General features: G+C 72.5%; 64 protein-coding genes and 4 tRNA genes (1 of these 68 running past the window's edge). 37 read left to right on the top strand and 31 right to left on the bottom strand.

All coding sequences use genetic code 11. From position 1 onward, the window contains the following. Window positions 1-176: the 3' portion of a hypothetical protein gene (locus ABZ444_RS26635; RefSeq protein WP_358002139.1), read on the top strand. 172 nt of this gene lie to the left of the window's left edge; 176 of the gene's 348 nt are visible here — the last part of the coding sequence; the start codon falls outside the window, past its left edge; the stop codon is at window positions 174-176. Further along, window positions 173-1,636 carry a multicopper oxidase domain-containing protein gene (locus ABZ444_RS26630; protein ID WP_358002136.1) on the top strand — a complete coding sequence of 488 codons (1,464 nt, stop codon included), beginning with the start codon at window positions 173-175 and terminating at the stop codon, window positions 1,634-1,636. Before ABZ444_RS26635 ends, ABZ444_RS26630 begins: the two co-directional genes overlap by 4 nt. A gap of 96 nt (window positions 1,637-1,732) precedes the next feature. Here ABZ444_RS26630 and ABZ444_RS26625 read toward each other — a convergent pair whose 3' ends face one another. The 3 genes from ABZ444_RS26625 to ABZ444_RS26615 form a co-directional block, all read right to left on the bottom strand. Then, window positions 1,733-2,206, bottom strand: coding sequence for an NAD-dependent epimerase/dehydratase family protein (locus ABZ444_RS26625; protein ID WP_358002133.1), 474 nt, complete (start codon window positions 2,204-2,206; stop codon window positions 1,733-1,735). Further along, window positions 2,203-2,796, bottom strand: coding sequence for a dihydrofolate reductase family protein (locus ABZ444_RS26620; protein ID WP_358002130.1), 594 nt, complete (start codon window positions 2,794-2,796; stop codon window positions 2,203-2,205). The genes ABZ444_RS26625 and ABZ444_RS26620 overlap by 4 nt, the downstream gene beginning before the upstream one ends. A 187-nt stretch (window positions 2,797-2,983) precedes the next feature. Then, window positions 2,984-3,769, bottom strand: coding sequence for a helix-turn-helix transcriptional regulator (locus ABZ444_RS26615; RefSeq protein WP_358002127.1), 786 nt, complete (start codon window positions 3,767-3,769; stop codon window positions 2,984-2,986). A 78-nt stretch (window positions 3,770-3,847) separates the two neighbouring features. On the opposite strand from ABZ444_RS26615, the gene ABZ444_RS26610 reads away from it, so the two are divergent. After that, the gene (locus tag ABZ444_RS26610; RefSeq protein ID WP_358002124.1) at window positions 3,848-4,237 is read left to right on the top strand and encodes a nuclear transport factor 2 family protein; all 390 of its coding nucleotides are present in this window, start codon (window positions 3,848-3,850) and stop codon (window positions 4,235-4,237) included. 168 nt (window positions 4,238-4,405) lie between these two features. Here the strand turns inward: ABZ444_RS26610 and ABZ444_RS26605 are convergent, their stop codons facing one another. After that, on the bottom strand, window positions 4,406-4,582 hold the full coding sequence (locus ABZ444_RS26605; RefSeq protein WP_358002121.1) for a hypothetical protein: 177 nt from the start codon (window positions 4,580-4,582) through the stop codon (window positions 4,406-4,408). A 124-nt stretch (window positions 4,583-4,706) separates the two neighbouring features. On the opposite strand from ABZ444_RS26605, the gene ABZ444_RS26600 reads away from it, so the two are divergent. Then, a complete protein-coding gene (locus tag ABZ444_RS26600; protein WP_358002118.1) occupies window positions 4,707-5,456 on the top strand; it encodes a Clp protease N-terminal domain-containing protein in 750 nt (249 codons plus the stop codon). A gap of 8 nt (window positions 5,457-5,464) precedes the next feature. Next, window positions 5,465-5,599, top strand: a complete 135-nt coding sequence (locus ABZ444_RS26595) for a hypothetical protein (protein WP_358002115.1) — start codon at window positions 5,465-5,467, stop codon at window positions 5,597-5,599. Here the strand turns inward: ABZ444_RS26595 and ABZ444_RS26590 are convergent. The 3 genes from ABZ444_RS26590 to ABZ444_RS26580 are packed head-to-tail and all read right to left on the bottom strand — an operon-like array spanning window position 5,596 to window position 7,466. Then, the gene (locus ABZ444_RS26590; RefSeq protein WP_358002113.1) at window positions 5,596-6,267 is read right to left on the bottom strand and encodes a hypothetical protein; all 672 of its coding nucleotides are present in this window, start codon (window positions 6,265-6,267) and stop codon (window positions 5,596-5,598) included. The two genes, ABZ444_RS26595 and ABZ444_RS26590, sit on opposite strands and share 4 nt — an antisense overlap. A 6-nt stretch (window positions 6,268-6,273) precedes the next feature. Next, on the bottom strand, window positions 6,274-7,161 hold the full coding sequence (locus tag ABZ444_RS26585) for a hypothetical protein (protein ID WP_358002110.1): 888 nt from the start codon (window positions 7,159-7,161) through the stop codon (window positions 6,274-6,276). Continuing rightward, the gene (locus tag ABZ444_RS26580) at window positions 7,152-7,466 is read right to left on the bottom strand and encodes a hypothetical protein (RefSeq protein WP_358002107.1); all 315 of its coding nucleotides are present in this window, start codon (window positions 7,464-7,466) and stop codon (window positions 7,152-7,154) included. Before ABZ444_RS26580 ends, ABZ444_RS26585 begins: the two co-directional genes overlap by 10 nt. A gap of 84 nt (window positions 7,467-7,550) precedes the next feature. On the opposite strand from ABZ444_RS26580, the gene ABZ444_RS26575 reads away from it, so the two are divergent. The 3 genes from ABZ444_RS26575 to ABZ444_RS26565 all read left to right on the top strand — a co-directional run bounded on the left by ABZ444_RS26575 (window position 7,551) and on the right by ABZ444_RS26565 (window position 8,627). Continuing rightward, window positions 7,551-7,940 (top strand): YbaB/EbfC family nucleoid-associated protein, encoded by a 390-nt coding sequence (locus ABZ444_RS26575; protein WP_358002104.1) that lies wholly within the window; start codon window positions 7,551-7,553, stop codon window positions 7,938-7,940. A gap of 10 nt (window positions 7,941-7,950) precedes the next feature. Then, a complete protein-coding gene (locus tag ABZ444_RS26570) occupies window positions 7,951-8,331 on the top strand; it encodes a YbaB/EbfC family nucleoid-associated protein (RefSeq protein ID WP_358002101.1) in 381 nt (126 codons plus the stop codon). 98 nt (window positions 8,332-8,429) lie between these two features. Next, window positions 8,430-8,627, top strand: coding sequence for a hypothetical protein (locus tag ABZ444_RS26565; RefSeq protein ID WP_358002098.1), 198 nt, complete (start codon window positions 8,430-8,432; stop codon window positions 8,625-8,627). Window positions 8,628-8,664: 37 nt separating this feature from the next. On the opposite strand, the gene ABZ444_RS26560 is transcribed toward ABZ444_RS26565, so the two are convergent. Genes ABZ444_RS26560 through ABZ444_RS26545 form a run of 4 tightly spaced genes read right to left on the bottom strand, consistent with a single transcriptional unit; the run spans window position 8,665 to window position 13,460 of the window. Beyond that, on the bottom strand, window positions 8,665-10,725 hold the full coding sequence (locus ABZ444_RS26560) for an iron ABC transporter permease (protein ID WP_358002095.1): 2,061 nt from the start codon (window positions 10,723-10,725) through the stop codon (window positions 8,665-8,667). Beyond that, the gene (locus ABZ444_RS26555) at window positions 10,722-11,690 is read right to left on the bottom strand and encodes an iron-siderophore ABC transporter substrate-binding protein (RefSeq protein WP_358002092.1); all 969 of its coding nucleotides are present in this window, start codon (window positions 11,688-11,690) and stop codon (window positions 10,722-10,724) included. Before ABZ444_RS26555 ends, ABZ444_RS26560 begins: the two co-directional genes overlap by 4 nt. Window positions 11,691-11,698: 8 nt before the next feature. Next, on the bottom strand, window positions 11,699-12,559 hold the full coding sequence (locus tag ABZ444_RS26550) for an ABC transporter ATP-binding protein (RefSeq protein WP_358002089.1): 861 nt from the start codon (window positions 12,557-12,559) through the stop codon (window positions 11,699-11,701). 7 nt (window positions 12,560-12,566) lie between these two features. After that, window positions 12,567-13,460 (bottom strand): siderophore-interacting protein, encoded by an 894-nt coding sequence (locus ABZ444_RS26545; protein WP_358002086.1) that lies wholly within the window; start codon window positions 13,458-13,460, stop codon window positions 12,567-12,569. Between the two features lie 220 nt (window positions 13,461-13,680). On the opposite strand from ABZ444_RS26545, the gene ABZ444_RS26540 reads away from it, so the two are divergent. Then, window positions 13,681-14,508, top strand: a complete 828-nt coding sequence (locus ABZ444_RS26540; protein WP_358002083.1) for a MarR family winged helix-turn-helix transcriptional regulator — start codon at window positions 13,681-13,683, stop codon at window positions 14,506-14,508. 215 nt (window positions 14,509-14,723) lie between these two features. Here the strand turns inward: ABZ444_RS26540 and ABZ444_RS26535 are convergent, their stop codons facing one another. Continuing rightward, window positions 14,724-15,926 (bottom strand): alpha/beta hydrolase, encoded by a 1,203-nt coding sequence (locus ABZ444_RS26535; RefSeq protein WP_358002080.1) that lies wholly within the window; start codon window positions 15,924-15,926, stop codon window positions 14,724-14,726. Window positions 15,927-16,022: 96 nt separating this feature from the next. Continuing rightward, a complete protein-coding gene (locus tag ABZ444_RS26530; protein ID WP_358002077.1) occupies window positions 16,023-16,868 on the bottom strand; it encodes an SDR family NAD(P)-dependent oxidoreductase in 846 nt (281 codons plus the stop codon). A 123-nt stretch (window positions 16,869-16,991) separates the two neighbouring features. Here ABZ444_RS26530 and ABZ444_RS26525 point away from each other — a divergent pair, with 123 nt between their 5' ends. Further along, entirely contained in the window at window positions 16,992-17,924 is a 933-nt protein-coding gene (locus tag ABZ444_RS26525) for an RNA polymerase sigma-70 factor (protein ID WP_358002300.1), read from the top strand. 436 nt (window positions 17,925-18,360) lie between these two features. Beyond that, the gene (locus tag ABZ444_RS26520) at window positions 18,361-18,759 is read left to right on the top strand and encodes a hypothetical protein (protein WP_358002074.1); all 399 of its coding nucleotides are present in this window, start codon (window positions 18,361-18,363) and stop codon (window positions 18,757-18,759) included. Between the two features lie 466 nt (window positions 18,760-19,225). Here ABZ444_RS26520 and ABZ444_RS26515 read toward each other — a convergent pair whose 3' ends face one another. The 3 genes from ABZ444_RS26515 to ABZ444_RS26505 all read right to left on the bottom strand — a co-directional run bounded on the left by ABZ444_RS26515 (window position 19,226) and on the right by ABZ444_RS26505 (window position 21,091). Further along, complete coding sequence (locus ABZ444_RS26515) at window positions 19,226-19,729, bottom strand: hypothetical protein (protein WP_357964210.1); 504 nt, start codon at window positions 19,727-19,729, stop codon at window positions 19,226-19,228. 32 nt (window positions 19,730-19,761) lie between these two features. Continuing rightward, window positions 19,762-20,181 (bottom strand): carbohydrate binding domain-containing protein, encoded by a 420-nt coding sequence (locus tag ABZ444_RS26510; protein WP_358002297.1) that lies wholly within the window; start codon window positions 20,179-20,181, stop codon window positions 19,762-19,764. 145 nt (window positions 20,182-20,326) lie between these two features. Then, complete coding sequence (locus ABZ444_RS26505) at window positions 20,327-21,091, bottom strand: hypothetical protein (protein ID WP_358002071.1); 765 nt, start codon at window positions 21,089-21,091, stop codon at window positions 20,327-20,329. A gap of 74 nt (window positions 21,092-21,165) precedes the next feature. Between ABZ444_RS26505 and ABZ444_RS26500 the strand changes: the two genes are divergently transcribed. Together ABZ444_RS26500 and ABZ444_RS26495 are read left to right on the top strand one after the other, a co-directional pair. Next, the gene (locus tag ABZ444_RS26500) at window positions 21,166-22,314 is read left to right on the top strand and encodes a histidine kinase (RefSeq protein WP_358002068.1); all 1,149 of its coding nucleotides are present in this window, start codon (window positions 21,166-21,168) and stop codon (window positions 22,312-22,314) included. Continuing rightward, a complete protein-coding gene (locus tag ABZ444_RS26495) occupies window positions 22,311-23,027 on the top strand; it encodes a response regulator transcription factor (RefSeq protein WP_358002065.1) in 717 nt (238 codons plus the stop codon). The genes ABZ444_RS26500 and ABZ444_RS26495 overlap by 4 nt, the downstream gene beginning before the upstream one ends. On the opposite strand, the gene ABZ444_RS26490 is transcribed toward ABZ444_RS26495, so the two are convergent. The 3 genes from ABZ444_RS26490 to ABZ444_RS26480 all read right to left on the bottom strand — a co-directional run bounded on the left by ABZ444_RS26490 (window position 22,992) and on the right by ABZ444_RS26480 (window position 24,676). Continuing rightward, the gene (locus tag ABZ444_RS26490) at window positions 22,992-24,116 is read right to left on the bottom strand and encodes a lipase (protein ID WP_358002062.1); all 1,125 of its coding nucleotides are present in this window, start codon (window positions 24,114-24,116) and stop codon (window positions 22,992-22,994) included. The two genes, ABZ444_RS26495 and ABZ444_RS26490, sit on opposite strands and share 36 nt — an antisense overlap. Beyond that, the gene (locus ABZ444_RS26485) at window positions 24,113-24,322 is read right to left on the bottom strand and encodes a hypothetical protein (protein WP_358002059.1); all 210 of its coding nucleotides are present in this window, start codon (window positions 24,320-24,322) and stop codon (window positions 24,113-24,115) included. Before ABZ444_RS26485 ends, ABZ444_RS26490 begins: the two co-directional genes overlap by 4 nt. Window positions 24,323-24,604: 282 nt before the next feature. Further along, window positions 24,605-24,676: transfer RNA gene (locus tag ABZ444_RS26480), tRNA-Val, on the bottom strand. Between the two features lie 450 nt (window positions 24,677-25,126). On the opposite strand from ABZ444_RS26480, the gene ABZ444_RS26475 reads away from it, so the two are divergent. Next, complete coding sequence (locus ABZ444_RS26475) at window positions 25,127-25,543, top strand: SsgA family sporulation/cell division regulator (protein WP_020547189.1); 417 nt, start codon at window positions 25,127-25,129, stop codon at window positions 25,541-25,543. 59 nt (window positions 25,544-25,602) lie between these two features. Here ABZ444_RS26475 and ABZ444_RS26470 read toward each other — a convergent pair whose 3' ends face one another. Further along, the gene (locus ABZ444_RS26470; protein ID WP_358002056.1) at window positions 25,603-26,214 is read right to left on the bottom strand and encodes a DUF305 domain-containing protein; all 612 of its coding nucleotides are present in this window, start codon (window positions 26,212-26,214) and stop codon (window positions 25,603-25,605) included. An 82-nt stretch (window positions 26,215-26,296) separates the two neighbouring features. Here ABZ444_RS26470 and ABZ444_RS26465 point away from each other — a divergent pair, with 82 nt between their 5' ends. Then, window positions 26,297-27,691 carry a hypothetical protein gene (locus ABZ444_RS26465; protein WP_358002053.1) on the top strand — a complete coding sequence of 465 codons (1,395 nt, stop codon included), beginning with the start codon at window positions 26,297-26,299 and terminating at the stop codon, window positions 27,689-27,691. Between the two features lie 47 nt (window positions 27,692-27,738). Here the strand turns inward: ABZ444_RS26465 and ABZ444_RS26460 are convergent, their stop codons facing one another. Genes ABZ444_RS26460 through ABZ444_RS26450 form a run of 3 tightly spaced genes read right to left on the bottom strand, consistent with a single transcriptional unit; the run spans window position 27,739 to window position 30,463 of the window. Further along, entirely contained in the window at window positions 27,739-28,569 is an 831-nt protein-coding gene (locus ABZ444_RS26460; RefSeq protein WP_358002050.1) for an aminotransferase class IV, read from the bottom strand. After that, entirely contained in the window at window positions 28,566-29,516 is a 951-nt protein-coding gene (locus ABZ444_RS26455; protein WP_358002047.1) for a chorismate-binding protein, read from the bottom strand. Before ABZ444_RS26455 ends, ABZ444_RS26460 begins: the two co-directional genes overlap by 4 nt. Before the next feature lie 29 nt (window positions 29,517-29,545). Then, complete coding sequence (locus tag ABZ444_RS26450; protein WP_358002044.1) at window positions 29,546-30,463, bottom strand: LysR family transcriptional regulator; 918 nt, start codon at window positions 30,461-30,463, stop codon at window positions 29,546-29,548. Window positions 30,464-30,484: 21 nt separating this feature from the next. Between ABZ444_RS26450 and ABZ444_RS26445 the strand changes: the two genes are divergently transcribed. Further along, entirely contained in the window at window positions 30,485-31,678 is a 1,194-nt protein-coding gene (locus ABZ444_RS26445; protein WP_358002041.1) for an NAD(P)-binding domain-containing protein, read from the top strand. Window positions 31,679-31,688: 10 nt separating this feature from the next. On the opposite strand, the gene hutH is transcribed toward ABZ444_RS26445, so the two are convergent. From hutH to ABZ444_RS26430, 3 genes are read right to left on the bottom strand one after another with little or no spacing between them, the layout of a single operon-like run. Then, complete coding sequence (hutH, locus tag ABZ444_RS26440) at window positions 31,689-33,239, bottom strand: histidine ammonia-lyase (RefSeq protein ID WP_358002038.1); 1,551 nt, start codon at window positions 33,237-33,239, stop codon at window positions 31,689-31,691. Between the two features lie 15 nt (window positions 33,240-33,254). Continuing rightward, on the bottom strand, window positions 33,255-33,962 hold the full coding sequence (locus ABZ444_RS26435) for a helix-turn-helix transcriptional regulator (protein ID WP_352361291.1): 708 nt from the start codon (window positions 33,960-33,962) through the stop codon (window positions 33,255-33,257). A 44-nt stretch (window positions 33,963-34,006) separates the two neighbouring features. After that, window positions 34,007-34,558, bottom strand: coding sequence for a hemerythrin domain-containing protein (locus tag ABZ444_RS26430; protein WP_358002034.1), 552 nt, complete (start codon window positions 34,556-34,558; stop codon window positions 34,007-34,009). Between the two features lie 112 nt (window positions 34,559-34,670). On the opposite strand from ABZ444_RS26430, the gene ABZ444_RS26425 reads away from it, so the two are divergent. From ABZ444_RS26425 to ABZ444_RS26400, 6 genes are all read left to right on the top strand, one after another. Further along, on the top strand, window positions 34,671-35,870 hold the full coding sequence (locus tag ABZ444_RS26425) for a hypothetical protein (protein WP_358002031.1): 1,200 nt from the start codon (window positions 34,671-34,673) through the stop codon (window positions 35,868-35,870). Window positions 35,871-36,002: 132 nt separating this feature from the next. Continuing rightward, window positions 36,003-36,725, top strand: coding sequence for an SDR family oxidoreductase (locus ABZ444_RS26420; protein ID WP_358002028.1), 723 nt, complete (start codon window positions 36,003-36,005; stop codon window positions 36,723-36,725). Window positions 36,726-36,809: 84 nt separating this feature from the next. Then, window positions 36,810-36,881, top strand: a tRNA-Gly gene (locus ABZ444_RS26415). A gap of 15 nt (window positions 36,882-36,896) precedes the next feature. Continuing rightward, window positions 36,897-36,970, top strand: a tRNA-Cys gene (locus tag ABZ444_RS26410). Between the two features lie 4 nt (window positions 36,971-36,974). After that, window positions 36,975-37,049 (top strand) — tRNA-Val (locus tag ABZ444_RS26405). Window positions 37,050-37,159: 110 nt separating this feature from the next. Further along, the gene (locus tag ABZ444_RS26400; protein ID WP_358002025.1) at window positions 37,160-37,591 is read left to right on the top strand and encodes a nuclear transport factor 2 family protein; all 432 of its coding nucleotides are present in this window, start codon (window positions 37,160-37,162) and stop codon (window positions 37,589-37,591) included. A gap of 45 nt (window positions 37,592-37,636) precedes the next feature. Here the strand turns inward: ABZ444_RS26400 and ABZ444_RS26395 are convergent, their stop codons facing one another. Further along, window positions 37,637-38,470 (bottom strand): alpha/beta hydrolase, encoded by an 834-nt coding sequence (locus ABZ444_RS26395; RefSeq protein ID WP_358002022.1) that lies wholly within the window; start codon window positions 38,468-38,470, stop codon window positions 37,637-37,639. 192 nt (window positions 38,471-38,662) lie between these two features. Next, the gene (locus ABZ444_RS26390; protein ID WP_358002019.1) at window positions 38,663-39,271 is read right to left on the bottom strand and encodes a TetR/AcrR family transcriptional regulator; all 609 of its coding nucleotides are present in this window, start codon (window positions 39,269-39,271) and stop codon (window positions 38,663-38,665) included. A 104-nt stretch (window positions 39,272-39,375) separates the two neighbouring features. On the opposite strand from ABZ444_RS26390, the gene ABZ444_RS26385 reads away from it, so the two are divergent. Beyond that, entirely contained in the window at window positions 39,376-40,749 is a 1,374-nt protein-coding gene (locus ABZ444_RS26385; protein ID WP_358002016.1) for an APC family permease, read from the top strand. Next, entirely contained in the window at window positions 40,746-41,396 is a 651-nt protein-coding gene (locus tag ABZ444_RS26380) for an NAD-dependent epimerase/dehydratase family protein (RefSeq protein WP_358002013.1), read from the top strand. Before ABZ444_RS26385 ends, ABZ444_RS26380 begins: the two co-directional genes overlap by 4 nt. Here ABZ444_RS26380 and ABZ444_RS26375 read toward each other — a convergent pair. Continuing rightward, the gene (locus ABZ444_RS26375) at window positions 41,383-42,648 is read right to left on the bottom strand and encodes an MFS transporter (RefSeq protein WP_358002010.1); all 1,266 of its coding nucleotides are present in this window, start codon (window positions 42,646-42,648) and stop codon (window positions 41,383-41,385) included. The two genes, ABZ444_RS26380 and ABZ444_RS26375, sit on opposite strands and share 14 nt — an antisense overlap. Window positions 42,649-42,731: 83 nt before the next feature. Here ABZ444_RS26375 and ABZ444_RS26370 point away from each other — a divergent pair, with 83 nt between their 5' ends. The 9 genes from ABZ444_RS26370 (at window position 42,732) to ABZ444_RS26330 (ending at window position 49,398) form a co-directional block, all read left to right on the top strand. Next, complete coding sequence (locus ABZ444_RS26370; protein ID WP_358002007.1) at window positions 42,732-43,283, top strand: CGNR zinc finger domain-containing protein; 552 nt, start codon at window positions 42,732-42,734, stop codon at window positions 43,281-43,283. Between the two features lie 62 nt (window positions 43,284-43,345). Then, window positions 43,346-44,437, top strand: coding sequence for an LLM class flavin-dependent oxidoreductase (locus tag ABZ444_RS26365; protein ID WP_358002004.1), 1,092 nt, complete (start codon window positions 43,346-43,348; stop codon window positions 44,435-44,437). Between the two features lie 25 nt (window positions 44,438-44,462). Continuing rightward, window positions 44,463-45,098 (top strand): FMN reductase, encoded by a 636-nt coding sequence (locus tag ABZ444_RS26360; RefSeq protein WP_358002001.1) that lies wholly within the window; start codon window positions 44,463-44,465, stop codon window positions 45,096-45,098. 99 nt (window positions 45,099-45,197) lie between these two features. Further along, window positions 45,198-45,872: a chitosanase gene (locus tag ABZ444_RS26355; RefSeq protein ID WP_358001998.1), complete on the top strand. Its 675-nt coding sequence runs from the start codon at window positions 45,198-45,200 to the stop codon at window positions 45,870-45,872. A gap of 91 nt (window positions 45,873-45,963) precedes the next feature. Then, on the top strand, window positions 45,964-46,434 hold the full coding sequence (locus tag ABZ444_RS26350; RefSeq protein WP_358001995.1) for a hypothetical protein: 471 nt from the start codon (window positions 45,964-45,966) through the stop codon (window positions 46,432-46,434). 28 nt (window positions 46,435-46,462) lie between these two features. Continuing rightward, window positions 46,463-47,068, top strand: coding sequence for a cyclodeaminase/cyclohydrolase family protein (locus ABZ444_RS26345; RefSeq protein ID WP_358001992.1), 606 nt, complete (start codon window positions 46,463-46,465; stop codon window positions 47,066-47,068). After that, window positions 47,065-47,892 carry a bifunctional 5,10-methylenetetrahydrofolate dehydrogenase/5,10-methenyltetrahydrofolate cyclohydrolase gene (locus tag ABZ444_RS26340; RefSeq protein WP_358001989.1) on the top strand — a complete coding sequence of 276 codons (828 nt, stop codon included), beginning with the start codon at window positions 47,065-47,067 and terminating at the stop codon, window positions 47,890-47,892. The genes ABZ444_RS26345 and ABZ444_RS26340 overlap by 4 nt, the downstream gene beginning before the upstream one ends. 30 nt (window positions 47,893-47,922) lie before the next feature. Continuing rightward, entirely contained in the window at window positions 47,923-48,609 is a 687-nt protein-coding gene (locus ABZ444_RS26335) for a type 1 glutamine amidotransferase (RefSeq protein ID WP_358001986.1), read from the top strand. Window positions 48,610-48,732: 123 nt separating this feature from the next. Then, window positions 48,733-49,398 (top strand): endonuclease V, encoded by a 666-nt coding sequence (locus ABZ444_RS26330; RefSeq protein WP_358001983.1) that lies wholly within the window; start codon window positions 48,733-48,735, stop codon window positions 49,396-49,398. 45 nt (window positions 49,399-49,443) lie between these two features. Here ABZ444_RS26330 and ABZ444_RS26325 read toward each other — a convergent pair whose 3' ends face one another. After that, window positions 49,444-49,815: a hypothetical protein gene (locus ABZ444_RS26325; RefSeq protein ID WP_358001980.1), complete on the bottom strand. Its 372-nt coding sequence runs from the start codon at window positions 49,813-49,815 to the stop codon at window positions 49,444-49,446. Between the two features lie 122 nt (window positions 49,816-49,937). Next, on the bottom strand, window positions 49,938-50,591 hold the full coding sequence (locus tag ABZ444_RS26320) for an NAD(P)-binding domain-containing protein (protein ID WP_358001977.1): 654 nt from the start codon (window positions 50,589-50,591) through the stop codon (window positions 49,938-49,940). An 89-nt stretch (window positions 50,592-50,680) separates the two neighbouring features. Between ABZ444_RS26320 and ABZ444_RS26315 the strand changes: the two genes are divergently transcribed. The 4 genes from ABZ444_RS26315 to ABZ444_RS26300 all read left to right on the top strand — a co-directional run bounded on the left by ABZ444_RS26315 (window position 50,681) and on the right by ABZ444_RS26300 (window position 52,481). Further along, complete coding sequence (locus tag ABZ444_RS26315) at window positions 50,681-51,037, top strand: helix-turn-helix domain-containing protein (RefSeq protein ID WP_358001974.1); 357 nt, start codon at window positions 50,681-50,683, stop codon at window positions 51,035-51,037. Window positions 51,038-51,118: 81 nt separating this feature from the next. Continuing rightward, window positions 51,119-51,340, top strand: a complete 222-nt coding sequence (locus tag ABZ444_RS26310; RefSeq protein WP_358001971.1) for a hypothetical protein — start codon at window positions 51,119-51,121, stop codon at window positions 51,338-51,340. Window positions 51,341-51,636: 296 nt separating this feature from the next. After that, window positions 51,637-52,245: a TIGR00645 family protein gene (locus ABZ444_RS26305; RefSeq protein WP_357964284.1), complete on the top strand. Its 609-nt coding sequence runs from the start codon at window positions 51,637-51,639 to the stop codon at window positions 52,243-52,245. Window positions 52,246-52,346: 101 nt separating this feature from the next. After that, complete coding sequence (locus ABZ444_RS26300) at window positions 52,347-52,481, top strand: hypothetical protein (protein ID WP_358001968.1); 135 nt, start codon at window positions 52,347-52,349, stop codon at window positions 52,479-52,481. The last annotated feature ends 114 nt before the right edge of the window (window positions 52,482-52,595 follow it).

Below are 52,595 nucleotides of genomic sequence, written 5' to 3'. Positions count from 1 at the left end.
GGGCGGCCATCCTGGCCGCCGTGGGCATGCTGGTGGCGACGCTGGTCCAGATGGCGCTGGGCATGGCGCACGTGAAGGGCGTGCACGTGCCGCTCGGCGTGCTGATGTTCGGCGGCAGCATGGTGCAGACCGCGCGGGTCTGGTCCGCCGGCCGCCTCCGGGAGACGTCGGCATGACCGGCATGACCAGGCGGCAGGCGCTGCGACTGCTCGGCGTGGGCGCGGCGCTGGGCGTCTCGGGCTGCTCGCTGCTGACCCGCACCCCGCTGCCCCAGCTCCTGACCAGCGGCGCGCCGCTGCCCACGCCGTACGCCGTGCCGCTCCCGCGGCCCGCGGTGGCCGGGCCGGTCAGGACGGACGCGGGCGCCGACTACTACGAACTCATCCAGCGCCCCGCCGAGGTGGAGATCCTGCCGGGCCTGCGAACCCCGGTCTGGGGGTACGACGGGCAGTTCCCCGGCCCCACCATCCGGGCGCGCTCCGGCCGCCGGACCGTCGTGCGCGTCGGCAACCGCCTGCCCGCCCCGACGGTCACCCACCTGCACGGCGGGCACACCCCGCCGGAGTCCGACGGCTTCCCCACCGACCTGGTCCAGCCGGGCGCGCACCGCGACTACGTCTTCCCGCTGGAGCAGCGCGCGGCCACGCTGTGGTACCACGACCACCGCATGGACTTCACCGGGCCGCAGGTCTGGCGCGGCCTGGCCGGCTTCTTCATCGTCGACGACGACGAGCAGGACAGGCTGCCGCTCCCGTCGGGCGAGCGGGACGTGCCGCTGCTGATCTGCGACCGCTCCTTCCAGGCCGACGGGACGATGCCCTACCCGGCCAGGCCCGACGGCCCCGGCGCCCGTGAGGCGTTCATGGGCGGCGTGATGGGGGACGTCATCCTGGTCAACGGCGCGCCCTGGCCGCAGCTCGGTGTGGACCGCGCCCGCCACCGGTTGCGGCTGCTCAACGCCTCCAACGCCCGCACGTACGAGCTGGCCCTGTCGCCCGGCGGCACCCTGACCCAGATCGGCAGCGACGGCGGCCTGCTGGCGGCGCCGCGTCCCCTCCAGCGGATACGGCTGGCGCCCGGAGAGCGCGCGGACGTGATCGTGGACTTCGCCGCCTACCGGGTCGGCGACCACGTCGAGCTGCGCAACCTGCTCGGCGAAGGGCCGCAGGCCCGGGTGATGCGGTTCGCCGTCGAGCGGGACGCCCGCGACGACTCGGCGATCCCCAAGGTCCTGTCCACCGTCGAACGCCTCGACCCGGCGTCGGCCGCGGTGACCCGTGACTTCGAGTTCAGCAGCGGCGACCTGCACGGCCACACCGGCTGGCTGATCAACGGCAAGCCCTTCGACGTGCGCCGCGTCGATGCCCGGCCCAAGCTCGGCCAGGTCGAGATCTGGCGGGTGACCAGCGATGTCGCCCACCCCGTGCACCTGCACCTGGCGCCCTTCCAGGTGCTCTCGGTCGGCGGCGAAGGGCCGGACGGCCCGCCGGAGTGGAAGGACACCGTCGAGCTGCGGGAAGCGCAGACCGTGGAGATCATCACCCGGTTCACCGGCTACCGAGGCCGGTACGTCCTGCACTGCCACAACCTCGAACACGAGGACATGGCCATGATGAGCACCTTCGAGGTGGTCTGATCCCGGGCCGTCCCGATCGGGCTAGCGGGGGTTGCGGGCGCGCCAGGCGACGTAGTCGGCGACCGCCCCGGCCAGGTCGAAGGCCGCGCGCGGTCATCAGCAGGGCGATCGCGCCCCGGCGTCGGGCGCGTAGCAGGTGTCACCGCCGTCGCCGGCGTGCAGCGGTGGCGGCCGCTCGCCCCGGAGCGCCGCGCCGACGTACGGCGGGATGTGGTTGAACGGCGACTCCGGGTCCATCAGCGGCCCCCAGACGCTGCCGATCCGCAGCACGACCGGCTGGACCCCGCTGCCCAGGAGGCCGTTCGTGTCCGCGCGGAGGAAGTCCACCGGGTCCTCGCCCGGGATGCCGCCGGCCAGGTGGACGATGTCGCCGACGTCGTGGCGGGCGGCCAGGGCCAGGAAGGCGTCCCGGTCGGTGACGTCGAGCGGCTCCACGGTGACCCGGCCGGCGAGGAACGCGGGGACCTCGGCCCGGCGGTGCGCGGTGACGACGACGCGGCGTCCGAGGTCGGCGAGCGCGCGGGCGGTGTGCGCGCCGATCATGCCCAGCCCTCCGGTGAGGAGGATCATCGGGCCACCTCGTAGCGCAGGTGGGTCACACCCGGCGCGGGGACGGCCTCGACCAGGCGCAGGCGTACGTGCTCAGGAAGTTTCCGGAAGAACGGCCGGCCGCCGCCGAGCAGGACGGGCACCTGGTGCAGGACCACCTCGTCGACCAGGCCCGCCCGCAGCGCCTCGGTGACCACGCCGCCGCCCATGAGGCCGACGTCCTTGCCGCCGGCGGCCTCGCGGGCGGCGGCGATCGCGTCGTGGATGCCGGTGGTGACCAGGGTCTGGCGGTCGGTGATCTCCGGCGCCGGGCGGTGGCTGAGGACGACCAGCCGCGCGCCCGGGTGCGGGCTGCCGCCGCCGAAGTGGTCGGAGTCGTCGTAGGTGTGGCGTCCGGCGACGATCGCGCCGACGCGGGCGGCCAGGGTGTCGAAGACCCGGGCGCTGGGCCCGCTCAGCTTGAACCCGTCGAAGACCTGGCTGGGGGTGTCGCCGTCGAAGTACCAGTCGAACAGCATGGACGCGTCGCCGAGGCCGCGCCCGGCGCCGGGGTCGCGGCCGGTGATGAAGCCGTCGACCGACACCGCGTGGGCGCTGATGACCTTGCTCATGGGAGTGTTCCCTTCCGGAGTCGCCGGACTTCGAGCGCCCTTGTCCCTGAGGGGATCCGAAGGGATCACGAAGTCGCCGTCGCCGGAAAGTCTCCGCCGCGCCGCCGTCCGACCGGCAGATGCGGAAGTGGACGATCGGCGATGACGAACGTCATCGCCGCACGACCGCACGGCCCCGCCCGCGCGGTCACTCCCCCGCCAGCACCTCCGCGCCGAACTTCATGAAATAGGCGGCGGTCTCGGCGTCGGCCGGGTAGTACGACTCGATCGAGATCTCCTCCAGCGTGATGTCCATCGGGGTGCCGAACGTGGTGGTGGTCGAGAACAGCCGCAGTTCGACGTCGCCGAACCGGAAGATCATCGGGACGGTGACCTCCGACCCGGCCGACCGGCCCGCCTCCTCGAAGCCCGGCGCGAGCAGTTCCTCGTAGATCGCGTTGAGCTCGGCGTCGGGGGCGATGGCGAGCTGGCGCGAGATCCGGGCCCGGAGCACCGCGCGCACCTCGGGCAGGTTGACGATCCGGGGAGCGAGCCCGCGGTGCTCCAGCCCCAGCCGCACGATGTTGACCGGCGGACGCAGCAGGTCGGGCGCGACGTCCACGAGGAACGGGTCGATGGCGCGGTTGGTCAGCACGATGTTCCACCGGCGGTCGAGGACCACCGCCGGGTACGGCTCGTGGGCGCGCAGCACCCGCGCGATCGCGTCCCCGGCCGTCGACAGCGCGTCCCCGGTGAGCGGACGTTCGGCGTACCGGGGGGCGAAACCGGCGGCGAGCAGCAGCCGGTTGCGCTCCCGCAGGGGTACGTCGAGCTGGTCGGCCAGCCGCAGGATCATGTCGGCGCTCGGGTTGGACTTACCGGTCTCCACCAGGCTCACATGCCGGGCCGAGACGTCGGCGGCGATCGCGAGATCGAGCTGGCTGAGCCGCCGGCGGTGCCGCCATTGCCGCAACATGTCCCCGACAGTCCGCATGGCCGCCGAGACTACTGGACGTCCGCCATGAAATCCCCTTTCATCGACATCCTTGGCGGGGCTGGCAAGAGTGTTCCCATGACGACCGACAACAAGGCCATCGTCCAGCGCGCGCTGACGGAACTGATCGGGACGGGCGACGTCGACGCGCTCGCGCCCCTGCTGAGCGACGACTTCCGCCACCACCGGCCCGGTGCGGCGACCTCGACCAAGACCGAATGGCTCGGCGCCGTGCGCGCCGCGCTCGTCCCGCTGGCCGGCATGCGCGTGGAGATCGACCACGTGCTGGCCGACGGCGACCACGTCGTGATGCACTCGCGCCGCCAGGCGCCGGACGGCGGCCCGGAGATCGTGGTCGTGGACATCTGGCGCCTGGACGGCGGCCGCATCGCCGAGGCGTGGGAGATCATCGAACCGGTGTCCCAGTCCGCCGCCAACCTGACCTGGTGGGCCGCGCCCGCCCGCTGACGTGCGCCGACGGGTGCCGCCGTACCGGCCGGTCAGCCGGTACGGCGGAGGGTGCGGCGCACGGCCAGGCCGCCGAGGGCTGCCGACACGCCCTGCGGGCACGGCCGGCGAAAGGTCGCGCAGGTACGGCGACAGCGCACCCCCAGCCCGGTCACCTCCACGCGGAGCTCATGCCACCCCCTCCTTCGCGGTGTCGGCCAGCACCACGGCGAACAACGCCCGCAGGTCCTCCTGATCGAGCCCCACCGAACGGGCCTCCCGCACCCATGCCTCCAGACCGCGTCGCAACCGCGTGTGCTCGGCGAGCGTCGCGCCCGCGACGCCCTGCCGGACGAACGTGCCCATCCCCGGCCGCCCCTCGACCTCCCCTTCGCTTCGATGGGGGCATAAAGTCTGGAACACCTAACCCCGGAGGGTGTATAGGTAGGAGATAACCCGCCGATAACCCCAAGGCTGGAAGGGCGTCGCCATGCCGAAGATCAACGTGTACCTCCCCGACGAGCTGGCGGAGGCGGTCAAGGCCGCCGGCGTCCCGGTGTCGGCGATCTGCCAGCGCGCGCTGGAGCAGGCGGTGCGCAGGATCACCGCCATCCGCCAGACCGCCCTCGGCGAGCTGGACGCCGACGACCTGGCCGAACGGCTGCCGCGCTTCACCGACCGCGCCCGCACGGTCGTCAAGCTGGCCATCGACCGGGCGCGCGCCGACGCGGCGCCGACCGTCGGCACCGCGCACCTGCTGGCCGGGATGCTGGCCGAGGGGCAGAACCTGGCGCTGCACGTGCTCAGAGCGGTCGACATCGACCCCGCCCAGGTCCAGCGCGACCTGGACCGGCAGGCGGCCGGCGAGGAAGGCGGGGCCGGCGGCGACTCGGCCGTCCACTTCAGCGACCCCGCCGCCGGGGCCCTCGAACTGACGGTCACCGAGGCCACCGCGATGGGGCACAACTACGTCGGCTGCGAACACCTGCTCCTGGGACTGGTCACCGAGCCCGACGGCACCGCCGGACAGGTCCTACGGGCGCTGGGCGCCGAAGCCCGCCTGGTACGCCGGGCCGTGACGGCGGCCCTGGCCGGGTACGTGCACCTGCGTGCCCAGACGTCCACCGCCGGCGATCCGGCGCAGGCGCTGGCCGTGGCGGTGCGGCAGCAGTTGCAGCCGCTCATCGAGCGCATCGAACGGCTGGAGCAGAACCTGGGCTCCGCCTCCGGCCCCCGGTGACCAGGGCCGTGGACACGCCGATCCGCCGCCGGCGAACCCCGTTACGCCTCGCCCGCGTCCTGGTCAGCTCCATGGCCATCGCCGTCTTCTGGCTGCTGATCCTGCTGCCTCTGCTCCTCGACGGCCGGTGCAGCGGGCGCTAGTCCTGGAGCCGCATGAGCTGCCACTGCGCGAACGAACCGACCTCCTCGTCCCCCACCCTGGCGGCCAGGCGCAGCAGCGCCGGGTCGTCCTCGGCCATGCGCGTCGCGATCGCCGCGGCGAACAGGCGGGCCACCGGGTCGTCGCCCTCCAGCGCGGCGACGACCTCGCCCGGGTCGGGGTCCTCGGTGTCGGAGGCGACCAGCCCGGCCGTGAGCCGTCCGACCTCGGGGTCGGCCAGCCGGGACAGCCCCGCCATGAGCTGTTCGGTCGAGGCCATCGCCAGGAAGTGCAGGACCTTCCACCGGATGGCGGTGTCGGCGGCCCGGCTCAGGGCGAGGGTCTGGGCGATGACGTCGGCGTGCCGCTCGTCCGCGGCGAGCAGCACGAACTCGACGGCGAAGAACCGCACCTGAGCCCGCGGATGGGCCAGCAGGCCGGGGACCTCGTCCAGCAGCGGCTCGGCCGGCTCGCCCAGCTCCGACAGCAGCCAGGCGCCGGTCTGCACGGCGTCGTCGTCGCCGCTGCGCAGCAGGACGCGCAGGTTCTCGACGGGATAGCCGTCGAACAGCTCGTTGAGCAGGTCGTTGGCGGCCTGGCCGCGGGCCTCGTCGTCGGCGGGGCGGGCGAGGATGCGCGCCATCAGGTCGTCGCCCGTCTGTGTCTGCATCTCGCGTCATTTCCCCTCGTTGGCCTTGCGCTCAAGGTCGTCCAGGAGCTTCTTCTCCTGCTCCAGCCGGGCGGCGTGCCCGGAGTCCTTGCCGAGCCGGGCCTCGTTCATCTTCCGCGTGAGGATGCTGTCCTTGACCTCGGCCGCCGCCTTCCTCGCCTGCTCCGGTGTCATCTTGCTGACGTCGTTGCTGTTGGGCAACCTGCCGTGCATGCGCTGCGCGGCGTTGTCGTAGCTCGCCGAGGCGTTCGGGTCGTAGCCGCCGCCCTTCCCGCCCTTGCCACCGCCACCGCCCCCGCCCCGCCTGCGCCGGATCTGGAGCATGCCGTCGCGGGCGTGCGGCCGCTTCTCCATCTCCCTCATGATGCGGCGCATGTTCTCGGTCACCCGGCCGCGCAACACCGGGGCCAGGCCCCTGGCGGTGCCCTCGGCTCCTTCGAGCGCCACCTTGCCCACGGCGTGGCGGGTCATCTGCATGCGCGCGAGGGCGAGCATGCCGCCCGCGGCGCCGCCGAACAGCAGCGCCTGGGTGGCGGCGGTCAGTCCGTACGCGGCCTGCGTGCCCACGGCCAGCTTGACCGCGCTGACCACGTTCGCGGTGCCGTCGAGGACGGCCGGGGCGACCTTCGCCGCGGAGGCGGCCTGGGAGATGTGGCCGCCGCCGTCGCCGACCTGGTTCCAGTGGCTGGCCAGGTACGTGGCCGAGTCGCCCTGGTAGGACTGCCGCGCGTTGCGGACCGACTCGTCGGCCGCGGTGCCCTGGGACGACGACGCGGCGAGGACGACCCGCCAGTCGTTCGCCTCAAGGCGCCACTCGTCCTCGTTGTCGTTGGGCCAGGGGAAACCGATGAGGTTCAGGAAACCCGCCACGTGCGGGTCGAGTATCACCGCCATGCGGGGCCCTCGAAGCTCTCGACGGTGGCGCTCTCCGCCGCCTGGGTGTTCCTCGACACCATGCGCAGCCCTTCGCCGGTCTCGGCGATCTGCCCGCCGATCCCCGTCAGCGCGTCGAGCGAGGTCTGCAGGCATTCGTTGTAGGTGGCGATGATGGTGGCGAACAGCCCCTCGCCGCCGAAGGTCCGGGCGCCGCTCCCCCGCTGCCGCAGCCGCATCACCGCGGCGTCGTAGTTCGCCCCATGGCCGGTGACGTACGCGCCGTCACGACCCACCACCCCCGTGGCGATCTCAAATCCCGTCATGCCCAGAAAGCATATCCAGTCAATTCCGGCACAGACGTTTACCTCTACACTGAACCTTCCCGTGACTGACTGTCGGAGGTCGACTTGCGTTCACCTGCGCCGGAGGACGACGCCGAGTACCTGCACCAGTACGTCGCCCAGAGCCGCCGCGCGATCCGCGCGCTGCACGACGCCAGGGCGTCCATCGGCCAGGTGGAGGGCCGTGCGGAGAGCGACGACGGGCTGGTCGAGGCGTTCGCCGACGGCCACGGCGTCCCCACCCGCCTGCGCATCGACCCCCGGGCGCTGCGCCTGGACGAGGTCACCCTCGGCAGGAAGACCGCCGAGGTGCTGCGGGCCGCGCAGGACGCCGCCGGGCGGCAGGCGCGGGAGATCGCCGACGGCGTGCGGGACGCCACCGCCGCCGTGCCGGCGCCGCTGGACGAGACCTTCGTACGCGCGCGGGTCGAACAGGCGATCAACGACCTTTACTAGGAGGCGAAGCGTGTTCGGGCCGGAGATCGACCCCGCCAACATCAGCGAACGCGAGCTGGACGAGGCCGCCCGCCGGGGCGAGCGCATGCTGGCCTGGCTGGAGTCGGCACACGACGAGTTGCGGGCCGTCACCGGCACCGGCGAGGGCCCGTCGGGCCACGTACGGGTGACCGTCGACGCCGACGGACGCGTCCTCGACGTCCGCTACGGCCGGCGCGCCCTGCGGCTGGGCGGCCAGGACCTGGCCGAGGAGACGCTCGCGGCGGTACGGGCGGCCGCCGCCGACGTCCGGCGGCGCACCCACGACCTCATGCGCGAGGCCGTCCCCGGCTACGACCCGGACCGGACGCAGGCCGAGCTGGAACGGCTGCTCGGCGCCGAGTGGGCGTGAACCCGGCACGGGATGCGACCCGGCGTTACGATCGAGGCATGGGAGGACGAGCACGGCGCCGGCACGGCGACGCCCCGCGTCGCCCCAGCCGTACGGCCGTGCTGCTCTCCGGCGGCACCATGCTGTGCAGCATCGCCTCCAACTTCGGCCAGGCGCCCGAGCCGCACCAGATCGTGTTCGGGGTGCTGGCCGTCGTCGGTGCCGTCGCCGCGATCGCCGAAGGCCGTGGCGGAGTCCGGCAAAAAAAACGCTCTTTCCATTTCGCCCATCACATCGCCACCGCCTCTTACCGCTAGGACCGAGACCATGAACGCGCCCGCCCCTCTCGAAAGGTCACGGTGCGGCGGCCCGGCCGCCGGCGCGTGAGCGCCAGAGCAGCCACACGAAGTACGGCGTGCCGAGCAGCGCGGTGACCAGCCCGGCCGGCACCTGGGCGGGCGCGATCACGGCGCGCCCCAGCGTGTCGGCCAGGCTGACCAGCACCGCCCCGAGCACCGCCGCGGCGGGCAGGAGCCGCACGTGCCTGCCGCCGACCAGCGCGCGGGCGGCGTGCGGGGCGACGAGCCCGACGAAGCCCACCACGCCGACGGCCGAGACCGCGGTGGACGTGAGCAGCACGGCCCCGCCCAGCGCGAGCAGCCGGACGGGTTCGAGCGGCACCCCGAGCACCCGGGGCGTGTCCTCGTCGAGCGCGAGCAGGTCGAGGTCGCGCCGCAGCCACAGAGCGAGCGGGAGGAAGAGCGCGAGGGCCACGGCGACCGGCAGGAGCTGGGCCGGAACCCGCCCGTAGGTGGAACCGGAGAGCCAGGTCAGCGCCTTGGCGGTGTTCCACGGGTCGGACTTGACGATGATCAGCACGGTGACCGCGTTGAACAGCGCGTGCGCGCCGATGCCCATGAGCACGAGCCGGTCGGAGCTGAGCCCGCCACGCCAGGCCAGCAGGTAGACCAGGGCGAAGGCGGCGAGCGCGCCGAGCCCGGCCGCGCCGGACACCGCGGCGATCCCGGCCATGGGCACGAGGGTGAGCGTCGCGACGGCCGCCGCGCCGGCGCCCGCGGTGATGCCGAGCACGCCCGGTTCGGCCAGCGGGTTGCGGGAGACGGCCTGGAAGGCCGCGCCGGAGACCGCGAGCGCCGCACCGGCCAGGACCGCCGCGGCGACGCGCGGCCAGCGCTGGTCGAGCACGTACGTCAGGGCCCTGCCGGTCCTGCCCTGCAGCCAGTTGGCGACGTCGCCGAGCAGCAACCAGGTGTCGCCGCCGAGCAGGCCCAGCACGACGGCGACGATCAGCAGCGCCGTACCGGACAGCAGGATCACCGCGAAGGCGGCGCGGCCGGGGTCGGCGGTGCGGACGGTCGGCGGCCGCCGGGTCGGCCCGGCGTCGCGGTGCCGGCGGGCCAGCCACATGAGCACGCCCGCGCCCAGCATCGCGGTCACCACGCCCGGCGGCACGTCCACCCCGGCCTGCGCGCCGAGCACGAATCGCAGCGCGATGTCGGCGGCGAGCAGGACGACCACACCGGCCAGCGCCGAGAGCGGCACCAGGACGCGGTGCCGGCTCAGCTCGGGCAGCCGCCGGGCCAGCAGGCGGACGACGACCGGCGCGCACAGGCCGACGAAGCCGATGGGCCCGGCCACGGTCACCGCGGCGGCCGAGAGCATGACGGCGAGCACGACGACGGCCAGCCGCAACCGCCGGACGTCGACGCCCAGCACCGAGGCGGTGTCGTCGCCCAGGCCGAGGATGTCGAGGCGGGAGCCGAGGGCCACGGCCGCCCCGACCGCCACCACGATGACCGGGGCCATCTGGGTGACGCCGCCGAGGTCGCTCTGCACGAGCGAGCCGCTCCCCCAGGCGAACAGGCCGGTGTTCTCCTCCTGGAAGAGGATCATGAGCAGGGTGGTCGTCGACTGCAGGGCCAGCGCGGTCGCAGAGCCGGCGAGGATCAGCCGGGTGGTGCCGGTCCTGCCGCCCGCCGACAGGGCGAGCACCAGGGCCGCGGCGGCCAGGCCGCCGAGGAAGGACAGGCCGCCGGACAGGAGGGCCGGCAGGCTCAGGCCGAAGGTGGCGGCCAGCACGACCGCCAGGTAGGCGCCGTTGCTGACGGCGAGGGTGTCGGGCGAGGCCAGCGGGTTGCGGGCGACCGACTGCAGCAGCGCGCCCGCCGCGCCGAGCGCGACGCCGACGCTGACCGCCGCCAGCAGCCGCGGCAGCCGGGAGGCGACCAGCACGTTCATCGCCTGCTCGTCGAGCGCGAAGAGGTCGGTGTCGGAGGTGCCCTGCGTCAGGTGGAGCGCGGCGAGCGCCGCGACGACGGCCAGGGTCACGAGGAAGGCCCCCGCGACGCCGAGCCTGCGCAGCGGCGTCGCGGGGGCCTCGACTGCGGTGATCACCCGGCGTAGGCCTTCACCAGGGCGTCGGCGTACTGCCGGCACGACAGGGGGCCGCCGAAGGTCCAGATGCCGTCGGGCAGTTTGGTGATCTGGTTCTGCTTGACGAAGCTCAGCGACTTCCACAGGGAGTTGCCCGCCAGGTCGGCGAAGACGTCGACGCCGTCGGAGGCGTTGTAGAACAAGCGCAGGTTCTCGTCCTTGACCGCGGTCATGCCCTCGACGTCGGTGCTGCCGAGGCCCCACTGCTCGTCGACCACGCCGGTCCAGGCGTTGGTGAGGCCGAGCCGCTCGGCCACGTCGGAGACCAGGGCGCCCTTGCCGAACGGGCGGATGGAGATCTTGCTGCCGTCCTTCCAGCCGTCGGCCATCATGAACTTCTGCCCGGCCGAGCCGGAGGCGGCGATCCTGGCCTTGCCGTCGGCCATCGCGGCGTCGAAGTCGGCCATCACCTTGGTCGCCTGTTCCGTCCTGCCGACGGCGGTGGCGAGCATGGTGAGGTCGGCGCGCATGCGGGTGAGGTTCGCGGCGGCGTCGCTGCCCTTGGCGACGACGACCGGGGCGATCTTCTCCAACTGGCCGATGAGGCCGGCGTCGTCGGACTCCATGACGACCAGGTCCGGCTGGAGGGCGGCGATGGAGTCGACGCTGGGCTCCTGACGGGTGCCGACGTCCTTGACGGAGGCGTCGAGGGGGGCCGCGGTGACCCAGGTGCCGTAGCCCTTGACGTCGGCCGCTCCGACCGGCTGGACCCCGAGTGCGACCAGCATCTCGACCTCTCCCCATTCCAGGCCGACGACGCGGGTCGCGGGCCGGTCGAGAGTGACCTGCTTGCCGCGGGCGTCGGTCACGCTGATCGGGGCCGCGGCACTTGACGGCGCCTGGGTCGCGGGAGCCACGGGGGGCTCGGTGGTGCCGCAGGCGGTCAGCAGCAGCATGGCGGCCATGACCGCCGGGAGGGAACGCATGGGATCTTTCAGCCTTTCATCGCCAGGTGGCGGCCCAGCGGCCTGGTGCGGACCAGTCCGGTGAGGGAATCGATCGTGGCCTCGACGCGGATGCCGTAGGCCTCGGTGAGCAGGTCCTCGGTGAGCACCTCGGGCGGCGCCCCGTCGGCGCGGACCCGGCCGCCCTGGAGGAGCACGACCCGGTCCGCGATCTCGGCGGCCTGGTTGAGGTCGTGCAGGACGACGCCGACGGCCACACCGTGCCGGTCGGCCAGGTCGCGCACGAGTTCGAGCAGCTCGACCTGGTAGCGCAGGTCGAGGAAGGTGGTGGGCTCGTCGAGCAGGAGCACGCCGGCGTCCTGGGCGAGGCAGGTGGCCAGCCACACGCGCTGCATCTCGCCGCCGGACAGCTCGTCGACGGCGCGTCCGGCCATGGCGCGCACGCCGGTCAGCTCCATGGCGTGCTCGATCGCCGCCTCGCCGCCGGGGTCGCCCGCGCGCCAGCGGCCGCGGTGGGGGTGGCGGCCGTAGCCGACCACGTCCTTGACGCGTACGCCGGTCGGGGTGGGACGGCTCTGCGCCAGCAGCGTCACCCGGCGGGCGAAGTCGCGGGCGGACAGGGCCAGGGCGTCGGCGCCGCCGGCCAGCCGTACCTCGCCGGAGTCGGGGCGGTGCAGCCGGGCCAGGGCGCGCAGCAGGGTGGACTTGCCGCTGCCGTTCGGGCCGACCAGGGCGGTGACGGCGCCGGTGGCCAGGCTGATGCAGGCGCCGTCGACGACGGGGCGGCCCGCGTAGCCCAGGCACAGGCCCGTGCCGGTGAGCGCGGGGCCGGTGAGCGCGGGGCCGGTGAGCGCGGGGCCGGAGCGGCCCGGGAGCAGGGGGTCGGTCATGGCGGGCTCACGCGTCCTCGGAGCGGCCCTGGCGCCAGTACCCCATGAAGGCCACGGCCTTACGGTCCATGCCGCGTGCCGAGACCAGGTGACGGCGCAGCCGCTTGATCACGGCCGCCTCGCCGGCCAGCCAGGCGTAGCAGGGGCCGTCGCCGTTCTCGGGGATCTCCCAGAGGATCTCGGCGTCGACGTCGATCTCCTCGGGCTCGGCGCCTGCCGTGCCCGCGGGAAGGAGCCGGGCGGCGGCCTCCGCGACGGCGGGCTCCAGGCGGGCGCCCCATGGAGCGTCGCCGCGGGCGAGCCAGGTGACCTTCACCCCCGACTCGCCGACGGCCGGGAGGAAGTCCTCCTCGTGCGGCACCTCCAGCAGGGCCTCGCCGGTGACATGGGCGGGCAGGCGCTCCAGGATGCCGACGATCGCCGGGACGGCGGTCTCGTCACCGGCGAGCAGCACGGTGCCGAAGCCGGCGGGCGGCCGGAACTCCAGGCCGCCGTGGAAGCCGTCGTAGAGGCCGTTCGGGCCGAAGATCGCCGCCTGCGAGCCGGGCTCGGCGGCGGCGATCCAGCGGGCGGCCGGCCCGGCGGGCCCGGCGGAGTCGTCGTGCAGGACGACGTCGATGTCGACCTCGGCGGCCTCGGGGCGGACCGCGCGGACGGTGTAGGTGCGCAGCGGGTTGCGCTCGTCGCCCTGGGCGTACCACTGCTTGAACCAGTCGGCGCCGCGCGGGAAGCGCGTCACGCCCGCGCCGGGGGTCGGCAGGACCAGCTTGACGCGCTGGTCGTACCCGTTGTCGGCGAACTCGTGCAGGTCATCCCCTGTGAAGGTCACGCGGAGGAACGACGGACTCAGTCGCCGTACGCCTCGAACCTGGACGTCGAAGGCACGAAAAGGGTCGACCACCACAGAGCTCCTTAGTTAGGTTAGGCTAACCTACATTGAATCCTCCGATCGGGAAACCCGCCGCCAAGAGCCCGCGCCTTTACAACGTAGATCACATCCAGGCCGGAAAATTCTCGGCCGGAGTTGTCGGATCCGGGCCGCGTCGTTCGTAGCCAGGGTGGACAGTCGCCCACGAGGGGCTGTCACGACCAGCTGGTACGACCGAGGGAGACGCCGACCGATGCAGCACCACCCGCAGGCCAGGATCCACCGCATGTTCGAGCTCATCGAGCCGATCGCCACCGCCACCTTCTCCGAGGTGGCCAACGAGGCGTTCCTGGCCGTCGGCATGCGCAACTACTGGGACGGATATTTCGCCGGCCGGGCCGCACCGCTGGGCCTGGCACCGGCCGAGGTGGTCCACGCGGTCTTCTACAACTTCGCCGACGGCGAGGTGGCACGCCACATCCCCTGGGTGTGGGGAAAGATCACCCCGCAGGAGGCGATCACCGTGCGCGAGCGGGGCAGCGCCGCCGCCCTGCGGCAGATGATCGGAGACCTCGCCGACTCGCCCGGTCTGGTGCGGGCCGCCGACCTCGCCACCCGGGCGGCGGTCAGCGCGCCGACCGAGGGCCGGCCACTGTACGCCGGGCTGCGGGCGCTCGACGTGCCCGAGGAGCCGGCCGCCAGGCTCTGGCACGCGGCGACGCTGCTGCGGGAGCACCGCGGCGACGGCCACAACGCCGCCCTGCTCGCCCACGGCATCGGCGGCACGGAGGCCCACGTCCTCATGGCCCTCTCCCTGGGGATGCGGGCGGAGGAGTTCGGCCGGATCCACCACCTGCCCAAGGCGCGGCTGACCGCCGTCGTCGACGGGCTGCGCGACCGCGGCCTCGTGGACGCCGCCGGCGGGTTCACCGACGCCGGCCGGGAGACCAAGCAGCGGATCGAGGCGCTCACCGACGAGCTGGCCGCGCCGGCCTACGACGGGCTCGGCGCGGACGAGCTCGACGAGCTGGCGGCGGAGCTCGAACCGATCGCCGCCGCGGCATCGGCGTCCGACAACTGAAAGGACCGGGCCATGACCGACATTGCGGACGACCGTGCGGGTGAAAGCCTTCCCTGACGCCCTCTTCGACGCGCTCACGTCGACTGCCCTGTGCAGCCGCAGCCGGCAGCACTACATGACGAGTCTGCGCGACCACCTGGAGGGCGGCGGTGGAAGCCCGTTCGGCAGTCCCGCGGACCGCGCCCCGCCGACGAGCACAGGCAGCCGGTGCGGCCTCAGGGGTTCTGGAAGGACACCTCCGGGTTGGCGGGGGACGGGCCGTTCAGCAGGGGCTGCCGCTCGCCACGGAGGTGCCGGCCGAAGAAGGCGCCGACGTACCCCGTGGTGATCTCGCCCGACCGCTTGCCCGACAGGGGCGCGGCGGGGTCGACGATCCCGACCTGGGCGCCCAGGATGGGCAGGTCGATGAAGGTGAAGTGGCCGGAGTCGGCCACGGTCAGCCAGCGCTTCCAGCCGTCCAGGCGTGGCCAGTCCCGCGCCCAGGTGGTGTCGGCGGAGCCGGGTGAGTGCTGGGCCTTGGTGCCGAGCATGAGGAACGGCCGCCCGCCGAGGCCGGCGGCCGCGACCGGGGCGAAGAACGAGCCGTCCAGGTTCACCCCGGCGCGGACCCGCCGGTCGGCGGCCATGACGCTCGCCGCGGCGTTGCCGCCGAGCGAGTGGCCCGCGGCGCCGATCCGGCGCGGGTCGATCATCTGCCAGTGCTTCCAGGCGGGTGCGGACCGTACGGGGCGGGTCAGCCGGTCGATCACGAAGGACAGGTCGGCTGCCCGGTTGACCGCGGCCTTGGCCATCAGCTCCTTCTCCGCCTCGTCGGAGGGGGCGCTCTCCACCGTCTCGCACGCGACGCAGGTCAGGGTACGGCCGCCGGGGAAGGTCGTGCCGAACGACTCGTAGGCGTGATCGACGAGGGCGACGACGTAGCCCTTGGAGGCGAGGTCCTCGGCGAGTGTGGTCAGGGTGGCCCGGTTGAGGGTGAACCCCGGTGAGAGCACCACCAAGGGGTGCCGGCCGCCGACGGGACGAGCGTTCAGGTGCGCGTTCGTACTGACCTCGGCGAGTTGCTCGGGCTTGAAGACGGTGTCGAGCTTCTGCCCCTTGAGGAGCAGCCGGGCCTCGTCGACGGTCATGTACGGCGCGGCGCTCCCGCCGGTGCGCGCCGGGAAGTACACCGACACCATCAGCTCGCGTGCGGCCGCGGGCGTCCACGGGTCGCGGCGGCCGGCGTCGACGAGATGCAGGGTGTCGCGCCCTACTTCGTACCGGCCGGTGGGGTGCGGGATCGCGACGCGTACGTCGGAGGTGCCCGTGGTGGAGGCGGCGGCGGGCGCCGAAGCCGAGGCGGCCGCCGCGGCCGCCGCCGGGAGGGCCAGCGTCAGGGCGAGGAGGAGGGGGGCGGGGTTACGGCGAGTTCTGATCATGCGCAGAACTGTAGAAATGACGCCACCACCCCCCACATGCCCGAAAGACAGGCTCGGACCCTTACTTTTGTCAGGGGTCAGGGCTGCGCGGGCCGGTCAGCCGGCTTGGAGCGGGCCGTGCGCCTCGATCGAGAGGTCCTGCCAGTCGGCCCAGGTCTTGAGCCGGTCGGCGTAGGCCTGCTGGATCAGCGGGTGGAAGCCCTTGCCGAACAGCACCCGAACCGGCGGGTCGGCGGAGTCGACGAGCTTCAGAAGCGCCTGCGCCGCGGCGGCCGGGTCTCCTGCGGGCATCTTGCCCGCCATCGCGCCCAGGCGCCGGCGCAGACCGTCGTAGGCCGGGTCGGTCCTGGCCATGTGGCCGTTGGCGAGCGGGTCGGGGTTGTTGCCGTTCCGGGTGGCGAAGCCGCCGGGCTCGATGATGGTCACCTTGACGCCGAACTCGGCGACCTCGCCGGCGAGCGCCTCGTTCAGGCCCTCCAGGGCCCACTTGGAGGCGTGGTAGGCGCCGCCGAGCGGCATGGCGATGACCCCGGCGGCCGAGGACAGCTGGATGATGTGCCCCGAGCGCTGCTCGCGCAGGTACGGCAGTGCGGCCTGGACCACCCACACCGCGCCGAACAGGTTGGTCTCCAGCTGGTCGCGCAGGTCCTGCTCGGTCAGCTCCTCGACCGCACCGACCTGGGCGTAGCCGGCGTTGTTCACGATGACGTCGAGCCGGCCGAAGTGCTCCTTCGCTCGCCGCACGCTCTCGAAGACGGCGGCCCGGTCGGTCACGTCCATCTCCAGGGGGAGCACCGCGTCGCCGTGGGCGTCGACCAGTTCCTTCAGTCCCGCGGTGCTCCGGGCGGTGGCGGCGACCCGGTCACCGCGCGACAGGGCGGCCGCCACGAAGTTGCGGCCCAGGCCGCGGGACGAGCCGGTGACGAACCAGACCTTCTGCATGCTGTGCTCCTTTCAGCTGTTACCCCCCTGGACGAGACAGCCCCGCACGGATGTGAGCTCGGCCGAGTGTGACGTGCGACACTTTGTCGCCTCTGTCCAGCCATGGTGATACCAATGGTCGGCGTGACCCGCACCGAGGAGTTCCAGGCGCTACGGCCGCTGCTGTTCGCGATCGCCTACCGGATCCTGGGCAGTGTGAGCGAAGCCGAGGACGCCGTCCAGGAGACCTGGCTGCGTTACGAGGGCGCCGCGACCCGGCCCGACTCGCCCAAGGCCTTCCTGTCGGCGACGGTCACCCGGATCTCGATCGACGTGCTGCGCTCGGCCCGCGTCCGGCGCGAGGCCTACGTCGGGCCGTGGTTCCCCGAACCGCTGCTGACCGACCCCTACCAGGACCCGGAGCGGTCGGCGGAGCTGGCCGACTCGGTGTCGATGGCGGCGCTGATCCTGCTGGAGCGGCTCAGCCCGCTCGAGCGTGCGGTCTTCGTGCTGCGCGAGGTGTTCACCTTCAGCTACCGGGAGATCGCCTGCGCGGTGGAGCGGTCGGAGGCGGCCTGCCGCCAGCTCGCGGTGCAGGCGCGCCGCCACATGGACGCGGGCCGGCCCCGTTTCCAGGCCGATCGCCGGTCCCGGGACCAGCTTGCCGGGCGGTTCATCGGCGCGCTCAAGGAGGGGGACATCGAAGGGCTGCAGGAACTGCTGGCCGCCGATGTCCGGCTGGTCAACGACGGCGGCGGCAAGATCGGAAGCATCCTGCCGGTCCTCGGCGTGGCGAAGGTGGCCCGAGTGTTGTCCGTCGCCATCCCGCCGTTCGCCCGGATCGGCGCGGTGCTGGAGGCGCACGAGGTGAACGGCCAGCCCGGCGCGATCATCCGCGACCGCGCCGGCCGGCTCGTCAGCATCTGGACGCTCGACATCCTGGACGGACGCATCCAGACCATCCGCTCGATCATCAACCCCGACAAACTTCGGCACCTCGGCCCCCTCGCCGACGCCCACGCGGTCATCCGCGAGAAGAAGCAGCACGTCCCCGGCGCGCACCGCCGCGCCCATTGATCGAACGTGCGCCGAACAGGGCTGATGACCGTCCCCGTGAATGGACCGTGGTGGCCCCCAGCCCTCTCACGATCCCGGATCGATGCTCGATCCTCAAACGAGCCATCACCAGGGCACAGGCCCGCGACCAGGTCAGACCAAACGTCGTGCTGCTCTGCGAACTGCCCAGGGGCCGGCCAGGACGTCCATCCAAGTCCCGGTCGGTGCGTGCCGGCGGGGACGCCAAGACTCCCGAGTCGCGCCGCACGCTCCGGCTTCCCCATCGATGCGTCCGGGGCCTGGCCACGTTCTGGAACCACCTGAACGCCCGTGGGGCAGCTCCAGGCCAAGATCAGAGCGGGACGGCACGTGCAATGTCCGGATGTGGACAAGATCAGGGGCAACCAACCGGACGCCTGCCGCGTCTCACTGGTTCCGACGTCTCAGGAGGCGCCTCATGGCCTATCCGCCCCAGCCGCCCCAGGACCCGTACGGGCAGCCCTACGGCCCTTCAGGGCCGCAGTACCCGCAGGCGTACGGGCAGCAGGGGCCACACCACTACCTGCCTCAGCCGTACAGCCGGCCCTACCAGGTGCAGCCCCACATGCAGCCGTACCAGCAGGCATCGCAGGCGCCCCAGTTCGGGCCGGTGCAGTGGGTCACGGTGCGCGAGCGCGGGTTCAACCCCACAGCGTTCGTCGTCCACCTACTGCTGTGGCTGCTCGTCCACTGGTGGCTCGCCGGCTGCACCCTCGGCATCTGGCTGATCGCTGCAATTCCGCTCACGTTCATCGGCTGGAACGTCACCCGTACGTATCCCGTGCAGAATGTCTCCCAGCCGCCCTACCCGCACTGAGGTTCAGTCAGGCACCCTGTATCCAACCCGCGCCCTTCAACTTGGCCAGGGCGTCCGTGACGCCGGCCCACGTGTACTGGATGCCGATGAACGCGCTGCCGGGAGGGGCGGAGACGCGGAAGGTCTTCTTCTGGGCCAGGAGCGGTGAAGAAGTCGCCGTTGGGCGATGGGCGGGCATCCACGAGCGTTCGGGAGGCTGTAGGCCGCCACGGATGGCGTCGATGACGCATTCGATGAGCGCTTCCCATGTCCGGTCAGCGCGTTGCCGCCACGCCAGGATGTGACCTGCTCCAGCGGGGTGAGGTGGGGAGTTTCACGACGGGCGGGCTCGCACGGGAGCGTGGAGCGGACGCCCCTCAACGCCCACCGGCCTGACGACCGTCCGTACGGGGGCAACAGGCGGGCGAGGCACCCACCGTAGACCGGGACGCACAAGGCGTGAAGGACGCGAGAGTGGGGCGCCGCGTCATGAGGCGAGGAGATCGAAGTGGAAGCCGAGCACAAGCAGCATCACCGCAGTCCAGCGGATGACGCGCTCCCAGGATCGGCTCTCCAGACCCCTGGCCAAGACTTGTGTCAGCACCCTTGCGATCTGAGGAGTGATGGCCAGCGCCACAACCCCGACGACATTTGCCAGCACCACAGTGATTCTGTCCGCGGTGGGCCCGAGGTGGAGATTGCCGCTCACAAATGCAGCGATGGCGACAAGTAGCCCCAACGCCGACACCCAGAGGCCGAGCCTCTGAAGCGTGAGCGACCGAAGGGGATCGAACCGCTTGAACCTGTCGGCGAACTGCCTGATGCGGTCGGGTCCGATGATGTCCAGGACGACGGTCATCCCGGCGAAGAAGGAGACGACTTTGCCGATGCGGCCGAGCGCCAGGATCGAAGCCCCGTAGAGGGTGTGCTGGTTCACCTGGACGTTGTCGAACCACATGCCCCATGCCTGGAAGAGCCCGAGATCCGCCATGCCCGGAGCGTAGAAGAGGCTGGATGGTCTGCCTAGCTGTATTGACCCGCAGGGTTGTTGACGCACGGCGTGTACCGCGCGTTCGCACCGCCCACCTGGAACGACACCCGGGCCTCCCGGTCCGAGGTCTTGGCGGTGTTCTGGTAGGCGTAGGTCCTGGACCCGGTGCCGACCCCGGGGTAGCCGTCCACGATCACGGCGGGCTTCGCGCCGCTGTCCTGGACCACCGACCTGATCTTCACCGGCCGCGTCACCGACGCCTTGAAGCTCAGCCGGTACGTCTTCCCGGCCTCCACGGCGATGCCGCTCTGCCCGACCATCGCGGCCCACACGTTGTCACCACCTGCGGGGACCTGGGCGCACAGCCGCCCGCCCGTCGCCTCGATCGGCGCATTCTTGGATGGCCATCGCCACGAAGGCGCCCACGGCGATGAGACGCATCGGGAGAGAATTCATGATCGTTGTTCTTGGGAAGGGCGCCATCGTAGGCACAGAGCCAATTCCTGGCCACATGGTTGGGCCAGGCCGCCAGACCGTCTCGGCCTGGCGCTCAGGTCGACGCCACCGGAACGTCAGTGCCGCCGGGCGCAGCGTGAGTCATCGAGTGCTCCGGAAGCTCCGGACCCAACGGCGGAGTTCGGCGGCCGCCTCGTCGCGAGTGAGGGAACCGCGTTCCAGGTGAACCTCCTGCAGGTGCCGGATCGCGGCCCCCACCGTCGGGGAGGGCGGGAGGCCGAGCATCCGCATCACCGTCCTGCCGTCGAACACGACGGGGACGTCGTCACGCCTGGCGTACCTGTCACGTTCGGCGGCGGCGCGGGCGTCGGCCTCCTCCCTGGCGCGGCATGCGGCCTCCCACGCGTCGTAGCCGGGGGCGTCCAGGGCATCCAGGCCCGCCCGGCGCCACCCGTCCATGTCGCGTTCCCGCCCGAGGCCGACCGCGTCGAAGAGGTCCGCCGCACCTGCTCTGACCACTCCGAGGCGCGCGAGCACGGCGTTGATCGGCCAGTCGTCGCGCGGCGGTCCGGCCTGGATCGAGGCGCGCTCGGGCCCCCGGCTCCGACGGCCGTTCTCCCACAGGGCGGCGGCCTGGCTGCCGCTGCCACCCCAGAAGTCCGCTTCCACGTAAGCGACACGGCCGCCTCGGGACCAGTCCTTCAGTCTCCCGGCGAGCCCCGGGGACATGAGCATCAACAGCCCGCTCTCCTGCCGCGCACCGGTCGGCTCGTCGCAGATCTCGTCGGTCACCGGCAGCAGCCCCAGGCGTTGCCCGAGAGGCGCCACCACAGCCCGTGGCACTTCGCCCGCCAGGGAGCGGAGACGGTCGAACTCACCGACGACACCGTGGAGCACGTACGACATGCCCGCACCCTAGATCACCAGCTTCGTGATCCACATCCGCACGCCGCCGTGGCCGGCCCGTCTAGGGTGGGCGCATGGCCGAACGGCGTCCCTTGATCGCGCGCAGGCTGCGGCCGGGACACTGGATCGCCGTCGACGTGTCCGCGGCCGTTGCCCTGGCCGCCGGGTTCTCGGTGGCGGCGGTGCTGGCGCCGGAGTCCGCCGGAGTGTCGCCCTATGTCGCCGTGCCGGTGATCGCGCTGGCCTGCCTGCCGCCGGCGGTGCGGCGTCGGTGGCCGGTGCCGGTGTGCGCGGTGGTCCTGGTGGCGGCGGTGTTCGCGCCGTTCGCCGGGTGGCAGGAGGCGTTCGTGCCCTTGGCGGTCGCGCTGCACGCGGTGGCGCTGCTGGCGGCGCGCCGGACGGCGGTGACGGCGCTGGTGGCCGCGCTGGCGGTGAGCGCCGCCGGTGCCGCGATCGGCTCGCCTTCCTGGACGGAGGCGGCCTCGGCGTGCGGATTCGCCTGGCTGCTGCTCGGTCTGGCGTGGACGATCGGGCTTGCCGTACGGGAGCAGCGCGCGTACTCCGCGCAGGCCGTCGCACGGTCGGCGCAGGCCGCGGCGACGGCGGAACGGCTGCGTGTGGCTCGTGAGGTGCACGACGTCGTCGCCCACAGCATGGGCCTGATCTCCATGCGGGCCGGCATCGCCAACCACGTCGCCGCCACGCACCCCGAGGAGGCGGGTGAAGCGTTGTCGATCATCGAGCAGACCAGCCGGAAGGCGCTCACGGACTTGCGCGGCCTTCTTGGCCTGCTCCGCGACGCCCCGGCAGAGCGGGACGGCGCGCCGTACATGACGGACACGCTGCGCGAGCTGGTCGCGGCGATCCCGGACGGTGACGTGCGGGTGGAGCTCGACGTCGAGCCCGGCCTCGCGCTCGGCGGCGAGGCGGCCCTGGTCGTCCACCGCCTCGTGCAGGAGTCACTGACCAACGTGCTCAAACACGCCGGCCCGGCCCGGTGCCGGGTGGCCGTCGTCACCCGCGCGCCGCGCGAACTGGTGGTCGAGGTCGTCGACGACGGTCGCGGGGGTGCGCCGCGTGCGGGGGGTCACGGGCTGGCCGGGCTCAAGGAGCGGGTTATCCTGCACGGCGGGACGTTCTCGGCCGGACCGGAGCCCGGCGGCGGCTTCGCCGTCCGCGCAGGACTGCCCTTGCCAGGCGGTTCCGAGGAGGACGGCAGGTGAGCACGTGCACGGTACTGATCGCCGAGGACCAGGCGTTGCTGCGCGCGGGCCTGCGCAGGCTGATCGACACCGCCCCCGGCCTGGCGACCGTCGGCGAGGCCGGGACCGGGCAGCAGGCCGTGGAACTGGCCCGCGACCTGCGGCCCGACCTGGTGCTCATGGACGTCCGCATGCCCGGCCTCGACGGGATCAAGGCCACCCAGCTGATCAAGGCCGACCCGGCGACCGCCGGGACGCGGGTGGTGATGCTGACCACGTTCGATCTCGACGAGTACGTCTATGGGGCGTTGCGCGCCGGAGCCAGCGGCTTCCTGCTGAAGGACACCGGGCCCGGCGACCTGCTGGAGGCGCTGCGCATCGTCGGGGAAGGGCAGGCGCTCCTGGCCCCGTCGGTCACCACGCGGCTGATCGGGGAGTTCGCCCGGCGCGAGCCCGCCGCGACCCCGGCCCGGCTGGCGGCGGGGCTGACCCAGGTGTCCGGCCGGGAGCGGGAGGTGCTGGTGCTGGTCGCCCGAGGGCTGACCAACCCGCAGATCGCCGAGCGGCTCGGCATCGGGCAGGCGACGGTCAAGACCCATGTCCGCAGCCTGCTGGCCAAGCTCGCCGCGCACGACCGGGCGCAGCTCGTCATCGCCGCCTACGAGGGCGGCGTGGTCACGGCCGGCGGGCAGGCGCCGTCAGCGGCGGTAGGAGACCTCGGGGAAGGCGGCTGACGGGCCCCGCAGCAACGCCTGCGGACGGCCGCGCAGCGTCTGCTCGAAGAAGGCCGGCGGGTAGGCGCGCTGGAAGGCCAGCGCCCGCTCGGCCGGGATCGTCCCGACGACCTCCGCCAGCTGCTCCTTCCCCAGCCCCAGCGCCCCGGCCGACATGGGGATGAGCAGGACGTCGTCGCCGAAGGAGTTGTGCGCCGCCCCCTTGAGCGTCACGTTGAGCCGCCATCCCCGCAACCCGTCCCAGAAGGCACGCAGTGTCGGATTGGTGGCCATGCCGCCCTTCCCGTCGGTGTCGACCACCATGTACGGCCGGTCGAGGCCGGACTGCGCCACCTTGCCGAAGACGGCGCCGTCCAGGCCGAGCCCGGCCTTGATCCGCGGGTCGGCGTACATGGCGGAGGAGGTGGCCGCGCCGCCGAGCGAATGCCCGAACATCCCGATCCGCGCGAGGTCGAAGAGCGGCTTCCCGGTACGTCCGGGCACCTTCTCCGCCAGCAGGGACAGGCTGTCCAGGACGAACCGCACGTCAGCCACCCGCACCTCGACCGCCTTGGCGAAATCGGTCACCTCGGGACCCGTCTCCACCCGGCCGCCGGGGAACTCCACCACCGCCGCGTCATAGGGGTGATCCACGGTGACCACCGCGTATCCCCGGCTGGCCAGCTCCTCGACGACGCCGGTCCCGTACGCGCGCGAGGCGTTGGCGCCCGGCGAGTACAGGACGACCGGCAGTTCGCCCAGGCTCGTGTCGACGGGCGCGCCCTCGTGACCGTCCGTCCTGTCCAGCAACAGCGAGCCCGGCTCCAGGTCGTTCATCTCCAGGTACCGGTCCGCCGCCGCCCTCGGCATCCAGGGGGCGACCGGGTGACCCTGTACGTCCCGGGCCGGGTACCACAGGCTGACCATCAGCTCCCGCTTCCTGCCGGAGCCGTTCCAGGGATCCGGGCGGGACTGATCCACCAGGTGGACCGAGACGGTACCCACCGGATGCGGGCCCGTCGGCTTCGGAACCGTCAGGCGCTGCGGCGGAGCGGAGCCGCATCCGGCCAGCGCGAGAGCCAGGGCGGTGATGACGAGTGCACGTTTCACCCTTTCACGGTGTCAAGCGTGCACGGCCGCCGCCTCTGGCGTGAGGAGGACCACCGGCTCAACCCAGGAGGGTAGAGCTCGACGGAGCTCGTCTTCAGGGATGACGCCCCGCCGGCTCCCGGCGGGGCGGGGCTGTGCAGCAGCCACTTCATGGGGCTCGTGCCCGTCACCGCCCGCAGGTCGCGGTGGAGGCCGCGGACACTCATGCCGGCATGGACGGCCGACTCCTCGACGGTGAGCGGACGGTCGAGGCTCTCCAGGGCCCGGTGCAGCCGGGCGCGATCCCGTCGTCGCTCACCTCGACGGCGCGTTCCACGACCTGAGCCTGGCCGCCAGGCCGGCCGCCCACCAGCTCAAGGCCGGATCACCATCTTGGGCGAGAAGCCGACGGATTGAGATCCAAGTGGGACGGCCCCCGGATCGGCCCCTCAAAATGAGAGAAGGGGCCTCGGATGATCTCCGAAACCCCTTCACCTGCGACTTACGAGTGGGCGATACTGGGATCGAACCAGTGACCTCTTCGGTGTGAACGAAGCGCTCTCCCGCTGAGCTAATCGCCCGCCCTGTCGGCGCCTTGCGGTGCTGACGGGGAAAACCATACCGCACTCTGGGGGTGGTGGCGAAACGGAGCGGTCGCGGGCGATCTTCGTGGGCGCCGGGCGCGAGGGATTCGAGCAAAAGGCGGCGGTTGCCCATCGGCGTGGTGGGTCGGTGTCATACCATCGTCGTGTCCCGGAAGACACCGATCGCGATCTTTTCGGTAGAAACGTTCTTGGTCGAGCCCGTCGGGGCAGGCTCTACAACAGCAAAACCCTCGCAAATACGACCCGATTGATGCCGTTTAGCCAGGTAGATGCCTAAATGTCCAGCTGTGATGTGCGTTACAGAAGGCCCTTGAGGCGGAATCTTTCCTACAGGTTTCTTCGTTCCGCGTCATAGCTCAGGACGAAGTCCGTCAGAGCAGTGAAAGCCCCGAAGAGGGGACCTACGACGAAAAGGTTTGGCTGACGATGAACAGCACCACCGTCTCCGCCGAGCTTGGCCTTCGGCTAGTGGTCCCCGACCGTACTACCGTCCCCCTGCTCGCCGGACTGAGCTACACAGCCGACGATCCGTATGCCATCCGCATGGCCTTCCACGTAGGGAACGACGAGCCGGTCGAGTGGATCTTTGCTCGTGAACTGCTGACCGTAGGCATCGTGCGGCGGGTCGGCGATGGCGACGTGCAGGTATGGCCCGCACGCGCCGATGGCGAGCGCACCCTGCACATCAGCCTCACCTCGCCGTTCGGGCAGGCGCTCTTCGAAGTGCCGCTGGCCCCCCTCACGGAGTTCCTCCACCGGACGTACGAGAAGGTGCCCGCGGGGCGCGAGACCGACTTCATGGACCTGGACGCCGAGCTCACCAACATGCTCTGGCCGTCCTGAACCGTCACCCCCGAGGCCCCGGCGTCCACCCCGACGCCGGGGCCTCGGCATGTGCGGCGTCAGGGCGGGAGCGTGGTCGCGGCCTGGCGCATGCGTTCGATCTCGATGCTCTGGCCGGAGTAGACGTCCCTGGCCAGCAGGCGCATGCGGTAGTCGCGGCCGCCGGCCAGCTCCTCCCCCGCCATCTTCACCGCGCCCTGGTGGTGCCGGGTCATCAGGCGCAGGAACATCTGGTCGAACGCGGCCCCCTTGGCCGCTCGCAGGGCGTTCAGCTGCTGCTCGGTGGCCATGCCGTAGCCGGCCGCCGCGCCGTGGTCGTGGTCGGCGGGGGCCGGGCGGCCGAGTTCGGCGAGCCAGACGGTCATGGACCTGATCTCGGGGGTCTGGGCGGCGGTGATCGAGCGGGCGAGCGCGCGGATGACCGGGGTGGTCGTACGGGCCTCGACCAGGGAGGTCATCTCCAGCGCCTGCCGGTGGTGGGGGATCATCGCCTCGGCGAAGCGAACGTCGGCGGCGAGGGTGGGGGCCGGGCTCGGGCCGACGCGTTCCCCGGGGGCCGCCGTCCGGGCGGGGGCTCCGGGGCTGGCGGGCACCAGGACGGGGGCGTCCGTCCCGACGACCGGGACGTCCGGGGCAGGCGGCTGAGAACAGGCCGAAAGCGCAAATGTCATCACAACTGTGATGGAGATCGTACGCGGCCACCAACGTGCTGGCATAACTTCCATAGTGAGCCACGAGAGATAAAGGGGACGCGTGTTGATCTTCGCCAAGTTGCGCGGAGCGGTGTTGTGCGCGGCGTTGTTGCTGGCTTCGGCGTGCGCGGCGGAACCGCCGTCGGCCGGTGATCCGGGGCCGGCCTCCTCGCAGGAGAGCGGCACGGCGTCAGGCACGGCGTCCGGCACGGCGTCCGGCACGGGCGAGGTGCTGACCAGCGCCAACGTCAAGCATGTGGCGAACGTCCCGCGCTCCGGCCCGTTCGCCGGGGACGACAACTTCAACACCGACCTGGCCTTTCAGGGCAATTACGTGTTCGTCGGGAACTTCGCCGGGTTCACGATCTACGACGTCAGCGACCCGGCCAAGCCGAAGACGGTGAGCCAGGTGTCCTGCCCGGCGCAGCAGAACGACGTCAGCGTGCACGGCGACCTGCTGATCCTGTCGATCGACGAGCCGCGCGACGGCGAGGGCTGCGACTCCGGCGAGAACTCCCGCGACTGGGAGGGCCTGCGCCTGTTCGACATCAGCGACAAGAAGAGCCCCCGCTACGTCGGCGCGGTGCGCACCGACTGCGGCTCCCACACGCACACCATGGTGCCCACCGACGACAAGCTCTACGTCTACGTCTCCTCCCCCGGCCCCGAGCCGGACTCGCGGACGTGCCCGGCGCCGCACCAGAACATCCAGATCGTGGAGATCCCGCTCGACGACCCCAGGTCCGCCAAGGTCGTGGCGCAGCCGAACATCTTCCCCCAGCAGCAGAACACCCAGATGTTCGCGGGCTGCCACGACATCACCGCCTACCCGGAGAAGAAGCTCGCCGCGGCGGCCTGCTTCGGCGACGGCGTGCTGCTCGACATCTCCGACCCGGTCAGTCCACGGGTGATCCAGCAGATCCGCGACACCGAGAACTTCCAGATCTGGCACTCGGCGACGTTCAACAACGACGCGACGAAGGTCGTCTTCGGGGACGAGCTGGGCGGCGGCAGCCAGGCCACCTGCGACGCCGGCACGCCGCGCACCAAGGGCGCCGACGCCGTGTACGACCTGGTGAACGGCAAGCTGGAACGCCGCGGCTACTTCAAGATCCCGCGGAACCAGGAGAAGGACGAGAACTGCGTGGCCCACAACGGCTCGCTGATCCCGGTGAAGGGCAGGGACGTCATGGTGCAGTCCTGGTACCAGGGCGGGGTGTCGATCTGGGACTTCACCGACTCGGCCGCCCCGAAGGAGATCGGCTTCTTCGAGCGGCGTCCGCACCCGGAGGGCGGCATCGCCGGCTCGTGGTCGGCCTACTACTACAACGGCTACATCTACTCCAGCGACATGCGCGAGGGCCTGGACGTGCTGCGCATCGACGACCCCGTCACGGATCCGGCCAAGCAGGTGAAGATGGCCGACTTCAACGTCCAGACGCAGAAGTCGTACTGACGGATGAAGGGACAGGGCCCCGGCGGCGGGGCCCTGTCAATGGCGGGTCAGGGGTTGAGGTCGGCGGCGGCGCGCTCGGCGAAGATCCGCATGGCCTTGGCGGTGATCGGGCCGGGCGCGGTGGGCAGCTCGGTCCGGTCGACCAGCCTGATCGGCTGGATGTCGCGCGTGGTGGAGGTGAGGAACGCCTCCTCGGCCTCGTACAGGGCCTGCAGCGGGACGTCGGTCTCCTCGCCGCCGCACCATTCGAGCACCAGCGCGCGGGTGACGCCGGCCAGGCAGCCGGAGGCGAGCGTGGGGGTGATCAGGCGGCCGTCGCGCACGATGAAGATGTTGGAGCCGGTGCCCTCGCACAGGTCGCCCGCGAGGTTGCCGAAGATCGCCTCCCCGGCGCCCTGGTTCTTGGCGTGCAGCAGGGCCTTGGCGTTGTCGCCGTAGGAGGTGCTCTTGACGCCGGACAGCGCGCCGCGCTCGTTGCGCGGCCAGGGGACGACGGCCACGTTGGCGGTCTCAGGGAAGGGCTTCTGCTCGTCGACGATGACGATCGAGGTGGTGCCCTGGTCGCCCCGGTCGGAGCCGAGCGGGCCCGGACCGCTGGTGTAGGTGATGCGGATGCGGCCGAGCGGCCAGGCGGGGGCGGCCGCCAGGAGCTTGCCGACGCCTTCGGCGATGGCCTCGACGTCGGGCTCGGGCAGGTCCATGCGCTGGGCCGAGAGGGTGAGCCGGTCGAGGTGCCGGGTGAGCGCGAACGACTCGCCGTCGACGATCTTGATCGTCTCGAAGACGCCGTCGCCGACCATGAGCCCGTGGTCGAACACGGAGACGGTGGCCTGCGCGGGGTCGATCAGTTCCCCGTTGACCCAGACAGGGATGTTCATCGGTTTCCTCCTGAGGATGCCAGTGAGATGAGCCTGGATGCCTTCAGCTCGGTCTCGGACCATTCACGCGCGGGGTCACTGCCCCACGTGATGCCCGCGCCGGTGCCGAAGCGGATCTCGCCTGCTGAGATCCAGAATGTTCTGATGCCCACGGCCAGCGCCGCCCTGCCCCGGTCGGCGTCGACCCAGCCCACGGCACCACAGTAGGGCCCCCGGGGGACCGGTTCGAGCTCATTGATGATGCGCAGAGCGGACGACTTGGGCGCGCCCGTGACAGACCCGGGCGGGAATGTGGCGGCGAACAGCTCCGGCCAGCCCGCTCCGGGCGCGAGCCTGGCCCGCACGGTGGAGACGAGGTGGACGAGACCCGGATGCTCCTCGACCGCGCACAGGGAGGGCACCTCGACCGAGCCGACCGCCGCGACCCGGCCCAGGTCGTTGCGGACCAGGTCGACGATCATGACGTTCTCGGCGTAGTCCTTCTCCAGCAGGTCGGCGGCGGTGACGCCGGTGCCCTTGATGGGGCCGGACTCCACGACGTCGCCCTCGCGCGACAGGTAGAGCTCCGGCGAGGCCGACACCACGCTCAGCCCCGGCACGTCGACGACGGCGGCGTACGGAGCCGGGTTGCCCTCGGCCAGCCGCGCGGCCAGCGCCAGCGGGTCTGCGCCGGGCGGGACGGGGGCGGACAGGACGCGGCAGAGGTTGGCCTGGTAGACCTCGCCCCGCTCGATGTGGTCGCGGATCGCGCGCACGCCGCGTTCGTAGGCGGCGCGGTCGAGCGAGGTACGCCATTGGTCCGGATGTGGACCGTGCCAATGGCCCCTGGGCGAGGGCAGCGCGGACGGGCGCACGCGGTCGAAGCGGGCGCAGGTCGCCTTGCCCTCGTAGTCGACGACGACGGCCCACCAGCCCTCGCCGTCGAGGGCGGCGAGGTCGGTCGTCACGTCGCGGAGTCCGGTGGCGAGATGACCGTTTAAGTGGGCGAAACCGTCGTACACACCTCCCATTGTCCCAGCATCTCGACCAGTTCCAGCGCGGAGGGCAGGGAAACCTCGGGAAGGGCCGCGTACACCGTACGGACGGGGGTGGCCTCGCGCAGCGGCTTGAGCACCAGGTTCGGCGGCACCGCCCGCGCGGCCAGCTCGGGCACCAGCGTCACGCCGAACCCGGCGGCGACGAACCCGAACTTGCCCGACCATTCGGCCACCCGCAGCCCGCCGCGCGGCGTGAACCCGGCGGCGGCGCACGCGGCCACCAGCGGTGTCGGCTGCCCGCGCGGCGCGGCCTCGATCCAGCTGTCCTCCGCCAGGTCGCGCAGGTCCACGTCGGGCTCGGCGGCCAGCGGGTGGCCGGCGGGCAGCGCGACGAGCAGCCGGTCCTGGCAGAGCCGGACGAGCCGGGCGTCCTCGGCGGGCAGCCCGGCCGGGTAGTCGCTGATCACGGCCACGTCGAGCGCCCCGGCGTGCAGGCGTTCCATGAGCCGTGAGGTCAGCGCCTCCGTCATCCGCAGCTCGACGCCGGGATGCGCGGCCAGGAAACGCTTCAGCGTGGACGGCATGAGGTCGACGTTGGCGGTGGCGAACGCGCCCACGCGCAGCGTGCCGCCGCGCCCGGCGTGGATCGCGGCCAGTTCCTCGCCGGCGCGGGCCAGCCGGTCGAGCACGGCGACGGCGTGCCGGTGCAGGGCCGTGCCGGCGGGGGTCAGGCGCACGCCGCGCGGCAGGCGTTCGAACAGGTGGCCGCCGCCGGCCCGTTCCAGCGCGGCGATGCGCCGGGAGACCGCCGACTGGGTGTAGCCGAGCAGCTCGGCGGCGGCGGTGAAGGAACCGCTCCGGGCCACCTCGTCGAAGAGGCGGAGGGCTTGGAGGTCGAAGGCATTCGTCTCATGCATGGCTGCCATGCAATCTAGTCGGTGGTGGAATACCTCGCATCCCTGTTGACTGTTCCCGTGATTGCATTTCTCGGACAGGGACGCATGGGCGTCCCCATGGCTCGGCGACTCGTGGAGGCCGGGCACAAGGTGACGACGTGGCGGCGTGGGACCGGCGTGACGGCCGCCGAGGCGGTGGACGGCGCCGAGCTGGTGATCACCATGCTCAGCGATCCGGGGGCGGTGCGCGAGGTGCTGACGGCCGCGCTGCCCGGTCTGCGGCCCGGCGCGACGGTGGTGGAGATGTCCACGATCGGCCCGGAGGCGGTGCGCGAGCTGCGCGAGCTGCTGCCCGCGTCGGTCGCGCTGGTGGACGCGCCGGTGCTGGGCAGCGTGGGCCCGGCGGCGGACGGCTCGCTGGTGGTGCTGGCCGGCGGGGACGTGTCGGGCTGCCGCGAGGTGCTGTCGGTCTTCGGCAGCGTGCGCGAGACCGGGCCGCTGGGCTCCGGCGCGGCGATGAAGATCGCCGTCATGAGCGCGATCGTGCCCGCGCAGGTGCTGGTCGCCGAGACGCTGGCGTACGGGGCGGCGCACGGCGTGGACCGGGACACGCTGCTCGACGTGCTGGCCGGCACGCCGCTCGGCCAGGTCGCCGAACGGCTGCGCACGCCCGCCACCGAGACCCGGTACTCGCTCGGCCTGGCCGCCAAGGACCTGGAGCTGGCCGCCTGGGAGGGCGCGTCGATGGCCACGGCCGCCCGGCGACGCCTCCAGGAGGCGCGGGCGGCCGGGCTGGGCGAGCGCGACCTGACGGCGGTGGCCGAGCACGTCGGCGGCGCCCCCGCCGCGCGCGCGGTGCCGCTGAACCTGTCCACGATCCCGGCCACGAACGGCGCGTACTCGCACGCCGTTCGGGTCGGCGACATGCTCTACGTCTCCGGCCAGGCGGCCTTCGACGAGCAGGGGCACGTGGTCGCCCCCGGCTCGCTGAAGGACCAGGCCGAGCACATCTTCGCGGTCACCACGCGCATCCTGGCCGACCAGGGAGCGAGCTGGCAGGACGTCGCCTTCATCCGCACCTACCTGACGGACATGGACGACATCCTCCAGCTCAGGGACGTGCGCAACCGGTACGTCACCGGCACGCCCCCGGCCAGCACGACCGTCGAGGTGTCGAAGCTGTTCCGGCCGGGGCTGGTGATGGAGATGGACCTGATCGTCGCCCTCCCCCGCTGAGCGGGACGGGCTAGTCCAGCGGCCCGGTGACCGACTCCGCCGCGGCCACGACGCCGCCCTCGGCCACCAGCCGCACGGCGGACTCGATCTCCGGCGCGAGGAAGCGGTCGGGGCCCGGCGCGGGCACGTTCTCGCGCAGCGCCCTGACCACGGCCGCGGTCGCCGGCGCGGGCTCCAGGGGGGCGCGCAGGTCGAGCGCGCGGGCCGCGGTCAGCACCTCGACGGCCAGCACCCGCGTCAGCCCGTCGACCGACCTGCGCAGCTTGCGCGCCGCCGACCAGCCCATGGAGACGTGGTCCTCCTGCATGGCCGAGCTGGGGATCGAGTCGACGCTGGCGGGCACGGCCAGCCGCTTCAGCTCCGAGACGATCGCGGCCTGGGTGTACTGGGCGATCATGTGGCCGGAGTCGACGCCGGGGTCGTCGGCCAGGAACGCGGGCAGGCCGTGGTTGCGGGCCACGTCGAGGAAGCGGTCGGTGCGGCGCTCGGACATCGAGGCCAGGTCGGCGGCCACGACGGCGAGGAAGTCGAGCACGTAGCCCACGGGCGCGCCGTGGAAGTTTCCGTTGGACTCCACCCGGCCGTCGTCGAGCACGGCCGGGTTGTCCACGGCGCTGGCCAGCTCCCAGCCGGCCACGGTGGCGGCGTGCGCGATCGTGTCACGGGCGGCGCCGGCCACCTGCGGGGCGCAGCGCAGCGAGTACGCGTCCTGGACGCGGGTGCAGGCCTGCGGGTCGCGGTGGCTGGCCATGACGCCGGAGCCGGCCAGGATCCTGGTCATGTTGGCGGCGGACCTGGCCAGGCCGGGGTGCGGGCGCAGGGCCTGGAGCTCCGGCATGAAGACGCGGTCGGTGCCGAGCAGCGCCTCCACGCTCATCGCCGCGCTGATGTCGGCGGTCCTGACCAGCCTGGTGAGGTCGGAGATGGCCAGGATGAGCATGCCGAGCATGCCGTCGGTGCCGTTGATCAGGGCCAGGCCCTCCTTGGCGGCCAGCTCGACCGGCTCGATGCCGGCCTGCTTGAGCGCCTCCCCGGCCGGCTGGAGCTCCCCCGCGGCGTCGCGGACGACGCCCTCGCCCATCAGCGTCAGCGCCACGTGGGCCAGCGGCGCGAGGTCGCCGGAGCAGCCGAGGCTGCCGTACTCGTGCACGACCGGCGTGATGCCGGCGGTGAGCAGCGCGGCCAGGGTCTTGGCGGTGCCCGGCCTGATGCCGGTGTGGCCGGTGGCCAGGGTGTGCAGACGCAGCAGCATGAGCGCGCGCACCACCTCGGTCTCGACCTCGGGGCCGCTGCCCGCGGCGTGCGAGCGCACCAGCGAGCGCTGGAGCTGGGCCCGCAGCGCGGGGTCGATGTGCCGGGTGGCCAGGGCACCGAACCCGGTGGAGACGCCGTAGGCGGGCACGGGGCTCTCGGCAAGTTCGTCCACCCGCTGGCGGGCGGCCGCCATGGCGGCCACCGCGTCGTCGGTGAGCTGCACGGCGGCGCCGTGGCGGGCCACCTTGATGACGTCGTCGAAGCTCAGAGGCTCCGGGCCGACGTTCACGACTCCGTTGTCGCGCATGATCGTCTCTCTCGCTTAGGTAACCGGCGTACCCGATGTTAGCTCCTTACTCGGGAAGATCGCCGCCAGCCCCTCCCTGCCCTCGTCGGTGAGGACCACCGCGCGCGGCACCGATCCCCGCCGGTACCAGCCGCGTTCCAGCAGGACGTCGGTGATCGCGGCGCCGAGAGCGCCGCCGAGATGTGACCGGCGTTCGGTCCAGTCGAGGCATTCCGGGGCGAAGCGCCGCCTGGCCCTGCGGGCGCCCTCGACGTCCACGCCCAGGCCCGTCAGCAGCCGTTCGCCGTCGGAGGTGAGGTCCTGGCGGTCGTAGAAGCCGCCGTCCCTGAGCCGGTCGAGCAGGGCGACGCCGGCGCGTCCGGCCAGATGGTCGTAGCAGGTGCGGGCCTCCTCCAGCAGGCGCGCCTGCCGGGACTGCCGCAGGGAGCGCACCGGCGGGCGGGCGCTCACCCTGGCCAGGGTCTCCAGCACCTCGGCGATCTCGTGCCCGGCCAGCCGGTAGTAGCGGTGGCGGCCCTGCCGGACGACGTCGACCAGGCTCCCGTCGAGCAGCCGGGCCAGATGGGCGCTGGCGGTCGCGGCGCTCACCCCGGCGACCCTGGCCAGCTCGCCGGCGGCCAGCGCCCGGCCGCCGAGCAGCGCCGTGAGCATGGCGGCCCTGGTGGGGTCGGCGATGAGTGCGGCGACGGGCGCGATGTCAGCGTCACGGGCGATGTGCTCCATGCCCACGACGCTAACGCACCGACATTTCGCCCGGGGACGAAGTGTCAGCCGCTCCCCAGGGCCTTCCTGATGATCTCGCGGGCCCGGTCCATCAGCGCGAGGGGCGTGCCGATCAGCACGTTCTTCGTCGCCGACTCCACGCCGGGCCGCGGCCGCAGCGGCCCGACCGCCTCGGCCGCCCGCACCGCCGCCGCCATGGCCCGGCGTTCCACGACGGAGGTGCTGTGGCGGAGCTGGGCGAACTCGTAGCGTTCCTCGCTGCGGGCGTGCATGGTGACCGCCGTGCGCAGCTCGGCCAGCTTCTCCCAGAACGCCGGATCGTCCACGCCCGCCCGGTCGATCTCGACGAGCAGGCGCTTGGCCCGGTTCTCCTCGGCCAGCCGGTCGGCCACCACGCCGGGGCCGCCGTCCACCTTCCGGCGCGCGTAGGGGTGGACGATCTCCTCCTCGGCGGTCTCGTGCACGGCCAGCAGGCGGATCAGCCGTTCGAAGGCCTCCCCGACCCGTTCCGGCGGCGCCTGCTCCACCTCGTCGAACAGGTCCCTGATCTGGCCGTGCTGGGCCATCAGCACGTCGATGACATCGTGTTCAGCCACGTCCAGCGGCCTACCCGGGCGCCGGTCGGGCACGCGCCTCCTTACCGAACGCGGATCGTTCGGCGACGCAACGCGGAGGTTGCTCCACCAGGCCGCGGGTAGGCGCAGCGACATGGCCTTCGACCCACTTCAGGAGCGGGGCATCCCGCTGGACGAGCAGCTGCGCGACTGGCGGGAGCTCAACGTCTCGCCCATCGATCCCGACCACGCCGACCCTTACACCCGCTGCCGGATCATCACGATGAACGGCATCGAGACCGAGGCGATCCTGTTCAGCCACCAGCTCGCCCGCCACTGCACCGACCTGGAGCTGAAGCGGCAGCTCGCCCGGGTGCGCCACATCGAGGCGCAGCAGCAGAAGGCGGTCAACTGGCTGCTGCCCGGCGTCTCGTCGGTGCTGGAGACCACCATCGCCTACGAGCAGGTCGCGGTGGACCTGACGGCGTGGGTGGCGCGCATGGAGCCGGACCCGTACCTGACGCAGGCGTACCAGTTCGGGGTGCTGGAGGACTTCGACCACCTCTACCGGTACGCCAACCTCTACGAGATGATCGAGCACCGCAAGGCCGAGAAGATCGTGGACGGGGTCACCGAGGTCATGCCGGGGCGGCCGACGTACCTGCACCACCGGGACCCGGTCGACAACGTGCGCGAGCCGTACGACCGGCACCGCACCGAGCCGCTGTCGAAACTGCACGCCCTGACCGTCATGGCGGCCGAGCAGCAGACCATGAACTTCTACATGAACGTCGGGCCGCTGGCCATGGAGCCGATCGCCCGGCAGCTCTACCAGGAGATCGCCATGGTGGAGGAGGAGCACGTCACCCACTACGAGTCGCTGGTCGACCCGGGCGAGAGCTGGTGGGAGATGCTGCTCAACCACGAGTACAACGAGTGCTACCTCTACCACTCGTTCCTGGAGACCGAGTCCGACCCCAGGGTGAAGGCCGTCTGGGAGCTGCACCTGAACATGGAGATCGAGCACCTGCGGCTGGCCTGCGAGCTGTTCAAGCGGTTCGACGGGCGTGATCCCGACCAGGTGCTGGCTCCGGAGCTGCCGCCGCCGGTGACGTTCGAGCCGAACAAGGCGTACCTGCGGGAGCTGCTGGCCACCCAGATCGACTGCACCACGCTGGGCACCGGGTACGTCCAGGAGGCCCACGAGCGCTTCACGCGCATGCAGGAGGCGGTCATGGGCGGGGACAAGCCGCCGTCGGAGCGGGTCATCGACGACAACCGGGCGGTGTCGGGCCAGGAGTACCGCCTGGAGACGGAGGGGCCGCATCCGGCGGGCATGCAACTGGGCCGCTGACCTGAGCGGCACGCGGCACGCGGTGGGTTCGCCCCACGCCGGACCCGACATCCCTGTGGCCGTGCGCGCCCACTCGGAACGGCCCGCTTCGGGGCGCGCGGGCGGCTTCGGGCGGGGGTTAGAGTGCGCGGCATGAGCATCGCCCTTGTCACCGGAGCCTCGCGCGGCCTGGGATCCGTGATCGCGCGCAGGCTGGCCGCAGACGGTCTGGCCGTCGCCGTCAACTACCATTCCGACCGCGCGGGCGCGGAGAAGGTGGTGGCCGAGATCCGGGCCGAAGGCGGCGCGGCCGAGGCGTTCGCCGGGGATGTCACCGACGAGGGCCAGACGGCCGACCTGGTCGCCCGCGTCGCGACCCGCCTCGGGCCGGTGGAGGTGCTGGTGGTGAACGCGACCGGGCCGCAGCCGTCGGTGGCGGTCGAGGAGCTGACCTGGCAGGACCACCTCGACCAGCTCCTGTTCTTCGTCAAGAGCCCCACGCTGCTGGTGCAGGCCGTCCTGCCCGGCATGCGCGAACGGGGGCGCGGCCGGGTGATCCAGATCGGTTCCGACATCGTCGACCGCAAGCTGCCCGGCATGTCCGCCTACATCGCCGCGAAGGCCGCCCAGCACGCCATGACCCAGACCTGGGCGCGCGAGCTGGGCCCGTACGGGATCACGGTGAACGTCGTCGCCCCCGGCTGGATCCCGGTGGAGCGGCACGCGGGCGCCGACGAGGCCGACTACCTGGCCGAGGTGCCGCTCGGCCGCATGGGCACGCCGGCCGACGTGGCCGCCGCGGTGTCCTTCCTCGCCTCGGACGGCGGCGCCTTCGTCACCGGCCAGCGCGTGACCGTCAACGGCGGCCACACCTAGGACGACCTGCGCGGAAGCGCTCCGGTTTGGGGACTCGGCGAGGATTCGCTAGAGTTCTCTCGTCGCCCGGCACGAGCGGGGCACGCGGAAGTGGCTCAGTGGTAGAGCATCACCTTGCCAAGGTGAGGGTCGCGGGTTCGAATCCCGTCTTCCGCTCGGAGCTTCCGGCTCGGTGGCGTGGCCGAGAGGCGAGGCAGCGGCCTGCAAAGCCGTCCACACGGGTTCAAATCCCGTCGCCACCTCCATGAAGGACGATTAGCTCAGCGGGAGAGCGCTTCCCTGACACGGAAGAGGTCACTGGTTCAATCCCAGTATCGTCCACCATCTCTCAACAGCCAGGTCGGCGGGTCGCCGGCCTGGCTGTCGCTTTTTGCGGGCCTTTCCCGGCGCGGCGGGCCTGGCGCATGTAGCAAGCGTTTGGTTCGATCAGGGGCATGGACGTTCAGGAGATCGCCGACCGCCTGGAGATCACCGACCTGCTGGCCCGTTACTCGCGGGCCGTCGACTCCGGCGAGTGGGACCTGCTCGACGAGGTGTTCAGCCCGGATGCGGTCATCGACTACCGGTCCGCGGGCGGGATCAGGGGCGGGCCGGCGGAGGTCAAGCGCTGGCTCGCCGAGGTGCTGCCGCACTGGCCGGGACGCCTGCACCTGATCGGCGCCGCGCGGATCGTCCTCACCGGGGACGAGGCGCGGGTCAGCGCGCCGTTCACCGACACCCTCGCCCCCACCCGCGACATGGCCGCGGCCGACGCCAAGGGGTTCCTGCACGGCGGCGGCTGGTACCACCACCGCATGCGGCGCACCTCCGGCGGCTGGCGCAGCCAGGAGCTGGTGGAGGAGCAGAGCTGGCGCACGGCCCGGTGACCCGTCCCGGCCGCCCGGCCGGGACGGCTTCCTGGCCCGGTGGCCTCAGTGTGGTTGCCTGGCGTGGGTCGTGGTGAAGGCGAGGAGAGCGATGGCGGTCTGCTGGGGGTCCTCCAGGATGGGGGTGTGGCCGAGGCCGGGCAGGAGCTCGACCTCGGCCCCCGGCACGACGCGGTAGTCGGACGCGGACGATGAGCGCCATCGGCGGTCGTCCGCACCGAAGATCACCAGCAGCGGCTTGCCCAGGGGCGCCAGCCGGTCGGGGAGCGGCCGTTCGTTCAGGTAGTCGCGGGTGCCCTGCATGGTCGCGGCGAGCGTGTGCAGGGTCATGCAACGGACCTCGTCCAGCAGCTCGTCCGGGGGCTGGTAGCCGGGACGGCTGAAGCCCGGGGCCGCGAACAGGCGGATCTGCTCGTCGGTCGGCGGCCACTGCGAGGGGGCGAACGCGGCCGCCGCCGGGGCGATGAAGGCGTCCAGGCCGGGGCCGGTGTTGATCAGGACGAGCGCCGTCACCAGGCCGGGACGCTGTTCGGCCAGGGCGGTGGCGACCGCGCCGCCGCTGGAGTGGCCCGCGACCACGGCCTCCCGCACGCCGAGCCGGTCCAGCGCCTCGCCGACCCGGCGTGCCTGGTCGGGAGTGGTGTAGCCGCGGTCGTCCGGCTTGGCGGAGCGGCCGTGGCCGAGGAGGTCGATCCGGATGACGCGATGGGAGCCCGTGAGCAGGGGGACCAACTGGTCCCAGGAGCGGGCCGAGGACGCCGAACCGTGAATGAGGAGGAGGGCGGGGGCGTCGCGGGGGCCGTCCTGGCAGACGTGGAGGTCGCCGTCGTCCAGGGAGAGCATCGTGCTCTCGGCGGTGTCGCCGTGGGAACTGGTCATGAGGCCACTGTGGCGGCCGTCCCGCACCGGAGGATTGGACGAATGTTCCCTGGGGCCGCCGCTACACGTTCGCCGCCATCGAGAACCAGATGTAGCCGACAGCCCGAGGGTGCCGTGTTTGCGAGTGCTGTGGACGAGGTGATGATCGCCCGGCGTCGCCGCCGGCCGACGGATGGGCGGGGCAGCTGCGCGTCAGGGGGTGGGGAGGGGGCAGTGGGTGGCGTCCGTGGCGTAGGACAGGAGGAGGTCGCGGGCCGTCTCCGTGTCGAACGGCTGCACCGCGTCCAGCAGGTGCAGCCCCAGCCCGTCCTCCAGCGCCACCAGGTTCCGGGCGATCGTCATGGCGTCCCGGGTCAGCGTGAAGACGCCGGTCGCCGAGCCCGCCTCCAGGATCGCGGCGTACAGGGCCACCTGCCGCTCGTACAGCCTGATGTGCTGGGCCGCGTACGCCGGGTCGCGCCGGGCGTGCGCCCCCAGCTCGTACAGCAGCACGCACAGCTCGTCGCCCGGACCGGCGGGCAGGCCGCTGCCGATGGTGATGACCAGGCGCCGCCGCAGGTCGGGCTCGCGCGCGGCGGCGGCCTCGCGGGCGGCGCAGAACCGGTCGACCGCCTCGCGCTGCACCTCCTGGAGCAGCCCGGCCATGCTCGGGAAGTAGTACAGCACCGACCCCGCCGACATGCCGGCGACCTCGGCGACGTCGCGCAGCCGCAGGTCGAGGATGCCGCGTTCGAGCACCGCCCGGCGGGCGGCGGAGACGAGTTCGGCCCGCTTCTCCCGGGCCCGGCTGGGTCGCGCCATGGCCGCGATTCTTCATAGACGCTTCAAAAAACGCAAGCCGTCCTTGACGAACGCCCCCGATAGTTCTTTGATACTCGCTCAAGGAACCCCCCCAAGGAGGCGTCGTGGCAACAACGGCCGCCCATCCACACCTGCACCGGGGACTCAAGCTCCTCGGCACCCTCCTCCTCACCCTGTCCGCCATCACCCCCGCGTCCTCGGTCTTCATCATCGCCCCCGGCGTGATCTCCCAGGCCGGCAGCGGCGCGATCATCAGCTACCTGGCCGGCGCCGTCGTGGGCGTGTTCATGGCCTTCGTCTACGCCGAGCTGGGCTCGGCGTTCCCGCTCACCGGCGGCGAGTACGCCATCACCGCCAGGACGCTCGGCCGGCTGCCCGGGTTCGTGGTGCTCGGGCTGATCCTCATCACGCAGCTGCTCATCATCGCCGTCATCGCGCTGGGCGTGGGCGCGTACCTGTCGGTCGTCCTCCCGGGGCTGGACGGGCCGCTGGTGGCGGCCGTGACGTGCCTGCTCACCACCGTCGTGGCGGTCTTCGACATCAAGCTGAACGCCTGGGTGACCGGGGTGTTCCTGGCCATCGAGATGATCGCGCTGGTGGTCGTGGCGGCGCTCGGCCTGTTCAGTCCGCAGCGGTCGCCGGTGGAGCTGATCACCCATCCGGTGGTCGCCGGGGACGGCGGCGCGCTGGTGCCCGCCTCGCTGGGCCTGATCGGCGCGGCGACCGCGGTGGCGATCTTCTCCTACAACGGGTACGGCTCGGCGGTCTACTTCGGCGAGGAGGTGCACGACGCGCCGAAGAGCATCGCGAGGACCGTGCTGTGGGCGCTGGGCGTCACCGTGGCGGCCGAGCTGGTGCCGGTGACGGCGGTGCTGGTGGGCGCGCCGTCACTGGAGGGCCTGTTCGGCGCGGAGAACATGATGCAGTACTTCGTCACCGCCCGCGCCGGGTCCGTGGCCAACACGGTGATCTCCCTGGCCGTCGCGCTGGCCATCCTCAACGCCGTGCTGGCCATCATCCTCATCACCTCGCGCATGTTGTTCAGCACCGGACGGGACCGCGCCTGGCCCGCGCCGGTCAGCCGCCTGCTGTCCTCCATCCACGCCCGGTACGGCTCGCCGTGGGTGGCCACGGTGCTGACCGGCGTGGTCAGCGCGGCCTGCTGCTTCATCGACGAGCGCTTCCTGCTGGTGGTGACCGGCACCTCGATCGTGGCCGTGTACGCGGCGCTGTGCCTGGGCGCGATCGCCGGGCGGCGCAACGGCACGACCGGCCACGCGGCGTACCGGATGCCGTGGTTCCCGATCGCGCCGGTGCTGGCGCTGGCCGCGCTGGCGTACGTGATCTACCTCAACGCGCTGGACCCGGCGATCGGCCGGCCCAGCCTGTACGTCACCGCCGGGATCGCGGTGTTGTCGGCGGCGTACTATCTGGGGGTGCTGCGGCGGCGCGGCGGGTGGGATCTGGCTGAACCATGAGAGTGATCATCTTCGGGGCGACCGGCATGGTCGGGCGCGGCGTGCTCAGGGAGTGCCTGCTCGACGAGCGCGTAACGGCCGTGCTGACGGTCGGCCGGTCGCCCACGGGGACGGTCCATCCCAAGCTGCGCGAGCTGCTCCATTCCGACCTGTCGGACCTGTCGGCCGTCGAGGGCGAGCTGTCCGGCTACGACGCGTGCTTCTTCTGCCTCGGCGTGTCCTCGGCGGGCATGAGCGAGCAGGACTACCGGCGGGTCACCTACGACTACACGCTGGCGGCCGGCACCACGCTGGCCAGGCTCAGCCCGTCCTCGACCTTCGTCTACGTCTCGGGCGCCGGCACCGACGAGCACGGCCGCGCGATGTGGGCCAGGGTGAAGGGCGCGACGGAGAATGCGCTGCTCGCGCTGCCGTTCCACGCCTACATGTTCCGTCCCGGCTACATCCAGCCGATGCACGGCGTGACCTCGCGCACCCGCTGGTACCGGCTGGCCTACGTCGTGGCCGCACCGCTCTACCCGCTGCTGCGGCGGCTGTTCCCGGCGGCGGTGACGACGACCGAGCGCATCGGCCAGGCGATGATCACCGTCGCCGAGCGCGGCGCGCCCGAACGGATCCTCGGCCCGGCGGCCATCAACGCCTTGTGACAGCGGCCCGCGGCACCGGCCGCACGGCCCGCGGCACCGGCCGCACGGCCCGCGGCATCAGCGGCACGGCCAGCAGCGAGGCGAGCCCGGCCAGCCCCCACACCGCCTCCCACGAGGCGAGGGCGAGCACCACCGGGACGAGCAGCGGGGTAAGGAAGCCCGAGGCGAAGCAGGCGGTGCCCTCCAGGCCGAGCGCGGTGCCCGCCCTGGCCGCGCCCGCCATGGCGGCGATCTCGGTGTAGGCGATGCCGTGCCAGGAGTTGGCCAGCAGGCCGCCGATCGCCAGGGCGGCGACGGTGAACGGGGTGGGCGCCGAGGTGAGCACCGCGGCGGCGGCCATCACGACCCCCGACAGCGTCCCGATGGCGCGGATCCAGGTACGCCGTCCGCCGCGGCGGTCGGTGCGCCGGCCGGTCCAGATGCGCGCGGCGCCGCCGCCCAGCTGGGCGACGAGCACGATGAGGGCGGCCAGGCCGGCGCCGGCCCCCTTGACGTCGTGCAGGAAGATCGCGGTGAAGGACAGCACGGCGAACTGCGGCACGGTGAGCAGCCCGCTGGCCAGCGCCACCCGCCACACGTCCCAGCGGCGCAGCGGGGAGGGGCCGGGCCGCGGGGCGGCGGCCGCGGCGGCGGCAGCCGGCTCGTGCAGCCAGCGCCAGGTGGCCACCGCCGCCAGCAGGCAGAACACCGCCGGTACGGCGTAGACGGCGCGGAACCCGTACCGCTCGGCGAGCCAGGGCAGCAGGGCGACCCCGACCGCGCCCCCGACGGGGATGGCCGTCTGGCGGACGCTCATGGCCAGCCCCCGCTCGCCGTCGGCGAACCAGGTCATGACGGCCCGCCCGGAGGCCCCGTTCACGCTGCCGCCCAGCGCCCCGGCGGCCAGCAGGCACGCCGCCAGCAGGGCCACCCCGGCGTGCTCGGCCGGCGTGACGGCGGCGGCCATCACCGCCAGCAGCGCGCCCGTGGCGGTCAGCCCGGCGAGCAGCACGCGGCGGTCGCCCCACCGGTCGGTGAGCATGCCCCACGCGATGTCGGAGGCGGCCACGCCCAGCCCCAGGTAGGACAGGACCAGGCCGAGCGAGCCCAGCGACAGGTGGTAGCCCGAGCGCATGGAGACGGCGGTCACCGGGATGCCGGAGAACATGGCCGAGAAGCTGGCCTGGGCGCCGACGCCCACGGAGAGCACGACCCATCGGTGCCGCGCGCCGAACCTGCGCGTCCCGCCGCGGACGGTGATGAGTGTCGCCACGATGCCCCCAAGTAACCGGTTCCAGTGGTTAGCAACCCTGGCAGCGCCGAAAGTAACTTGTCAATGCGGTTACGATCGGAGTCGTGGACTTCACTTTCGTCAGCGGCAACCTCGGCCTCGACCTCGCCGGCACCATCGGCCACCGCCGGGGCGCGCGCATCGACCTGCTGGCCACCCCCGCCGACCTGGCCCGCTGGACGGTCGCCGCCGGCCTCCTCGACGAGCCGCCCGAGACCGGCGACGACGACCTGGCGCGGGCGAGGGCCCTGCGCGAGGCGGTCTACCGGCTGGCCACGGCCGCCCGCGGCGGCAGCCCGTACGGCCAGGCCGACCGCGACCTGCTCAACGAGACCGCCCGGCGCCCACCCGCGGACGTCGCGCTCGAAGAGCGCGGCCTGCGGCGCGGCGGCGGCCTGCCCGGCGCGCTGTCCACGACCGCGCGCGCGGCGATCGAGCTGCTCGGCGGCCCGCAGGCGGAACTGGTCCGCGAGTGCGAGGCCGACCCCTGCACCCGCCTGTACGTCGACGCCTCCCACCGCCGCACCCGCCGCTGGTGCGACATGCGCGGCTGCGGCAACCGCGCCAAGGCGGCGGCCTTCCGCGCCCGCGCGGGCCTGACCGGGATGATGGAATAACGGCGGAGGCCGGAACGCTACGGTACCTGTCAAAGATTCAACAGTCATGGATGGTGACTAAAGTGCAGTTCGGAATCTTCAGCGTGGGCGACGTGACCACCGACCCCACCACCGGCAGGACCCCGACCGAGCACGAGCGGATCAAGGCGATGGTGGCGATCGCGCTCAAGGCCGAGGAGGTCGGCCTCGACGTGTTCGCGACGGGTGAGCACCACAACCCGCCGTTCGTGCCGTCCTCGCCGACCACCATGCTCGGCTACATCGCGGCCAGGACCGAGCGGCTGATCCTGTCCACCGCCACGACGTTGATCACGACCAACGACCCGGTCAAGATCGCCGAGGACTTCGCCATGCTCCAGCACCTGGCCGACGGCCGGGTGGACGTCATGCTGGGCCGTGGCAACACCGGGCCGGTCTACCCGTGGTTCGGGCAGGACATCCGCCAGGGCATCCCGCTGGCCGTGGAGAACTACGCGCTGCTGCACCAGCTCTGGCGCGAGGACGTCGTCGACTGGGAGGGCCGCTTCCGCACCCCGCTGCAGGGGTTCACCAGCACGCCGCGCCCGCTCGACGGGGTGCCGCCGTTCGTGTGGCACGGCTCGATCCGCAGCCCGGAGATCGCCGAGCAGGCCGCCTACTACGGTGACGGCTTCTTCGCCAACAACATCTTCTGGCCCAAGGAGCACTTCATCCGCCTGATCAACCTCTACCGCCGCCGGTACGCCCACTACGGGCACGGCACGCCCGAGCAGGCGATCGTCGGCCTGGGCGGCCAGGTGTTCATGCGCAAGAACTCCCAGGACGCGGTCCGCGAGTTCCGCCCCTACTTCGACAACGCCCCCGTGTACGGCCACGGGCCGTCGCTGGAGGAGTTCACCGCCGAGACCCCGCTCACCGTGGGCAGCCCCCAGCAGGTCATCGACCGGACGCTGGAGTTCCGCGAGTTCTTCGGCGACTACCAGCGCCAGCTGTTCCTCATGGACCACGCCGGCCTGCCGCTGAAGACCGTGCTGGAGCAGCTCGACATCCTGGGCGAGGAGGTCGTGCCGGTGCTGCGCAAGGAGATGGCCAAGGACCGCCCGGCCGGCGTCCCGGACGCGCCGACGCACGCCGCGCTGGTCCAGGCCCGTACGTCCCAGGCCGTCGAGGTCTGACCACTCCAGGGAAGGAGATCCCCCCATGAAGCTCGTCGTCGTCACGGCCGGCCTGACCCAGCCCTCCTCCACCCGCCTGCTCGCCGACCGGCTGGCCGAGGCCACCCGGCGGCGGCTGGACGGCGCGGCCGAGGTGCGCGTGGTCGAGCTGCGCGACCTGGCCGTGGACATCGCCAACAACCTGGTGACCGGCTTCCCCGGCACCCGGCTGCGCGAGGTGGTCGAGGCCGTGACGGAGGCCGACGGGCTCATCGCGGTCACGCCGACGTTCAGCGGCTCCTACAGCGGGCTGTTCAAGTCGTTCTTCGACGTCCTGGACAACACGGCCCTGGCGGGCACGCCCGTGCTGATCGCCGCCACGGGCGGCACCGCCCGCCACTCGCTCGTGCTGGAGCACGCGCTGCGCCCGCTGTTCGCCTACCTGCGGGCCGTGGTCGTCCCGACCGCCGTCTACGCCGCCTCCGAGGACTGGGGCGGCGGCGGTGACTCCTTCACCGACGGGCTCGGCGAGCGCATCGACCGGGCCGCCGGGGAGCTGGCCGGCCTGCTGGCGGGCCGCGCTCCCCGCCCGGCCCCGGCCGAGGACGGAGGCGGGGCCGCGGCCGAGGACGAGGTCGTCCCGTTCGCGGAGCAGCTCGCGGCTTTGCGCCCACTGCGCTAGTTTGCAGCGGTGCTGACCGCTATGTGCCTCTCACTGTCCCTTGCCGTGACCTGCGTTTCCCCCGCAGACCTCAATAATCCACACAAGAAGGACATCGCCATGCAGCTGGTGTCCAGCGCGGAGAACTCCTCGCTGGACTGGAAGGCCCAGTACGGCTACATCGAGGACATCAAGGACGAACGCGGCTACACCGCGGGCATCATCGGCTTCTGCTCCGGCACCGGCGACATGCTGGAGCTGGTCGAGCTCTACACCCGGCGCAAGCCCTCGAACGTGCTGGCCAGGTACCTGCCCGCGCTGCGCCACGTCAACGGCACCGACTCCTACAAGGGCCTCGGCAGGCCGTTCGTCAAGGACTGGAAGAAGGCCGCCGCCGACCCCGTCTTCCGGCGGGCCCAGGACCACGAGCGCGACCGCGTCTACTTCGACCCGGCCGTCCGCCGGGCCAAGAAGGACGGCCTGCGGGCGCTGGGCCAGTTCGCCTACTACGACGCCATGGTCATGCACGGCCCCGGCTCCGACAAGCTCAGCTTCGGCGGCATCAGGAAGGCCGCGCTGGCCAAGGCCACCTCCCCCGCCCGCGGCGGCGACGAGGTCGCCTACCTCAACGCGTTCCTCGACGCCAGGAAGGCGGCGATGAAGGCCGAGGACGCCCACGACGACACCACCCGGGTCGACACCATGCAGCGCGTCTTCCTCCGGAAGGGCAACCTCGACCTCAGGCCGCCGCTGACCTGGAAGGTGTACGGCGACAAGTACACGATCAAGCACTGATCCGGCGATCAGGTAGGTTGATGCACAAGCCGAACAAACGGGGTTAATCATGTCCAACGGTGCCCGTCATGGTCTGGGAGTGGTCGCGGGTTTGATCCTTCCGCCGCTGATCGCCGCCTGCCTCATGTACGGCATCGGCGAGCTCGGCCTGACCATGGCCACGCGGTTCAGGGTCTCCTGGCCGGGGCTCGCCGTGATCGCGGCGGCCGGGGCCGGTCTAGCGTTCCTGGCCGGCTCGCGCCTGTCACCGATCGCCTCGCTCCTCGGCGGCCTGGCCTACACCGCGCTCGGCCTGGTGCCCGCGGTGGAGCTGGGCGCCGGCTTCCGCGTCATCCCCGACGGGCTGGTCACCGGCAGCCTGGGTGCGGGCCTGCAGACCACCGTCTACACGGGGATCATGCTGTTCCTCGGCGTGGCGCTGCTGGTCGTGTCCGTCTTCCCGTCACGCTGGCGGTCGCCGGCGCGGCCGTCGGCCTACACCTCCGACTACGGCGCGTCGGGGTCGCCGTACCTGCCGCAGGGCACGCCGCACGACGTCACCAGGCCGATGCACCGCGAGTGAGCCCGGCCGGGCCTGGCAGAATGCGGCCATGCGCGACTCGAAGATCGTCGACTTCCTGGCCGAGCTGGCCGACAAGGTGCCCGCCCCCGGCGGCGGGGCCACCGCCGCCCTGCACGCGGCCCAGTCCGCGGCCCTGCTCGGCATGGTGGCCCGCTACACCACCGGCGAGCGGTACGCCGGACACGCCGAGACCGTCGCCGCGGTGATCGAGGAGACCGACGCCCTCCGGGCGCGGACGCTGCGGCTGGCCGAGGAGGACGCGGCCGCCTTCACCGCGGTCTCCGACGCCTACCGGCTGCCCAAGGGCGAGGAGCGCAGCGTCTCCATCGCCCGCGCCCTGGCCGGCGCGGCCGAGCCCCCGGCCCTGGTGGTGGCGGCCGCCACGCGGCTGGTCGAGCTCTGCGAGCTGCTGCTGCCGATCGGCAACCGCAACGTGGTCACCGACGTCGCCGCCGCCGCCGAGGCCGCCCGCGCCGCGCTCACCACGGCCCGGGTGAACGTCGAGGTCAACCTGCGGGGCATCAAGGACGAGCAGGTCCGCGAGGAGCTGACGGCCCGCCTGGCGGGCGTCGAGGCGGCCCTCGCCACGGCCGACCGGATCACCGCCGGGGTACGCGAGGAGATCGCCCGATGAGGACGCTGACCGGCCGCGACCTGGCCACCGCGATCAAGGCCCAGACGCAGGCCAAGGCCGCCGCCGGGCCGCAGCCCAGGCTGGCCGTCGTGGTGGCCACGGCCGACGAGGCCGGCCTGTGGTACGTGCGCTCGATCGCCAAGGCCGCCGCGGGCGTCGGCGTCGCCTGCGACATCGTCGACCTCGGCGCCGACGCCGACCCCGGCAGGATCCACGAGACGCTGGTCGCGCTCAGCGCCGACGACGCCGTCCACGGGGTCATGCTGCAGACGCCGCTGCCCGCCGGGGCCTCGGCGCAGGAACTGGCCGCCGCCATCGACCCGCGCAAGGACGTCGACGGCGCGAACCCGCTCTCGCTCGGCCGCCTGGCCGCCGGGCTGCCCGCGTTCCCGCCCGCCACGGCGGCGGCCGTCATGGCCCTGCTCGACCACTACGAGGTGCCGCTCGAAGGGCGGCGGGCGGTGGTCGTCGGCCGCTCGACCGTGGTCGGCAAACCGCTGGCCCATCTACTGCTCGACCGGCACGCCACGGTCACCGTCTGCCATTCGCGCACCCGCGACCTGGCCGCCGTCACCGCCGGGGCCGAGGTGCTGGTGGCCGCCGTCGGCCGCGCCGGGCTGATCGGCGCCGCGCACGTCGCGCCGGGCGCGGTGGTGATCGACGTGGGCACCAACCCGACCGACGACGGCGGGCTCACCGGCGACGTCGACTTCGCGGCGGTCTCCGAGGTGGCCGGCGCGCTGACCCCGGTGCCCGGCGGCGTCGGCCCGGTGACGACCGCGCTGCTGCTGCGCCACACCGCCCGCGCGGCGAACCTGCCCTGAGCCCTGGACATCCGAGAGTGGAGACCATCGATGGGTGACGTCCTGATCGTGCAGAACAGCAGGAGCGGCGGCCCGAGCCGGCTCGGCGGCTGGCTGGAGGAGGCCGGGTTGCGGCTCGACGTGGTGCTCGCGCACGAGGGCGCCCCGCTGCCCGACCGGCTGGACCGGCACGACGCCATGATCATGCTCGGCGGCGGCTACCTGCCCTCCGAGGACGACCGGGCCCCGTGGCTGGCCGGCGCCCGCCGGCTGGTGGGCCAGGCGCTGGCGGACGGCGTGCCGCTGTTCGGCATCTGCCTGGGCGGGCAGATGCTGGCCGAGGTGGCCGGCGGCGAGGTGACCGGCGACACCGGCGCGCCGGAGAACGGCAGCCTGCCGGTCACGATCCGGCCCGAGGCGGCCGGCGACCCGCTGTTCCAGGGCCTGCCGCCGGTGGTGCCCGCGATCGAGCACCACAAGGACGCCGTCACCCGGCTGCCCGCCGGCGCGGTGTGGCTGGCCGAGACGCGCGCCTGCCCCTACCAGGCGTTCCGGGTGGGCGAGCGGGCGTGGGGGGTGCAGTTCCATCCCGAGGTGCTGCCCGCGCGCGTGCGCGAGTGGACGCCCGACGGCTTCGACCCCGAGGAGGTCTACGCCGGCGCGGTGGCCGACGAGCCGGTCTCCACGCCGGTCTGGCGCGAGGTGGCGATGCGCTTCGCCAAGATCGTCAGCGCCTGACCTCCCGCCCTGGCGGCTGCTGATCATTGGATGTGGGTCGGCTCGCGCTCGGAGGGCTGCGCGGCGGGGCGTACCCGACGGCGGTGGCCGGAGCCTGGGACGAATGGCCCTAACGTGGGTGGGATGCGGGTAGACAGACTTCATCCCTGGCCGGCCGACGCGGCCGAGGCCGAGGCCGTCCAGGACCGGCTGCGCGGCCGCGTCGAGCTCGCCGGACCCACCGCCTTCCCCCTGGTGGCCGGCCTCGACGTGCACTACCACGGCGACGACGAGGTGACGGCGGCGGTGGTCGTCCTGGACGCGGCGACCCTGGAACCGGTCGAGCGGGCGGTGGCCCACGGCAGGGCCGCCTTCCCGTACGTGCCCGGCCTGTTCGCCTTCCGCGAGCTGCCCACCCTGGTGGAGGCGCTCGAACGCCTCGCCGTCACCCCCGACCTGCTGGTCTGCGACGGCCACGGCCTGGCCCACCCGCGCGGTTTCGGCCTGGCCTGCCATCTCGGCGTGCTGACCGGCCTGCCCGCGCTCGGCGTGGCCAAGACGCCGTTCGTGGGCGAGCACGAGCCGCCCGGCCGGGAACGCGGGGACTGGACGCCGATCGTCCACGAGGGCGTCACGGTGGGCAGGGCGCTGCGCACGCGGCGGGACACGAAACCGGTCTACGTCTCCCAGGGCCACCGCATCGGCCTGGACACCGCCACGTCCCAGACCCTGCTGCTCACGCCGCGCTACCGCCTTCCCGAGCCGGTGCGCCAGGCCGACCACCTGGCCCGGCACCCCGGCGGGACCTGACCGCCCCCTCAGCCGGTCCCGCCGGGAAGATCGACGCAGGGACGGTCAGCGCCGCCAGGCCCAGACGACGAGCCACACGCTGAGCCCGAAGATCGTCATGCCCAGCGGCACGTGCGCGGCCACCGCCCCCGACCCGCCGAGCATCGACTGCAGGAACCCGAGCAGCAGCACCCCCAGGCTGACCAGCGCGGGCCAGCCCGCGCCGCGCCCCGGCCGCCACAGCAGCACGGCCGCGACGAGCTGGAGCAGCCCGAGCAGGTGGACGGCGCCCGCCCCGGCCCCGTGCAGGCCCGCGCCGGCCCCGCTCATGAGCTGCCCCGCCGTGACGGCCTGCAGCAGCACCGACAACATGCTGAGCGTGGCGAGGGCCTTGAACGCGGTCGGATACCCGCTCCCCTTGACGACCTGGGTGACCACTGGACTCTCCTTCGACCTCGGGTGGACGCCCCCAGGATCGCGCCGCCGCCGGAGCCGGGCATCCGCCGCCCGTCGTCATCCTCGCTACGCCCAGCGTCGTACGCTCACGCCGGGTCGTACGCTCACGCCGGGTCGTGCGCCCCCGAGGAGGCCAGCGGGGGCAGGATCGCCTGGGCGTCCGCGCCGCCGAACCAGAGCCCGATCACGAACGCGGCCGTCGCCTCCAGCTGGACGGCCCGGTCGAGGCCGCCGCCGTCCAGCGGGGTGCAGCCCAGGTCGCGGACCAGGCCCCGGACCAGGTCGAGCGCCCGGACGTCGTCGCCGCACAGGGGCACCGCCAGCGGGCGCCCGCCGAACACGGGCGGCGTCATCCGCCACACGTCCACGTGGCACAGGTTGAACGCCTTCACCACGTGCCCGCCCGTGAGGTCGGCGATCCGGCGGGCGAGCGGACGCGTGACGTCGTACCTGTCGGGGGCGGCGGCGTTCGTCACGTCGATGATCGGCTTGCCGCGCAGGGCCGGGCCGGCGGCGGCCAGCACGTCGCCCAGCCCCGCCTCCCGGACGCCCACCATCACGACCTCGCCGGACGCGGCCGCCTCCGCCCAGCTCCCCGGCCGCGCACCCGGACGGCCGGCCTGGGCGTTCATGCTCTCCGCGCGGGCACGGGCACGTTCGGGGTCGCGTCCGCTGACCGTCACCTCGTGCCCGGCCCTGATCCACTGCGTGCCGAGCGCGTCGGCCATGCCGCCGGCGCCCAGGATCCCGATCTTCATGTCGTCCTCCGTGAGGTGAAAGGGCTTTACTAGGACATGGACTCTAGAAATCCCGTCACGCACCGATCGGTGCCTATCGGAGGCGTTACGTGTTCCTCGCCGACTGCCAGGCCAGACTGGCCTTCGACCTGATCGCCAACACCTGGAACGCGGTCGTCGTCTGGTCGCTGCGCCACGGCCCGTGCCGTCCGGGGGAGCTGCGCGCGCAGATCGGCGGGATCAGCCCCAAGGTGCTCACCGAGACGCTGCGCCGCCTGGAGTTCAACGGGCTGGTCACCCGCCGGGCCTACGCCGAGGCCCCGCCCCGCGTCGAGTACGCGCTGACCGACCTGGGCCGCTCCCTGCTGGGCCCGATCGAGGCGTTCGGCGTGTGGGCCCACGACCACGCCGAAGACGTCATGGACGCCCAGGACCGGTGGACGGGGTCGGACTCCCCCGCTCCATGAGGATTCTTTAACGCAGCGTTACTGAGTAATTACTCTGGGTAGCAAGTCGGTGGTTGTTCCCACCATCCCCAGGAGGTACTCATGCCTGACGTCCAACGCCGCCGCGCCGCCGTCATCGGGGGCGCGCTGACCGCCGCGACCCTCGCCGCGGCCCTCTTCGCGGCGCCCGCCCACGCCGTCGTCGATCCCGCCACCGCCGTTCCGTGCGCGGCCGAGGCCGCCGCGGGCCTGGCCGCCCTGGTGGACCCGGCGGCCCCCCAGGCGCCGACCGAGATCCCCGCGGCGGGCTGCCTGCATCCCTGACCGGCCGGCCACCGCGCGGGCGGTGCGGCGAGCCACGCCGCACCCCCGCCACCGGCCCGCCCCCTCCGACAGCTCCGACAGCGCAACCCCCGTGCCCGACCAGCAGCAGTCGAGGAGTCCCCATTGAAGTTCCGAATCCTGACCAGCGCAGCGGTCCTCGCTCTGGCGGCGGCGGCCGCCGTTCCCCCAATCGCCCTCGGGTCAGGGGGCCGAAACGAACCGGGGAACATCAATGTCCAGGCCATCGTCGACCGGGTCAACATCTTCACGTCGTAGTGAGGCCACCACAGTTGACCGTGGCCGAGTCCGAGTCCGCTCCCCGGCCGCGGAGCACGCTGGAGCACATCGGCTACGTCATGTTCCTCAGCCGGTGGATACAGGCGCCGCTCTACCTCGGGCTGATCGTGGCCCAGATCGTCTACGTGTGGCGGTTCATGGTCGAGCTCGCCCACCTGGTCGAACTCGGGTTCGGCGGCAACCCCCCGGAGACCACGATCATGCTGATCGTCCTCGGGCTCGTCGACGTCGTGATGGTCTCGAACCTGCTGATCATGGTCATCATCGGCGGCTACGAGACCTTCGTCTCGCGGCTGCGCATCGACGGTCACCCCGATCAGCCGGAGTGGTTGTCCCATGTCAACGCAAACGTCCTCAAAGTCAAGCTGGCCATGGCGATCATCGGGATCTCGGGGGTGCACCTCCTGCAGATCTTCATCAACGCCGCCCGGCCGGCCATCACCGACAGGGAACTCGTATGGAAAACACTGATCCATCTCACCTTCGTGGTCTCGGCGCTGGCACTGGCCGTGATGGATCGGATCATGGCGGGCGGGCGGCACGTCCAGCAGGCGCACCGGGACCAGCAGCCCGGCGGCGTCGCGCAGGAGCGGGTCGCCGCCGCCTAGCGATCGGGCTGCTGGCCGGCGCGGGTCTGCTGGCCGGCGCGGCGCCGGCGTACGCCTCGGCCGCGGCGCCTGCCCAGGGGCCGCGTCCGCTCATCGGCGACGTGGTCGTCTTCAACGACGAGATCGTCGAGCCGGTGTCGCTCCCGGTGAGCACCTGCGGCGGCCTGCTGCCGGTGCTGAGCGGCGCGCCCGCCGGATGCGAGGGCACGTCCCGGGTGTCGGACGACGACGCCTGACATCGCCGGCGCCCGCCCGCGGGGGGGGGGGGGGGGCGGGCCCCCGCCCCGGCGGGCGGGGGTGGGGGGGTGGTGCGCCGGCCCCCCCCCCCCGGGGGTGGTGGTGGGTTCTGT

Source organism: Nonomuraea sp. NPDC005730 (assembly GCF_040630865.1).
In the GTDB taxonomy this organism is placed as follows: Bacteria; Actinomycetota; Actinomycetes; order Streptosporangiales; family Streptosporangiaceae; genus Nonomuraea.
The sequence above is the reverse complement of the archived record's forward strand: the minus strand, read 5'-3'. Positions and strand labels throughout refer to the sequence as shown.

Excerpts from the sequence above, each read along its gene's own strand:
- ABZ444_RS26590 (WP_358002113.1), bottom strand. The coding sequence starts at position 6,267 with ATGCAGACACAGACGGGCGACGACCTGATGGCGCGCATCCTCGCCCGC.
- ABZ444_RS26610 (WP_358002124.1), top strand. The coding sequence starts at position 3,848 with ATGACGACCGACAACAAGGCCATCGTCCAGCGCGCGCTGACGGAACTG.
- ABZ444_RS26630 (WP_358002136.1), top strand. The coding sequence starts at position 173 with ATGACCGGCATGACCAGGCGGCAGGCGCTGCGACTGCTCGGCGTGGGC.
- ABZ444_RS26420 (WP_358002028.1), top strand. The coding sequence starts at position 36,003 with ATGAGCATCGCCCTTGTCACCGGAGCCTCGCGCGGCCTGGGATCCGTG.
- ABZ444_RS26620 (WP_358002130.1), bottom strand. The coding sequence starts at position 2,796 with ATGAGCAAGGTCATCAGCGCCCACGCGGTGTCGGTCGACGGCTTCATC.
- ABZ444_RS26450 (WP_358002044.1), bottom strand. The coding sequence starts at position 30,463 with ATGCATGAGACGAATGCCTTCGACCTCCAAGCCCTCCGCCTCTTCGAC.
- ABZ444_RS26390 (WP_358002019.1), bottom strand. The coding sequence starts at position 39,271 with ATGGCGCGACCCAGCCGGGCCCGGGAGAAGCGGGCCGAACTCGTCTCC.
- ABZ444_RS26310 (WP_358001971.1), top strand. The coding sequence starts at position 51,119 with ATGCCTGACGTCCAACGCCGCCGCGCCGCCGTCATCGGGGGCGCGCTG.
- ABZ444_RS26460 (WP_358002050.1), bottom strand. The coding sequence starts at position 28,569 with ATGAACATCCCTGTCTGGGTCAACGGGGAACTGATCGACCCCGCGCAG.
- ABZ444_RS26615 (WP_358002127.1), bottom strand. The coding sequence starts at position 3,769 with ATGCGGACTGTCGGGGACATGTTGCGGCAATGGCGGCACCGCCGGCGG.
- ABZ444_RS26400 (WP_358002025.1), top strand. The coding sequence starts at position 37,160 with ATGGACGTTCAGGAGATCGCCGACCGCCTGGAGATCACCGACCTGCTG.
- ABZ444_RS26600 (WP_358002118.1), top strand. The coding sequence starts at position 4,707 with ATGCCGAAGATCAACGTGTACCTCCCCGACGAGCTGGCGGAGGCGGTC.
- ABZ444_RS26330 (WP_358001983.1), top strand. The coding sequence starts at position 48,733 with ATGCGGGTAGACAGACTTCATCCCTGGCCGGCCGACGCGGCCGAGGCC.
- ABZ444_RS26585 (WP_358002110.1), bottom strand. The coding sequence starts at position 7,161 with ATGGCGGTGATACTCGACCCGCACGTGGCGGGTTTCCTGAACCTCATC.
- ABZ444_RS26320 (WP_358001977.1), bottom strand. The coding sequence starts at position 50,591 with ATGAAGATCGGGATCCTGGGCGCCGGCGGCATGGCCGACGCGCTCGGC.
- ABZ444_RS26530 (WP_358002077.1), bottom strand. The coding sequence starts at position 16,868 with ATGCAGAAGGTCTGGTTCGTCACCGGCTCGTCCCGCGGCCTGGGCCGC.
- ABZ444_RS26555 (WP_358002092.1), bottom strand. The coding sequence starts at position 11,690 with ATGCGTTCCCTCCCGGCGGTCATGGCCGCCATGCTGCTGCTGACCGCC.
- ABZ444_RS26360 (WP_358002001.1), top strand. The coding sequence starts at position 44,463 with ATGAAGCTCGTCGTCGTCACGGCCGGCCTGACCCAGCCCTCCTCCACC.
- ABZ444_RS26605 (WP_358002121.1), bottom strand. The coding sequence starts at position 4,582 with ATGGGCACGTTCGTCCGGCAGGGCGTCGCGGGCGCGACGCTCGCCGAG.
- ABZ444_RS26535 (WP_358002080.1), bottom strand. The coding sequence starts at position 15,926 with ATGATCAGAACTCGCCGTAACCCCGCCCCCCTCCTCCTCGCCCTGACG.
- ABZ444_RS26345 (WP_358001992.1), top strand. The coding sequence starts at position 46,463 with ATGCGCGACTCGAAGATCGTCGACTTCCTGGCCGAGCTGGCCGACAAG.
- ABZ444_RS26335 (WP_358001986.1), top strand. The coding sequence starts at position 47,923 with ATGGGTGACGTCCTGATCGTGCAGAACAGCAGGAGCGGCGGCCCGAGC.
- ABZ444_RS26625 (WP_358002133.1), bottom strand. The coding sequence starts at position 2,206 with ATGATCCTCCTCACCGGAGGGCTGGGCATGATCGGCGCGCACACCGCC.
- ABZ444_RS26475 (WP_020547189.1), top strand. The coding sequence starts at position 25,127 with ATGAACAGCACCACCGTCTCCGCCGAGCTTGGCCTTCGGCTAGTGGTC.
- ABZ444_RS26540 (WP_358002083.1), top strand. The coding sequence starts at position 13,681 with ATGCAGCACCACCCGCAGGCCAGGATCCACCGCATGTTCGAGCTCATC.
- ABZ444_RS26520 (WP_358002074.1), top strand. The coding sequence starts at position 18,361 with ATGGCCTATCCGCCCCAGCCGCCCCAGGACCCGTACGGGCAGCCCTAC.
- ABZ444_RS26425 (WP_358002031.1), top strand. The coding sequence starts at position 34,671 with ATGGCCTTCGACCCACTTCAGGAGCGGGGCATCCCGCTGGACGAGCAG.
- ABZ444_RS26340 (WP_358001989.1), top strand. The coding sequence starts at position 47,065 with ATGAGGACGCTGACCGGCCGCGACCTGGCCACCGCGATCAAGGCCCAG.
- ABZ444_RS26550 (WP_358002089.1), bottom strand. The coding sequence starts at position 12,559 with ATGACCGACCCCCTGCTCCCGGGCCGCTCCGGCCCCGCGCTCACCGGC.
- ABZ444_RS26580 (WP_358002107.1), bottom strand. The coding sequence starts at position 7,466 with ATGACGGGATTTGAGATCGCCACGGGGGTGGTGGGTCGTGACGGCGCG.
- ABZ444_RS26380 (WP_358002013.1), top strand. The coding sequence starts at position 40,746 with ATGAGAGTGATCATCTTCGGGGCGACCGGCATGGTCGGGCGCGGCGTG.
- hutH (WP_358002038.1), bottom strand. The coding sequence starts at position 33,239 with ATGCGCGACAACGGAGTCGTGAACGTCGGCCCGGAGCCTCTGAGCTTC.
- ABZ444_RS26505 (WP_358002071.1), bottom strand. The coding sequence starts at position 21,091 with ATGTCGTACGTGCTCCACGGTGTCGTCGGTGAGTTCGACCGTCTCCGC.
- ABZ444_RS26355 (WP_358001998.1), top strand. The coding sequence starts at position 45,198 with ATGCAGCTGGTGTCCAGCGCGGAGAACTCCTCGCTGGACTGGAAGGCC.
- ABZ444_RS26435 (WP_352361291.1), bottom strand. The coding sequence starts at position 33,962 with ATGGAGCACATCGCCCGTGACGCTGACATCGCGCCCGTCGCCGCACTC.
- ABZ444_RS26485 (WP_358002059.1), bottom strand. The coding sequence starts at position 24,322 with ATGAGTGTCCGCGGCCTCCACCGCGACCTGCGGGCGGTGACGGGCACG.
- ABZ444_RS26515 (WP_357964210.1), bottom strand. The coding sequence starts at position 19,729 with ATGGCGGATCTCGGGCTCTTCCAGGCATGGGGCATGTGGTTCGACAAC.
- ABZ444_RS26395 (WP_358002022.1), bottom strand. The coding sequence starts at position 38,470 with ATGACCAGTTCCCACGGCGACACCGCCGAGAGCACGATGCTCTCCCTG.
- ABZ444_RS26500 (WP_358002068.1), top strand. The coding sequence starts at position 21,166 with ATGGCCGAACGGCGTCCCTTGATCGCGCGCAGGCTGCGGCCGGGACAC.
- ABZ444_RS26470 (WP_358002056.1), bottom strand. The coding sequence starts at position 26,214 with ATGACATTTGCGCTTTCGGCCTGTTCTCAGCCGCCTGCCCCGGACGTC.